Here is a 45229-nt window from a genome sequence, read left to right as displayed (position 1 = left end):
AAGATGACCCCCGACGAATTCAGAGGTCACCTGCTTGCTGGTTAAGCTTAGGGCTGTTTCTTTTAAACTGTCCACAATCCGGGTCACAGTTCAGAGATGGAATAAGAGCTCTTTTTTTGCAGAGTTTATCACCTTTTTTAATTGGCTTGTTACTGGACGACCGGAATCGTCATTTCGAGATCTTTATGATAAGTTTTAATTGGTTCCCCCTTACTGTCGGACACGATGGTCCAATCCTTTTTCACAGTCAATGTATAAGGCTTGATCGTAATGGAGGTCGGCGTTTTGTCAAACGGCTTGTATGCCTCATCTTCATGGTATTCGGTACCCGGCCTGCTGTTGAAGTATCCGATCAAGTTCTGCTGCACCGGATTCCCATCCTGGTCCACGATGTCGTAGTACATTTTGCTCGGGCTTAAATCTCCTGTTTGCTCTGATGTCACAGGAACGCTGCCTTTGCTGTCCAGAACAAGACGTGTCGTTACCGGCGTCAACTCAAGCTGCTTGACCGTATAGCTGAAGCCGCCGCTGCTTTGCGTTTGATCCGGATGAAGGACGACCGAACCTTTCGCCAGGTTTTTGACCGGCACGACGAATTCAAACGGCTCTTGGATCCCGGAGACGTTCAGTTTTACGGACATGTCGAATGCTTCAGGGAGGTTCATTTCAGACAGGCCCTTCATAATTTCAAACATGGCCATATTGTGGATGTCTTGTCCGTCCTCCGTTTTGCCTACATCTTGTGAGAACATGCCGAAAAATTTGTTCTTTCCTTGAATGGTAACATCCGGCATATAGATATACCCTTTTTTCTGCTGTTCCAATGGAACGGTCTGGATCAGGTTCCCCTTCTCATCCTTCGCCCCTGCCGGTGGATAAGGGGAGATTATCGTGTCGTCGTCTACGCCTTGACGTTCAATGACAAATGCAAGCCGGTTTCCATCAAACATCACCTCTTTAATGCTGAGCGTCACCCCGTCCCTGGTTACACTCAGGTTCGGCGCAGTAGTCAGTCCTGTAGTACTTGCCTTCTGCAAAGTGCTGTCCGAATTGTATTGGAACACACTGCCGATCCACGGCACGTTTTTCAAGGCATCCGCCATGACTGGGGACACGAAGCCGCTTCCCATCACCACACCTCCAAGCATGGCTGCAGCGGTTACGCTAATCGCCGCCTTTTTCTTCCAGGTTCCTCTTCCGATACGTTCGCTTCTGCTGGATCTACTCATTTCATTCAGCCTCTCCATAATTTGATTGGCGTAGCTTTCTTGCGGCATTTCCTTTTGCTTAACCGTTCTCCGCAAATGCGCCATCAGCTCTTCTTCAGTTAGATCTGACCATTCGTTCATGGGTTATCCCTCCTTTGATCTTCTTTTGCAGAATCAGTTTTTTCCGGACACGTTCGAACTTTTTGCGCAGGGTTGCCGGTTTGCAGTCCATAATCTGTCCGATCTCTTCGAAGCTGTACTGCTCCACTGCCCGCAGAAGCACGAGATGCCTTTCTTCCGGCTTCAAACTCATCAGCAGCTCTTCCACCTCTGGTACGCTGTCCTTTTGGTGCTGATTCTCCAACTGCCGAATCTCTTTTTGGAGAGATAACGTCTTCTTTTGCCGGCTCTTCTTTCTGGTCATGTCCATGCAATGGTAGTAAGCAACTTTATACAACCATGAGGAGAAGGAAACCTGGTGCTCATATTTATGGATGGATTGATACACCTTGATGAAAATTTCCTGCAGCGCGTCCTCCGCTTCCTCACGGTTCTTCAAAATGTAATAACAATACGTATAAATCTGACGCTCAAACGTACGGATGATGTCGGCAAATGCCTGCTTATCACCTTGTTTGACGCTTTCTACAACGCTCTCGATAGGTTGTGTTGACTCTTCCCCGGGGTTGAGGTATTTCATGGCATCACCTCCCTTGTTGTCCCATCCTCACCCTGTATAACGTTTGGCAGGCTGCCGAATGTGACATCGGTCCGAAATAAAAAAATCCCTTTTCGGAAAACACGCTTTCCGGAAGGGACGCTGAGAAGGATTTGGATCTTTGACGTACTCCTTTAAACATTCCCCCAATTAGATGCATCAGGAGCGAAAAAGGTTATGCAGCTTGAACATTTACCAATTACAGTAATTCAAAGTTAAGCTCCGGTGAATGAGCAGCGGTTACCGGCTCTATTGGTTGCTCCAGATAACCCAATTCCAGAACGGCGACGATCCGCTCCTCTTGGTGAACACCAAAACGATGGGCGGATGCTCGATCATAAATCCAGTCGTTCATCGTCATTTGGACGTGGAGATTGCTCTCCTGAGCAAGCATATGGAAATTTTGCATAAGGCAGCATGCGGCCGCGAAGTCTTCTTCCCTTTTATGAGGATCGCGCTCTTCTTTAATTACCAGGATCAAATAAGTCGGCGCCTCCTCCTGTAATCCGGCCATGATGTCTGTGCTGCCTGACCCGATAAATATAAAACGCCACGGCTCCCGCAGTCCGTCGTTCGGAGCCCATACGGCCACATTTAACAGATCCAGGACGTGACTTTCAGGTACGGGCCGATTGCTGTAGTTTGATGTAAGTCCTGTATTTGTGACATCGGTGATGTTCATGGGTTCGCCTCCTTATTCCGATATGATCGTCCATTTCTTTTCTGCACGTGTCCTGGCTCTGGCTTTCGGTATTTTGTCAAAATAGCCGAGGTGTAAAATTCCCACCAGTTTCTCCGTTGGTTTCATTTGGAAAAGGTGGAATAACTCCCGGCTCTGCATCATCGGCTCCGTGTCCCATAGGGTACCAAGCTGCCGCTGCCAGGCAAGCAGCTGGAAGTTTTGCATGATCCCGCAAACTGCAGCATAATTCATGTCATTTGTCCTTCTGTCCTCGTTCGTGCTGGCAATAACAGCCAAATGACCGGGTATTTCTGTGACTCTTTTTCGGACAAAATCCCGAATTTTTTCCGGCAGCCATTTGACCAATTTGTTCTTCACCAGAGGTTCAAGCATGCAGACAGCAAGACGCTCCCTGGATTCCGCCGTTCCTGCATATACGCACCGGTAACTTGCAGCCTCGCCGGAAGGATATGGATATAAGTCCTGCGCTTCGCGGAGCAGCTCCCGCACAAGTTCCTGATCCACCTCGGGAGAAGATTTAAACCTGCGGATGCTTCGGCGCTCTTGGATGATTTTCGCCCATTCCATGATTCGAACCCTCCTGTTCATTCAGACTTGAAAACCGCCTATGTTGTGCTTCCTCCACTACTAACCAACGCATTACAGCCTCGCGTCACTCGTCGGTTCCATGTACTTCATCCCTGCTCGCTGTTTTGAGTTGGTTAAACACATTTGTTTCGTTTGAAACAAAATATGTACGTGAAAAGAATGCTACTTATGTTGCCTTTAACATATTTGTGGAATGATCTAATTTTCATAATCGATCCGTCCCTTGAATAAGAAAATGTATGCTTTGAATAAATAAGAATACTGGTTGTAACAGTTAAAACTATTCCGATCCTCCCAATTTTTATTCATACGAAACAATATTATTGTATAGATTTACCCGACCCCTGTCAATTCCGTTTCATCGCTTGTATCGGCCATCCAGCTTGGATACAGCGACGTAAGTTGTTAAAGGCTTCTGTTCATGACGCAGTTCACACTTACCAGGATGTTAGTACCTGTACTAAAAGTGCGTACTTACAGCGTGGCGAGGTATTTTTTATACTCAATACGAAGTCATTATCGAACAAAGGAGTTCCAATCTGATGAAAACCTTAGTGATCGTAGCGCATCCAAGCATTGAAACATCTGTCATTAATAAACGGTGGGTCCAAGAGCTCCATAAATACCCGGAAAAATACACGGTCCATGACTTGTACAAAGCTTATCCTGACCAATCCATCGATGTGGAAAAAGAGCAGCGGTTGGTGGAAACGCATGACCATTTGATGCTGCAGTTTCCAATCCAGTGGTTCAACTGTCCGCCGCTCCTGAAACGATGGCTGGACGAAGTGCTGGCATACGGCTGGGCTTATGGTTCGAACGGTGGCGACAAGCTAAAGAACCGCAAAGTCGCCCTTGGCGTCACTGCAGGGATCAAAAAAGCGGATTACAGCGAAACAGGCAGGTACCGGTATACACTTGAGCAAATATTGGTCCCGTTTGAAACGACCTTCCGGTACTGCAATGCGGATTATCGTTCGGTTTTTGCATTCTACGGTACGGAGAGCGAGCCTGGAGAAAATGTGCCGGGAGCGGATGCTGATCAGCCTGTGGACGAACTGGAACAAAGCGCGCAGGACTATTTGAAGTTTATCGACTCCCTCTAAACCGGCAAATGGATTTGGCCATTAAAAAAGAAGTATCTCCCTGTACGGGAAATACTTCTTCAACTGAGCCGTATTACGGGATGCCTATCGCTGAACAGCCTCAACGCCGGGAACAAAGTTGTTCTCCCCCCACTCGCACATCAGATTCAGGACAGGGATGAGGGAAAGACCCCGTTCGGACAACGAATATTCGACCTTCGGGGGAACCTGAGGAAATTCCTTGCGTAAGACCAGGCCGTCCGCCTCCATTTCTTTTAACATGACGCTAAGTGTTTTAAAGGAAATGGTTCCGATACTCCGCTGGAGTTCATTAAAACGCATCACATGGTGTTCGGACAACCAGTACATAATGATCATTTTGTATTTGCCGCCGATTAAGGACAGCGTATATCCAAATCCGGTGTCTTTGAGCTTAACGCCGCCCGGAACACAGGTTTCCCGCACAGGAGCACCTTCCTTTCGCCAAGACGATCTGTCTTCATTATATATGCTAAGTTCTTCAGCGTAAAAGGATGTGCAGGGGATAAAGACCGCTTGCCCGGTAATCGATGCTTACCCATCAAAAGATGCTTACCTATACATTTCTGCCGTATGCCTCAATCTGCGTCAGGGCCGGAAACGGCGTCTCATCGCCTTTGATCAAACGCTTGAGCACCAGCCATTCGACCGTGCGGGGAGAGATGTCAAAGTATTGGATGCTGCGGATTTTTGCAGGATAGAGCTGCTCCTCTGACCCGTCGGAAAAAGCAACTGTTACTTCTTTCCACCAGCTGTCATGCGGAAAATCGCCGCGCAATACGAGGCCGAGCCGGTCAATCTGTACCTTACGTCCGAAATCCAGTGTCAGCTCGGCATCCGGCTGCTGGTTAATTCCCCAGGATTGATACGGGTAAGAACCGTGGCTGTAATTGGCATAGACGCCGTCGATAGCGCTGCGGGCAAAGAAGGTCGGCTCGTTTCGGGTTTCAACATTCGCATGAGCATGCGGGAAAGCGCCCGAGTCCTGCTTCTGGTCATGAGGGTTTAAGGCCAGATTGCGGTACTCGCTGATCTCATTCTCCGTCGCATACCGGGCAGTAACATAATGCTTCGATCCGGCAAAAGCGTTCTCGGGATACGCTCGTTTGTACGCCAGCGGAATCTCGTATTCCCACGTGGTTCCCTTAACATAAATTAAAGACGGATTGAGCGTCTCATCCATCTGAACCACGATATACGAATCCGGCTGTTCCATCGTGACTCTAAACTTGTCGCCCTCAGCGTACTCCACATGCTGGCAGGCCAGATACGTAAACCTTTCTTCTTCCCGTTCCATCAAATGGACATGCGTCGTTTGCGAATCGCTGTACTCCTCCGTCCTCACTTCATCTTGACGATTCAATAACTCGAGCTTGATTGTCGGCATCATTGTTCTCTCCCCATTTCAGAGTATCAAATGAACTTGATTGGATTGATATAAACTAATAAGAACATTATATAACGGTTCATATGAACCCTAAAGAGATTTTTTAAGATTATAGAATTTATAAATTTCAGCGAAGCTGAACCATTCTATAATCGCAAGAAAAACTTCAGCTAAACGCGGTCTGACTTCTTTGAAGGTACGTCGATAGACGTTTTTCTTATCATCATTTGGTGATCCTTCAGCTCATTGGGCAAGAAAATGGTTGTACAGGGTACGACAGACCCTTAATCGGCCTAAAATCCGGTCCCCCGTTTATTTGTGCCAAAAGCGCCCTAACTTACAGCTTTTTTTGTTATACTAAAATTGCATTAAATCTATATTTAATGCAATTTATCTTTAAATCGATCAAGTGGGTGCCAAGCTGATGAAATATACGGAAGTTTTTGAGCAATATGAACGCGAAACGAAGTTGTTTGTTTCCTATATGAAGGATCGTGAATATTCACAAGAAACGCAGAATGCTTACTTTCATGATCTCAAGCATTTCTTGACGTCGCTGGACGGCAAAGCCGTCTCTGAAGTTTCGGAGATCGATGTGATGTATTTCCTTACTCGTGTCCGTGAAAGCGGCGCAGGCGCCCGGTACCGCAACCGGTGCCAGTCGGCCATCCGCCTCTTTTATAAAGTCATGATTCGATTCAAGCTAACGGACCATAATCCGGCCATGAATATTGAAAAAGCAAAGGTTGAGAAGAAAAAACAGCCCGTGTATCTTCAAAAGCAGTTTCTCGATGCATGCCTGGGACTGGTTGAAGGAAGATATATGATTCGGGACGTTGCGATCGTTGCCCTGATGGCCTATGCGGGACTTCGTGTCAGTGAGATCGTGAAGTTAAACATTTCGGACTTCGATCAGGAAGGGAACAACATCGGTGTGCTCGGAAAAGGCGGGAAATGGCGCTACATCCCCCTCCCTGCCGAAATGACCAACTTACTGCAAACCTGTCTGAGCGAGCGGATCTCTCCCCGGAATCCCAAGGAAACGGCATTTTTTATTTCCCAATTCCGGCGCCGTATCAGCAAACGAATGGTACAGAGTATCGCGGAAAAAACCTTTCAAGCCCTGTTCGAAAAGTATCCGCATTTATCGGGAAGAACGCTGTCCGCCCATAAGCTGAGACACTCTTTCGCTACGGATTTGCTGCACAACGGAGCCGACCTGCGGACGGTTCAAGAGCTGCTTGGCCATGAGGATATTTCCACGACCCAGATCTACACCCACGTATTGGATGAGGCCAAAGAGCGTGCGATGAATAATATCCGGCCGGCCATTCCAGGGGAGTTGTTGAATGGACAAGCTTAAACGGGCGGCAGAATTTATTTGGGGAACGCAAAAAGCTCCCGAATGACCGACCTGAGATGTGCAGGTCTTTTCATTGGGAGTATGAAGAACATAAGCTAATCTTGAGCCGATGGGGTCATCCGATGCTAATCGTTCAGCTTGGCGCCGCCCAGCAGCTGCCTCTGCATCCACTGGTTCGAGACGAGCGCATCCCCGTCCGCCTTTAGCTGATGATACAGCCGAGAGCGAAGTTCTTGCAGGATGCTGGCATGCTCCGCATCGCTGACGACATTATTCAGCTCGCCGGGATCAGATTGCAGCTGATACAATTCGTCGATATCCGTTGGATTCCAGATGTATTTCCACTGCCTGGTCCGGATCATACGCTGCGTATACAGTCCGAACTGCTGACCGTTGTATGTGGATACAACCGCGTCCCGCCACGGCTCAGTCAGTCCCTCGCCGGCAAGCAGCGGAAGCAGCGATTTCCCCTGCAGATGGCCGGGGTTACATAACTCAAGTCCCAGGATGGACAGTAACGTCGGAGGCAGATCCAGAAAATTATACACGAAATCATCGCAGGTTTGCCCGGGCTGCCGAACGCCGGACCAGCGAATGATGAGCGGCACCCGAACTACATCGTCATATAAAATATAGTGCTTATCCATCATGCCGTGCGAGCCGCACATATCACCGTGGTCGGCGGTAAAGATGACCATCGTATTCTCTGCGGCCCCCGTGCATTCCAGCGCATCCAGCACTTTGCCGATGGCCTCGTCAAGCTGACTGATCAATCCGTAGTACCGGGCAACAATGGGCGCCCAGTCATCCCATGTAAAATGCTCCACGCCCCAGCTGAGCTGCTGCTGCCGCTGGATGTACGGCTTGCCCGCCAGTGTATCCCTGAATCCTTCCCATTCCGGCATGTCAGCGGGATCGTACATGTCATCATACGGCGCGGACGGCCTGCACGGCAGGTGCGGTTCTGAGAAATGCAGCGCCATGTGCCAAGGCTTCCCACTGGATTGTAGGCGTTCCAGTTCCGCAGCTGCACGGTCTGCAAACCAATGCGTCTTTGCGTCCTCCAGCGGAATGGGATTACTCTCGCCGAAGTATCCGTTTGTAAAATGCACGTCCGGGTACTTTTTCTTCGCATATTCGTCGTACTCCGCTTCACCGAGATACGAATGATAGCCGTAGGCCGTCGCATCGTAATCGGGATTCACACCCCATTTCCCCAGGTAGGAACAGGAATACCCGTTCTCTGCAAGCGTCCTCGCCCAAGTGAAGGCGTCAGGAGGCAGCGCCGCAACAGGAAGCGCCCCGCTGTAGTTCCACAAGGCGCCAAACGTTTCCGGCCGGCTGCCATGAAGCAGGGACTGCCGCGCCGGGCAGCAGACCGGCAGCACGGAGTACGCATGCGAGAACGCCGCGCCGCCTGCAGCGAGCCGGTCCAAATTCGGCGTGCGGACCGGATACTTACCACTGTAGCCCACGCAGTCGTAGCGAAGCTGGTCCGCGGTGATCAGCAGTACATTGGGAAGCTGATTACGCATGGGCACCGCTCCTGAACTCGCTCGGTGAGCAGCCGGCATGCCGCACGAAAAGCCTGCTGAAGAACGACGGATCGTCATAGCCGACGCTGGCGGCCACGGCAATCACCTTCTCGTCCGATTCGGCCAGCATCCGCTTGGCCCGTTCAATCCGGATTTCATGGAGGACGTCGAATACACTCTTGTGGAATTCTTCCCTCATGATTCGGTTAAGCTGGCGGGTGCTGACGTTAAATAAACCGGAAAGGGATTGGAGCGTAATTTTTTTATCGAAGCTGCGCTCCAAATATCCATAGATCCGGCGGGCTGTCATCACCCGGTCCAGCTGGCGCGGCGAAGCATAGCTTTTACGGCTGTGCATTAGCGCGTAATATCGAGACAGGAGCACCAGCAGCTCCACCAGCTGAAGCTTGATCACCGTCGTATGCCCAAGGACACGCGCCCCGATTTCCCGGATCATGCTGTCAAGCAGCGTAAGGACGGAAGCCGCTTCCTGTCCGAGCAGGTTTAAATGATGGTTGAAACGGACGTCATGCTTCAGGAAAGGATGCACATAGAAGTAATCCATCGAAGTGGTAATCTCCAGCTCCCTGAGCAGGGCGTCCGAAATGAAGGACGGCATGAACAGACAGTTGATGATTTCCATCTTCTCGCCTTGCTCCACGTCATAGGCATGTGTCTCGCCCGGGTTGATGATAAACACGTCCCCTGCGCGGATGTCATAACGCGTTCCTTGAAAGATATGACTCCCTTTTCCCTTCACGACATAGACGAGCTCGACGAATTCATGCCCATGCTCAGCAAGCGATCCCTGCTCGGTCCGTGTGATCCAGAACGGAAATTCTTCCTTCATGAAGCCCCGGCTATTAAGAATTTCCTGCACACCGCAGCACCTCCTTCTGACCGTTAGCCATTAATGGCAGGACGAAGCTGCCTGATCAAACCGCTCCCGCCGCGGATCCCGCTGCCATTCGTCCCAGCTCATGCCGGAAGCCGACAGAATTTGCTCGATCCGCCTCCGGAACGGCAGCCCTGCCTCGGCGAGCTGCCGCATCATTGGATCCTCGCGGCCGCCGAGCTTACTGCTGACCCAATCGCCGATTTCCTGTTCGAATTGGTCGGCGAGCTCCGGAAGCTGATCCGCCAAATTGTCGTTTTCCGCGGGGTCGGCGATCAGATCGTACAGTTCCCTTGGCGGACGGGTGAACGGCCCCGCATCGTACGTACGGATGAACTTGTATCTCGGTGTCCGGATGGCTCTGGCTGCCTGCCAGGCGCATTCACTCAAGAATACTTTCTCCGCCGTCCCCTCGGCTTCCCCTCGAATCGCCGGCCATAAACTTTTGCCGTCCAACCCAATAGGATCTGCTAGCGGAGCAAGGTCAATATGTGAAGGGAGCTCTTGACGGATGGACTCCAGGACGGTCGGCAGCAGGTCTACCTGCTGAACCAGCCCATGCACTCTCTTTCCGGATGGAATTCTGCCCGGCCAACGCATGATGAGTGGAACGTGGACGGTCGGTTCGTACAGTCCACAGTGGTCCCAATATATATCGTGCTCCGTCAGACTTTCCCCATGATCCCCGAAAAGAATCAGCAGGGTATCCTCGACAATTCCCAGTTTTGCCAGATGGTCGTCCAGCTCCTTCAACCGGTCGTCCAAATACCGGATTTCGGCGTCATAGAGCGCATTATAATAAGCACTGTCCGTTACCGGGCCGACCAGATCGTAGTGGTGGTGTTTGAAAAACGGATATGCCGGGTGATTATACGCCCGCTCCATGCTGCGGTTGGCCGGATCATAGGGATCACGGCCGCTGTCGTAAAATTCGGGAACATAGTCTGCCGGCGGCAAATAAGGCGTGTGGGCATCCCAGTAATGGAGGAACAGAAAAAAATGGTCCTCCCGATGCGCCTCAATCCACGGAAATGCCAGCTCGTTGACAGTCACGCCGTCGATCCACCGGTTGCCGCCGACGCTGTTCGTATAATAGCGGTAGCCTCTGGCGAACCATTCTTTCAATTGATACAAATTGTCTACCGCCGAGGTCGTAAATCCGGCGCTTCTCAGCATCGTCGGCAGCCACGGCACTGACTTCGGCAGATGCGTCAGCTCGGATCCATGCGATACAACGCCTGTTGTGAGTCCGATTTTGCCTGTGAAAATCCCGGTATGAGCCACTTCTGTCGGAATATCGGCGGCATACGCCCGTTCGAAAAGAACGCCTTGGGCGACGATCCGGTCCATATGCGGACTCGTCGGCTTGGCGTAACCATACCCGCTTAACCGGGAAGCGCGAAGCGTATCCAGCGAAATCATAATGATTTTCATCCGTCTTAGTCCTCCTAAGGAGCTGCCTTTTTTAGCGGTGCCCTGCGATTCAGCCAGGATAGAATCTGATCGCTGTTGTGCTGAAGCGAATGGGATGATGTGCAAATCGTGATGTCGGGATCGGAGGGGATGTCGTAAGGATCGGATATTCCGGTGAAATGCTTCACCTCTCCCCGCCTTGCTTTGGCATACAGGCCCTTCACGTCACGCCGCTCGCATTCCTCCAAAGGACATTGAACATACACTTCGACGAAACCCGGAATTTCTTGCCTTGCGTAGTCTCTCATTTCAGCATATGGCGTGATGGCGGATACGAGCACATGGACCCCGTTACGGGCAAGGAGCTTAGAGACGTAGGCGATTCTTTTAATGTTCTCAAACCGCTCCTCACGGCTGAACCCGAGGCCTTTGCAAATCGTTTCCCGCAGCTCGTCGCCGTCCAGCAGCTCTGCGCGGACTCCTTGCTGCAGCAGCTCATTCGCCACGTAACGGGCCGTTGTCGTTTTGCCGGCGCCCGAAAGGCCGGTAAACCATAATACCGTTCCTTTCTCTTCCTGCCTTATATTCATCCTAAGTACCTCCTGCTTATGGGCTGGTCGGCACCTCTACGGGTATTCCGCCGGACTGATGCGATCGGATAGCCGCTTCGATGACTTCCTGTGCGGCGAGCGCATCCGAGCCGGAAGCCTCGATGTCTTCAGGGGAAGCTCCTCCCTTGATCTGTTCGATAAAGCGGTTGATCCGGTGCTTGAACGTGTCATCAAAACCCTGCATCCCGCCGAACAATGGATTGCGAAGCACCGTAAGTTCATCCGATTGATGCGGATAATACGTCATGCTCTCATAGACGTTGTCGATGACGATCCGGCCTGCGGTGCCGGCCGCTTCACAGAACTCGATCGGGTGGCACATGGAGGCGTCGTAACTGCCGGTTAGATGACCGACTGCTCCTGAATCGAACTCCATGTTGACCGAAACGGTCGACCATGAATTCCGCCCCGGCGCCTTCGTCATGAATGCCTGCACCCGCTTCACGTCGCCTGCGAAGTAGCGCATGACGTCGATGGAATGCGGATGCAGCGCACGCATGTGCAGCCACTCCGTATCCTCCTGCCGGTTCGAAATGGTAAGCCGCATGTTCATATACAGCATGGAACCGAGCTTCCCTTGTTCGATGAGTTCCTTAGCCTTGTACGCGGCAGGCGTAAAGCGGTGATTCAGGTTGCAGGCGAGTCTTACGCCTTTTTCCCGGGCCAGGGCGACCATACTGCGGGCCTCTTCGATCCGGTTCGATATTGGTTTCTCGACGAGCACGTCTTTTCCTGCTTCGATCGCGATAACGGCAGGCTCGAAATGATGGCTCCCTTTCTCAACCCCTGCCGTCGCCACGGCCACCATATCCACAGATTCTGCGGCGAGAAGTTCACGCAGATCCGTGTAGAAAGGAACACTATGCTCGAGTCCCGCCGCTTCAGCGCGGTCCGGCATAAGGTCGCATACGGCGACAAGCTCCGCATCCGGGTGCTGCTTGTAAGCGCGGCAGTGAATTTTGCCAATATGATTCACACCGACGACAGCAACCCTGATCATCGGGATTCCGCCTTTTCCTTCGCCTGCAGCGAACGCGCCTTTTTGATGGACCCGATGTGAAGGGAATCATACACTTCCTGGGACGAGGTGAATTTCTTGCCTGTTCCATGCCAATTCAGATTGGTATAGATCGGGTTGACTCTTTGGGTCTCCTGCTCTCTTCTGGCGATGTGATCCTCCATCCGTTTCGTAAGCAGCGCAACGACATCGGGCTCCTGCTCCGCGACATTATGATTTTCTTCGGGATCAAGAATGAGATTATACAGCTCCACCTCAGGCTTGAAATGGAAGTCCGGTTCAAGCGCCCGGATCAGCTTCCATTCCGGTGTGCGCCAGCCATGCTTGCGCATCCATGTGCACTCGGTGATATAAAATTCGCTGATCCGGTTCCGCTCCTCACCTACGATCGTCTTTCGCAGACTGCGCCCGTCGAACTTCGTCTCCACCGGAATTTCCAGCAGATCCAGAACCGTCGGCATCACGTCCGATATGACCGTGACGTCTGATACCCTCTTACCGGCTGGCACCCGGCCAGGAAACTTGATGATGAGCGGGACGACCAGCGTGCAGTCGTACATCCCATGATGGTCGAAATAACAGTCGTGCTCATACAGCGTCTCACCATGATCGGCGGTGATGATCACAAGTGTGTCATCCTCCAGACCCATCGCGCTGATCTTGGCAAAAATGGTTTGAATGCAGGCATCCATATAGGCGACAGCTCCGTCATACTGCGCGGTCACGTATTCCTGATCGGTGACGCCTTCCGGAATCCAGGATTTCAAAAAATCGACAAACGGTTTGAAAGCGTAGACCGGTTCCATGGAGCGGTTGCCGGGATCTTTCTCGTCACTGCCATAAAACATCCGTTCATACGGAGCGGGCGGCAAATAAGGCGAATGCGGATCCATATGCCGCAAAAAGAGGAAAAACGGTTTGTTGTCCGCTGCCAGACGTTCCAGCTCCGGTACGGCCACTTCGTTCAAATTTTGTGCTTTCGGCGTTCGTCCTGTTTCATCGGGCAGCCAAGCCTCGTAATCCAGATACGTATCGAATCCGCGCGAGGACGGATTGCCGGTAAAACCGATACAAGTCGTGTTATAACCATGATCGCCCAGCGTTTCAGCCAGCGTCTGCACATGATCGCCTAATGGTCCTTCATGGCGGAGTGCCACGACGTCCGTTCCAAATACGTCCATTCCGGTCAGCATAGATGCGTACGCAGGGGTGGTCGGAATGCTGGGACTGAAATGCTTCTCAAACAGAACGCCATCCTTCGCCACGCGGTCGATATATGGGGTCGTCAGCTTTTTGTAACCATACGAGCTCATATGATCGCGCCGAAGGCTGTCGATGCCGAAAATAATGACGTTTGGCTTACGCTTAGGCTCGTTCTTACGTTTACGGTTGCTCATGTCGATTGAATTCACTCCTTACCAAGTATGGATTTACCGCGCACCCAAGTTCTTGAGGATCGCGTTCAAGTAGCCGTACGACTCAGCCGCAACGATGGATACCTGCGCCAGCGAATGCTCCGGTGAAGCGCCGATGACCTCTAACACGACCGGGCCATCGTACCCGCCGTCGACCATGGCCTTGCAGTAACCGTACAAATCGATGTCTCCTCTTCCGCACGCCTGCAGCTCGATTGGACCAGGGCCCTGCTCCTTCCCCAGGCAGTCACGGATATGGATATGTTTTACTCGATTTAACACAGCTGGAAGCGCCTCCTCGGCTTGCTCGCCGGCACGGTGAATATGGCTCGGGTCCATGTCAATGCCGAACGCCGGGGATGGAATCTCTTCCATGGCCCGCAGTGTCGTCGGCGTATTGTGGATCGCGTTGCCTACATGGGCTTTGACGCACAGCGTTACGCCAAATGACGCTGCCTTCTCAGACATGCCGGCCAGCTTATCGATCGATGCGGCGAGGTCTTCCTCGACATTCATCTTGCCCCCTGGACCTACGTTCACGATCGGGATTTTCATCTCGGCGGCTGCTTCGAACGCAGGAAGCAGCCGCTGCTCATCGAGCGATGCCACTTCCGTCGAAAGAAGGGACAGGCCGTTCTCTTGCACGATTTCGAGCAGCTCATTCTTCTGCGCCTTCCAGCGGCTAAGGTCCAGGTGTTCGCACATCCCCTGGATGGCGGCAATCTCGACTCCGTCGTAACCGCAGAGCGCGATTTGCTTTGCCGCTTCCGCAAAGCTGAAATGCTTGAATAATACGGAATTGACCCCTAACTTGATCATCTCGGGTTTTCCTCCTTGGTCTTCGGATAATGGATAATGTCTACGCTGCTTACTTCAAGTACAGCGGATCACCATGCAGCGGCGGCAGCGGATGCGGCCGAACGACTTCACCGCCGAGTTCGTAGGACTCCTGAACCGCATGAACGTATTCCAATACGGCCAGCGCATCGCGGCCGCTGGCGCGCAGCTGGTCCTGAGACACCTTGTTCTCTACGTCCTCCAGGAAGGCGTGCAGCCGGTTGTTGAACGTCCGGTTAAAATCGTTTGTGCCAAAATCGGTGACGACCGGTTCCGGTTGAACGCTGATCGCAGCGATGCCCTTCTCCGCTTTCCAGAATGAAACCTTCTCGACGCAATTTTCGATGCAGAACGTTCCTTTGGATCCAGCCACCTCCAAGCTCCACCAGCCGCCGAGCCCATACACTGCGTCCCCCCGCTGGCTAAGCAGGTATCCTACGCCGCCGTTCGCAAACTTGACATGAATGCTGTTGATGGACACCATCACGTCACCGGCGCTGCGGCGGAACCCCGGCCGGTCCGAGAACGTTTGGATGTGGGTAATATCTCCGCAGAAATGCCGCATCACACTGAACGGATGCGTTAGAAATGCCCGCATGTGAAAATACGGATGTCCGCTGATTTTCGCTGAGCCGGCGGGAGCATAATTCGCTTCGCCGCCGTTAAAGCCCATTTTGGCGAGACAATACACAAACTCGCCGATTTCTCCGCCGTCCATGTAAGCCTTCGCCTTCTCGGCAGGAGCGGTGAAATAATGATTCAGGTTGCATCCGAGATACACCTTCTGCTTCTCTGCGAACGCAACGAGTTCGCGGCCTTCGCGGACATCATTGCACAGCGGCTTTTCGACGAGCACATGCTTGCCGTAACCGATCGCTTCCATCGCCGGTTCGAAATGCCAGCTTCCGTTATCGATCCCTCCCGTCGTAATGTCTACGACCTGCAAATCCGGCTCGTTCTCAATCATGTCCTTCAAGCTGTAATAGGCTTTGACGCCGTGTCTTTCCGCAGCGGCATCCGCCCGTTCCCGAACGACGTCGCATACCGCTACGACATCCGCCAATTCGTCATCCTTATAACAATTGGCGTGGTTATTCCCGATTCCATTCATGCCGATGATTCCGATTTTGACCGCCATTTCTTCATCCCTTTCACGCGTTATTCATTCGTTGCTCCACAAGCAGATGATCTGTAACCGTTTTCTAATAACATCATAATCTCCGTCATTTCCTGATTCATGGTCGATCGGGACAGAAACCGTACCGATCCGGACGATTTGTTATGCACATTTAGCCAGGTCATTCTTCTAGCCTTTGACCGCCCCTGCCGTCATCCCCGCCACGATTTTTTTGTTAAAGAAAATAAAGAGAATGAGCGGCGGGATCGAGATCAGCACGATGTCCGCAAACAGCAGGTTCCACGATGTCGTGAACCGGCTCATGAAATTGTACAGCGTCAGCTGGATCGTGGCGTTGTCCGCGCCGGGGAAAAAGTACAGCGGATTGACAAAGTCGTTAAACACATTGATGGACGTCAGCACAATCACAGTCGAGGTCACCGGCTTCAATAGCGGAAAAATGATGCTCATAAACAACCGGCCGCCGCCGCATCCGTCGATTAAGGCGCTCTCATCGACTTCGCGGGGGAGCGTCGCCACAAACGCTTTGTACAAAATCGCCGCAAACGGAAAATGCAGAGCGACTTCGATAAGTGTGATTCCCGCCAGCGTTTTAAACAAGCCGATGGAATCGAGCACCCAGATCGTCGGCACGATGGCCGGCGGGATCATAAGCCCGGCGAGCACAAGAAAATTAATGAAGGAGGACGTCCTCCCTCCTTCCCTTCGCTGCAGCACGAAGCCGGCCATCGCCGCCACAATAACGAGGATGCTGATGGACAGGACGGTGAGCAGCGTGCTGTTGATGAATGCACGGACCAGCATGTAATCCGAAGCGGTCAGGACGGCTTTATAATTGTCCAGGAAATGAAAGCTGGTCGGCCAAGCCATGCTCATATCCGCGGATTCTGCCTGATTCTTAAGTGAGTTGATGATGACAAAGTAAAAGGGAATCCAAAAGATCAAGGTACTCAGGATAAGTGCCACGATCCCAATCGTGATTTTCCTTACCCGTTTGGATAGCCTGCCGTCAGCGCGCTCGCTCCTGCTTCCGCGGATGCCTTTTATCAACTGATTGCTGCTTATATCTTTGCTCATAAGTTCACCTCGCTTTTCGTCAGGAACTTATAGAGCGGAAACGCCAGCACCGAGACGGCGATGAACAAAATCACGTTACCGGCCGTAGCGAGCCCATAGAAACCGGCCTGGTACTGCTTGTAAATAATGGAGGCGATCAGGTCGGTCGTAAAACCGGGTCCCCCCTTCGTCATCGCCCAAATCAAATCGAAAGAGCGCAGGCCGCCGATGAATGCAAGGATGATGACGGAGTTCATGGCCGGCCGGCTCAGCGGCAGCGTGATGTTCCAAAAAGCGGAATAGTTGTTCCCTCCGTCGATCTTCAGGGCTTCGTAATATTCCTGGGGTATCGCCGATATCCCTGCGATGTAGATGACCGTCGCGACGCCGACGCCCTTCCAGACATCGACCATCGCAACCGACAATAACGCGATTTTCGTATTGCCCAGCCAATCTGGACCAGTTATGCCGAGAGAGGCCAGGACGGTGTTAAACATCCCGTGCGAAGGGTGCATCATCGTGGAGAATGCGATCCCCACAGCGATCGTACTTAGCAAGGTCGGAAAGAAAATAACCGAGCGCAAATAGTTTTTGAACAAAACCCTTGATGTAAGGAAAGCGCCGAGCAGAAGACCAAGCACGACTTTTAACCCGCAGGTCACGACGGCGTACACAAGCGTGTTCCGGAAACCGATGCTCAGCGACGTTTCGGAGAAAAAGGTGGCATAGTTCTCAAAGCCGATGTACGTCCATTTCGTTAAGGTCCATCTAGTCATGCTGAAAAAAAACGACAGGATGGTAGGGAGCAAATAAAAGACGAAGTAAATGATGCCGGCTGGCAGTAAAAAGAAATACGAATACGTTCTCATCTTGGTTTTGGTCATGAAGTTCTCCTTTCTCGGCGGTTACCAGCCAGGAAGGTTCAGCTGCTGCGCCTGTTTCTCCACGTCCTTGTCGTAGTCTTCGGCCCCTTTCTTGCCTGTGCTGATGCCGCTGCCGACGGCGACCGTGATGTTTTCGAGGTTCGGCCCTTTGACCGGGGAGACGAATTCAAGCGCTGGAGCAGTGTGCCCCTCGTCGAAATAATGCTGCATGTCTTTTACGGCACCGTAAGAATCGTCCGGCAGTGTGGCGCCTTTGATCACGTATGGACCCGCCGCTTTCACCTTGGAAGCGAACACGGCCTGCCCTTCCGGAGAGACAAAATAGTCCACCCATTTCTTTGCCGCGTCGGCGTTTTTGGTGTCTTTGTTGATATACAGGCCGCTCGGCATCCATATGGTCAGCCCGTTTACGTCCGCGCTGTCGCTCGGCTGGGCGAAAAAACCGATGTCGTCGATCTGGTCCGGCGTATTGGCCATGATCGTATCGAGTCCGCTGGACAGCATCGGGTAATGCACGCCTTCGCCGGTGGCCAGCATTTTCAGTGCCACATCATAGGTCGTTGCCAGAAAATCCTTATTCATATAGCCCTTCTTGTACACTTCCTCGATCTTCTCGAAGCCGCGGAGCGCCGCAGGCGTGGTTGCATACTTGACCTTGTTGGCCGTGTAATCCGTCGCGAAATTCGGAACCTGCGCCTGAACGTTATAGAAGTCGGCTAGCACAAACAATTGTGAAGTCCATGTATCCTTGTAGGAAGCGAGCACGGCGGTTTTGCCGGCTGCTTTGATCTTTTCGTTGTTGGACATGAACTCATCCCACGTTTTCGGAATGGATAAGCCAAGGTCGGCGTAAACCTTTTTGTTGTAGAGAACGCCCCCTGCATTGGTGGATCCCACAGGAGCACCGTATACTTTACCGTTGGATGTGACTACCGTCTTGAAGGAATCGAGCACATTCGCCATAAATGGTTCGCTCGTAACATCCATAAAGTGCTCCTCCGGATTTAGTGCCAGAAAAAGCGATCCCGTGTTATAGACGAGCAGATCATCCATATCGCCGGTGGCCAGGCGCGTCTTGACCAGATTGTCGCCTTCCCCGCCGTCCGGTTTAATATCGAATTCGATGGCGATATTCAGCTTTTTCTCAGCCTCCGCCGCTACGGCTTTCAGCGCTTCCAGGGTTGTACCTGTGTTGCCGACCATCAACGTCAGCGTCGTCTTTTTCGAAGTTGAACCGGCGTTTCCGGTATCGCCTTCGGCGGCATTGTCCCCTCCCCCGCAGCCTGCAAGCAGCGTGATCATTAACACGATACTGGTAACGAATGCAAGCGGTTTGCTCTTCGTCATCTTCATGATTACACAACCTCCCTAACTGATTCCTTCATTGGATCCTGCGGATTGCTCAAAGGTTGAATGCGCTTTCGATGGCAGAAACGATGCAGCATCAAGGGCCCGGGTTCCCTCGTAAGTTAAGATTAGATGGATTACGGATGGGTGAACACCTGTGCTTTTGCCCATTTTTAGGGGGTGAATTTTCTTTTTTGCATTTGAGCGTATGTTTTAGGGGGCGCGCCGACGATTCGTTTGAATACTTGGCTGAAATGCTTTGGATCCTCATAGCCGACAAGTCTGCTGACATCCGTGATGCGGGCTCCCTCACTCAACAGCGTTTTGGCTGCTTCGATCCGGTGCCTGATCAAATAGTCTGAGAAGGTGTACCCCGTCTGGGTTTTAAACAGGCGTGACAAATAACCGAGGCTTACGTGATGTTCCGCGGCAAACTGCTGAAGTGAAAGATCATGCTCATAATTCGAATGGATATGATTCAACAAAATGGGAACGAGTTCTTTGGGTTTCTGATCTAGTGGTGTCTGCCCGCCGAACAGCCCGAATACTTTACGGGTGAGCCAGCCGGACAATTCGTCATACGTAGTGAATTCGTGAAGTATATGCATGTCCTCATGGAGCGCGGCGGTTCGGGTGTCCCGGTTAGAAGAAGCATGTAGGTTATATTTGAGCGAATAGAAAAGATCACTAATGAACAACGTCAGCTGCTTCAAAGTCAGTTGATGATGCTTTAATTCATGAACTATGCTCTGAATCGTATCTTTCCCCTTTTGAATTTCTCCCTGTGCGATAAAATTTTGGAGCAGCCTGGTACGATCCCATATTTCGCCGATTTCAGCCTCTACAGCGCATGTGTCTGGCGTTACGTATGTGGACATCCCGAACTTCCTCTGCTCCTCGATCATTTTGTTCAATCCCGTATTGCTGGAGTGCAGGGACTCCCCCTTCTTCTTGATGACGTAACCCATGTGCACTTGAATTCCGGAATGGATCAATTGTTGATAGAGCATTTGAAGGCAGGACGTACAATATGCAATAAGATGTTCATCCTCTAAGGCTGCAAGCAGGACCTTCCGCTTCGCGCCAACGTCGATGCAGTAGAAGTCTTGTTCCCGCAGCCGCTTGAGAAATACCGATCGTGCGCTGCCTAGCGCCGTATCCTTCCCGCCCTCTTCCGAAGCATGGCCATTGGTTTGCAGTAATGCTGCGAAATACAGGCTCCCGGTAACGGATGCCGTATACTCATTCTCCGGTGTCTCTGAAGACAAAAGCATCTGTGTGACGGCTGCATGCATACGTTCGGTTTTTCTTCTCGAATCGTTTGTAATATGAAGAAGCGTTTGGTCAATGGCCGCGTATAAAACCTCCTTGCGGACAGGCTTCAGCAAATAGTCGATGACTCCCATTTTCATCCCCTGCTGGGCATAGGTAAACTGGTCATGCACGCTCAGCACGATCGCTTTGAGGTCTGGGTGCACACCGATTAACGCTTTGATCAATTCCAGCCCGTCCATCCCCGGCATCGTGATGTCGGTCAATACCAGGTCGGGCGTGTTCTCATAGGCCGCGGCCAATGCTTCATCGCCGCTGCCAAATGCAAGAATGCGGTGCTCCGTTTCATAGATCCGGAACAGTTCGACGAGCTCCGCAAGCGCCCAATGCTCATCCTCCACCAGAAATATATTCATCCGAAGCCTCCTCCTTATTCCAGTTGTTGTGATCCATAAACGGTAAGGTGATCCGGACGGTCGTCCCTCCGCCCTGGCTGCTCTCCAGCTCCATCCCGTATTCAGCCCCATAGTACAACCGAATCCGTTCACGGATATTACTGAGTCCGATTCCATACGGCTGGTCCTGAATGCGGCTCGAATGTGCAGCATGCTGGAGTGCACTCCGCAGCCCTTCCAGCTGCTCTTTGTCCATGCCTTTGCCGTTATCGGACACCTCGATGACGAACGAGCTGCCGTTTTGCATCGCCCGAAGGTCAATCCTTCCGCCGGACTTCATGTTACCCAATCCATGGATGATCGCGTTTTCGATCAGAGGCTGTATCGTTAATTTCAATACCGATGCATGGAGCAGATGCTCAGGGACGGAAACGTGAAGCTCGAACCTGCTGCCGAACCGGTGATGCTGGATGTTCATGTAATTTTCGATATGGTTCAGTTCCTCTTGAAGGGGGACCGGGTGCTGCAAATTTTTCATGCTGTACTGGAACAGCTCTGCGAGCGATTCCGACATTTCGGCAACCTCCTCGATGCCCCGGACACGGCTGATCGACTTCATGATGTTCAGGGTGTTGTACAAAAAATGAGGATTGATCTGCGCCTGCAGCGCCGATAACTGGGCATTTTTCTCCGCCAATTTGGATTCGTATACTTCGCTGATCAAGCGGGAAATGCTGTCCAGCATGTTGTTGTAAATTCGGCTCAGCCTGCTGATTTCGTGATTTCCTGTAACGGCCATGTATTGGCTGAAATCGCCCTGCTCGACCCGCGTCATTTTCTTCATCAAGTTACGCAGCGGAATCGTGATCTGGTGAGATAAAAGATAAGACACGAGGGCGATCAGCACTGTGGCGAGCAGCCCGGCAAGAGCGAGAATATATTGCGACTTCTTTTGCTTGGACAGTAAAAAATCTTTCGGTGTAAGAATGACCGTATTCCATTTGGTATAATCCGAATGCTCGATCGTGTACAGGTATCGCTGCCCCATCCACGTCAATTCCCCCGAGTGAGGCGATTTCTGAAATGCGGACTTGCCCAGTCCCGAATGGGTGTTTCCGGTCAGTTCGTCCTTGTCGTCGTACACGATGTCTCCCTGGTCCGTCACGATGAGAACCCTCATGCTCCGTTCAAATTCGTTGGCATCGGACATGACGAGCATATCGTTAATCACGTTCACATTGATGTTGATCTTCATATACGCTAGGGTATCTCGATAAGGGATGCGGTTGATGTTCCGCACGAATGAGATGACCTTCTCCCGGCGGTCTCCTCCGGTATTTTCCTCGGATACAGGCAGTAAAATGAACTTGTTTGTCATGATTTCGGCTGTCCGGGGATACCAGATTTCATCTTCCAGATCAAAACTGACTTTAGGTCCGCTGGCTTTCGATACAAAATAAGCATTATGGTCCAAAGTAAACAGGTAAATGCTCTGCAATTGGGATCTCGACTGTAAATGCGTGAACAGCCGATTGTTGATCGTGAGTTCGATTTCGTTCTGCTCCACAGGATCGTCGGAATGGTAATGATCGATCAGGCTGTTCTGGATGATGGAATCCCCGATGATCGACACGGATAATTTTTCAATGTCCTGAACATACAGCTCGAACGTCCTGCTGAACTGCCTCGTAATCGTATCCGATAGTGCGAACGTTTGGCTTTTGATATCGCTTACATTTTTGTAGTCAAACATCAGGCAGGTCAACGTCACGATAAACAGGGATACCGCCGAGAATGCGATAAACATTTTTGTTTTCAGCAAATAGTCGTTCCACCGTTTGATAGGGCTCTCCTCCCTTTATCCATGCCCTGTACTTGTGGAAATCCTTGTGTAAATCCTTCGGTTTCCGATCGTTCTGATCAGATCACCACCTTCCTCCAACATACTTCCGGTTGTCTTTCTTTGGATGCATATGCGCCGGATGATTGTCCTGTATTCGCTAACCGCCGTCTGGAACCCTTGTCACGCAAAAAAAACGAATGCCAAGCGGCATCCGTCCTTTATGGAAGCTGTGTGAAAGGCAGCAAAAATGAACTGCATTCGCCTTTGATTGTAAAACGATGATCGTTATGATGCGCCTTTTTTATGGGTAAGGAATAGGCCCGGGATGCAGATTACCGCAAGGACAACGGCGGATACTAAAAATCCTGTATGATAACCCTTCAATCCGTTCGCTATCGTTGGCTGCATTCCTTGGAGGGCCGCTGCGACCACGGTTGCGATAACCGCTGAGCCAAAGCTTGAACCAAGGTTTTCAATCATATTGATCCCGACACCTGCTTGCGGAAGTTGCTTGCTGTCCAGTCCTGTATAAGCGTCACTCGTAAGCGGAAGCATAATGCCTCCAAAACTGGTACCCCGGATGAACAAGACGATGGAAATCCAGATCATGCTCGTATGATCGGTGATAAAGATCAGCGGAATGGAACCAATAAGCGAAACGACAAGGCTGACCAGAACTACGTATTTCGCGCCGATCTGATCAATCATTTTTCCGATCAGCGGCCGGGTAATGAGCATCCCGACGCCTTGGGGAATTAACGCAAGCGCTGCCTCAATGGCGGTAAAATGCCGGAAGTTTTGGAAGAACAACGGCAGGATGATCATCGGACCCATGACGGCAATATTCGCCAAAAACAAACCGATACTCGCAGCTGTAAAGCTCTTGTGTGTAAATAAATTCACTGGAAGCACGGTTTGATTTTTTCGGATCCGATTATAAGCGTAGTAAATGACGGCTAAGGCAAGACCCATGCCCACCCACAAGATGGTTTCCCGATTGTTAAAGGATGCATGGTCCGCTGCTTTCGTAATGCCGTATATCAGGGCCGCACTCATGAAGGACAAATCAATAATTCCAAAAACATCGAGTTTACTGTCTTTGTCAAACGGTTCAAAGTCGGGAATCTTTTTCATCATCAGGGGCGCAGCAATCAGAACGATAAACATGTTAATGAAGAATATCCAATGCCAAGACGCGCCTTGAACGATAAAGCCTCCGATGACTGGCCCTAGGATTGGTCCAAAAATCATAGGCGTGCTGACGATGGCCATTACTTTCCCCACATTTTCAGGACCAGCTGTTTGAACCAATAGGGTTGACATGAGCGTCGTTATAATCCCCGCGCTGAATCCTTGAAGCAGACGAAAAAAGATGAAGCTGGAAATATCCCAGCTTGCGCCTACTAACACAGAAACGACACCAAAAGCGATGACTGCTCCAATAAAAACTTTCTTCCCGTTACACTTATTCATCAACCAGCCGGATACTGGAACTGCGATTGCAAGTGCTAAAACATAACCTGTAATGGACCATTGAACGATATCTAATGTCGTGTTGAAGCCCTTAGTTAGCTGGTCGATGGCGATGTTCACCATCGTCGAGTCCAGCATAGGGGCAATGGCTCCGAGGGCAATCGCCCAGGCGGCAACAAGCATTTCTTTGGGTAATGCTGGTTCCTTGGCTTTAACTTTTGACATGTTCATCACCTCTCAGAAGGTTGTTGTTTGTTTCCTTGTCAACAATAACGCATCTTTGTTTCCCTGTCAACAAAATATACATAACAAAAAAGCAGCCATGCTCAATAGAGCCCGACTGCCTGCGGATTCTTTATTCATTATTCGAATTGGTCCATCTTAATGAATACTAATACCCTTTTTCATAATTTCTGTATCCAAATGCCTGCTGTATGCATGGATGAATCGAAGCATAGCGTCAAATTGCTCCTCAGTAACCTGCTCAAATACGGCTTGATCCCGCTCTTGAAACTCTTTGTGCAGTTCCTCATGGATGTTATAAATGACCTTCCCTTGCTCCGTAAGCCTAAAATAGATTTCTTTTTTGTTCTCCGGCTTCTGATAGCTTTCGATCAGACCTTTTTCCATAAGCTTTTTCGTTAGTTTACTTAGGGCACCTCTCGTCATATAAAGGGACTCCGCAAGTTTGGTTACGTTGGGATCCGCGTTTTTTCCAATGGCTTCGATGCAATGGACTTCAGAAGGCTTATACCCCTTAAGACTGTCTTCCATCTTGGATTTATTAAGCCAAGCCATCTTGTTAAATAAGTCCCTGAAATCCATCATGACCTGTTCTTGTTTATTCATGGACTGCCCTCCCGCCCGTTGGTGCATGACCCTATTATATGGAGGTTTTGTTTCTATTTCAACAATATCGGCGGCTATGCAAGCATTTGGCTAACTATTTGATCAGGGAGGCTCTCAATTGAACGCCATATTCCAAATACCCTTTTAAACAAGTTAACATATAGACCCATCCTTCTTTATTATCCACAAATTGACGTATCCAGTCCTGCTCGTTTTCGTTAAAGCCTTCTTCCGTCACCTCGACGATACTTTCGGAAATCCCTGATTCAGCAAGCGTAATGGTAACTTCGTGCCCTTCTCCGTCGGCGCCCCATTGAAACACGATTTTTTGGTTTTCTTTGATTTCCATGATCCTGATATCGCCCCGGGCATCGTATTCGTCGTATGTTAATGTAATCGTTTTGCCTTGTTCCCATCTTTCAGAGCTGGAAGTAAACCAAAAATTCCCTATTTTAACTGGATCAACGAAAGCTTGAAACACTTCACTGACCGGTTTGCCGATCTTCATTTTGGTAACGTTGTTCATGCGACCCATTTCCTTTCATTTTGGAGTTTGTCCACATCATGATAGCCTGATTTCTCATTTCATTCATGATACTCGGGATGTTGATGGCGCTCGCATCCGAACAAGTAACAGCCGTACCGCAAGGAAGTATCGTATTTCATGGGAGGAATATAGCCTCCCGTAATACGTTGGAGCAACCCCTCATACGCCTTCTGTTCCTCAGCCAGTTCCTGAATATACTCGGCCTTTTCATCCTCCGTCCAATCGTCGTCAAACGCCTCTTTGTCCGCGTCGCAGATGTCCTCAGCTTTTTGCTGAATGACTTCATTAAGGATTTCATGTGCGCGCCCTGCTTTATTGATTTTCAGTAAAGCGTACACAAAACGGCCGACCCAGTCGGGTGTCTTCCAGTATAACTTCCACCCTTTTTCAAACCATTCAACAGCCTGCTCAAAACAGCCCAATTCAACGTACAATTCCGCCATTTCAACCTGGCCGACAAATTCTTCGTCTTCTTCCGAAAAGGCGTCCAGTTTCCTTTTGGCTTCCTCCGCTCTCCCAAGCTCGATCAAGCATTTAATGTGGCTGTACATCGCATAATCAGAGGGCTGAGCACTACGCTGAAAATAGTCGGCAGCGCTCTGAATATCTCCCAAATGATACCTCGCGATCGCCAGGTTATTGTATGCTTCCTCCGAAGGCTGAATCGCCAAGGATCGGACCAGCATATCCGATGCTTCCTGCCATTTTTCCATGACGATATAAACCTCACCCAACAAATTATATGGAAAATAAGATGCCGGTTTTAAAGCAATGGCCTCATGGAGCAATGCCAGGGCTGCCTCGTGATCCTCCTCTTCATGTACATAGATCCACGCAAGATTGGTCAAGGACTGAACGCCCCGTGACTCTTCTACAGCTTGTTTGAAAAGCGCGAGCGCTTCGTCGTATTTGTTTTGTTCCAGGCACGCGATGGCCCTTTGATTCGTATTCAAACAGTAATTTCTCCTTTGAGCATAAGTATAGATATCTTGCAGCATATCAGTCGCTACACAAATGTTATGCGCTATGTCCCTCTGTGACAAGATAAAAAATGATTAGAGCCAAACAAGGAAAAAAGCTCCCGCAGCCGGAAGCTTTAATCGCAAAGTCCATCCGCTAGCGCGGATGACTCATCATTGTTCAGTTGAAACCACCGTTAACCCGAATGGTCTGTCCGGTTATCCACCGTGCTTTGTCACTGACCAGCAGCTCGACCGCATTCGCAATGTCCTCCACTTCTCCAAGTCGACCGAAGGCGTTCATACGGCGGTAGGAATCGATCAGTTCCTCGGATTTTCCGTTCAAGAACAGATCCGTTGCTACTTGTCCCGGGGCAATGGTGTTAATCGTGATTCCTTTAGGGCCGAATTCTTTGGCCAATTGACGGGTGATCTGCTCTACGGCACCCTTGGTTGCCGCGTAAATACTGTAACCTGGGAGCATGGCTCCTGCAATCGAAGTTGAAAAATTGATGATCGTCCCGCCTTGCGCCATATGCAAGTTCGCCTGCTGGCAAGCGAAGAACGTTCCTTTCACGTTAATATCAAAATGCTGGTCGTACATGTCTTCCGTCACTTCAGCGATCGGTACTACCCCCATGATCCCGGCATTGTTGACCAGAATGTCCAGGCGTCCAAACCGCTCCAGCGTCTCCGTGAAAAGCGCTTCGACTTCATTCAAACGCCCTACATTGGCGCGGATGGCAGCCGCTTCGCCGCCGGCCTGCTCAATCGCCTGTACCACCTCAAGCGCTTTTGCCTCATTGGAGGAGTAATTCACAACGACCTTCGCGCCGGCATCTGCCAATTGTAACGCAATTTGTCTCCCGATCCCTCTCGATGCTCCAGTAACGATGGCAACTTTTCCATTCAATCTCATATCCGTTTCTCTCCTTTAGAATGTATTGGCCGTGCCGTTTCTCCCGTGCCCGACCTTATGTACTCATTATAGGAAAAGGTGGTTGGGCATCGTTAGAACATACCTATTCAATTCTTGCCTATTTCTCTTCGAAGAAGGAATGGAGCTCAATGTATCTCATCATTTCGGATATGCCGTTCATTTGGTTTTTCAACTGCTCATTCAGCTTTTGCAGTGCCACTTTGAAAGAGCGTTCAATCGCAGCGAGATCAGATGTCTCTAAAGCGGCAAGCAGCTGCTTCATGTTTTCAATAAAATAGACGGTTTTCCTCAGACTGCTCAGTACGATGATCTTTTTTAATTCCCCGGACGTAAACACCCGATATCCGTTTTCCGGGTTCCGTTTGGAGCGAATGAGCCCCTCCTTTTCCCAATGGCGGATGGCCGAGGGATTTACACCGGCGATCGCGGCCACTTCTCCGATTTTCATTTCTTCCGTTACACGTATATTTCTGTACTTGGAAAAATCAGTTTTCTGGATCAAGCCCATGATTTCTTCCACGCGTTGTTTCTCTACCTGAATGTTGTATTGATGAAGATTGATTTTCCAGAGCGCCTGTTCAACATGCCCTTTTTTAAGCAAACTCATGACATCGTAACTGACCGGTATTTCGAATCCTTTGATTAAGGCACGTAAAGCAATGAATGCTTGTACATGCAGCGGTGTGTAATATCTCCGATTACTGGCCGTGCGAGGTACATCCGGCACCAGATCGAGTTCTTCATATCTCCGCAAGGTAGTGGTGCTGACATGAAGTCTCGTGGCCATCTGCTTCGGTGTATAGTTTTTGTCCATGGACGGTCCTTTCCTTAAAGTAAAACGTTAAACTCATGTAATCATATTATAAGAATTACGGGGCGAGCCTACAAGGAATGTTGGGATACATCCGCATCCTTGCAGCTCTCTTGCCGCTTATTTCAAACCATGCGACGAACGACCATATATTTTACCCCGATGTACGATATAATTAGGGATATGTCTATAAGAGGTGAACCTACATGAGCAAGATCGACTCAACACTGCCCAAGTACCAGTTAGTGAAGGATTATGTGCTTTTGCAAATAGAAAATAAAGAGCTTGGCACCCATGACCGCATTCCGAGCGAATCCGAGTTTTCCAAACTGCTTGACGTCAGCTCGATCACGGTGCGAAAAGCGCTGTCGGAGCTGGTCAATGAAGGAGTCATTTACCGTATTCGGGGAAAAGGGAGCTTTGTCGCCGATCCGGCCGTTTCTGTACATAAAACATCCAGTTACGTCACATTTATGATTTCCGGCAACGAAATGTATGACGCTTCGTATATGCAGATCATTAAAGGGATTCAGTCGTTCGTAAACCAGCAGGACTGCAGGCTGATCATTGAATTTGTGGAAAACGACGTGGAGCAGGAACGAGAGGTCATTCAAAAGCTGATCCAATCCGAGAACCGGGGACTGCTTATTTATTCCGCGCATCCGGAGTTGGCCAAGGGATATCTGAACGAGATTCGCCGACAGTCGATTCCCTTTGTTATGCTCGATCGTATTCCTGCAGGTTATCCCGTCAACTGCATTACGTGCAACAACCATGACGGCGCCTACGAAGCCGTGGAGTATTTGATTGCCCAGGGTCATCGAAAAATCGGATTTGCTGCTTATGATTTTCATTTGAGCACTGAGGTCGACAGGTTTAGCGGGTACCGGAATGCCCTGACACATGCCTCCCTTGCCCCGGCTGACGAACTGTTATACCTGGAGCGGGATTTGGACTATACGAAGCTATGCAGACAAATTCAGCAGGGCGAACTGACTGCACTCTTCTGCGTGAACGACCGGCGAGCGCTCGAGATGATCGGGCAGCTAACCCAACGGGGAATCAAAATTCCCGAGCAAGTATCCATCATGGGCTTCGACGACATCGAAAGCGCCAAATACGCCAAGGTATCACTGAGCACCGTGAAGCAGAATTTTGAGGAACTTGGCTACGAGGGGGCAAAGCTTCTGTTCGAGAACAGCAGCAGTGAAACGCCCAACAGTTACAAAAAGATCTTGCTGTCAACTCAGCTTGTCATACGCGAATCGGTCAAAAAGCTGTAGCCTTGCCGCGGCCGATTCCTAAAAAAACAACAACCCGAATGCGTTATAACAGGGTTGTTGTTTTTTGACTTTACGCTCTAGGATTCTATGGAAGATCGTTTGTCTGTATTTCCTCTTTGTCTACTCCAGTTGCTATAGCCATAGCGAATAGGTTTTTCCAGGTACGTCCATGATATCGCCGCGATGACCAGAACAGCAGTTATTTGCACGGCTGTTTGAAGGAATGACCGTTCCTCTCCTGTAAATGTAAGCAAGAGTATCGGGTAATGCCACAGATAAATTCCATAGGAACGAATACCCAACCAGCGAAGCGGCTTCCAGCTTAGGCAGCGCCCGATCCATGTGGAGGGCTGAACGGCCGCGGCGATGACCGCTGCTGTGGCTGTACTTTGCAGTACCATCCCGCCTTGGTACAAGAAGGGTTCATATTGGCTTGTCCCGCAGATCATCCAAATTAAAATAGCTAGTCCAACAAATCCCGTAAAATCCATTGCGATTGTCGGAAGTCCAGTTCTTCCTTTTCCCTCCTTGCCCGGATTACCAGCGGGCCGGCACAAAGCAAGTCCGGCTCCAATCAACAACGAGAACGCACGCGTGTCCGTTCCATAATACACCCTGCTCGTATCCAGCAGCCCCGGTACGTAGAGGAAGTACATGGCCAAGGCTGAAGCCAAAGCGCTTATAAGAATGAGCGCGAACAATATTTTGCGGTTGGTAACGAAGCGGAGTCCCAGCATGAGCATAACCGGCCAGACCAGATAAAACTGTTCTTCAACGGATAAAGACCAGAAATGCATGAGCGGCGAAGCTGTACTGAACCGCGAGAAGTACGCTGTGTCGTTAACGATAAACCACCAATTGGTTACATACAGCAAGGAAGCTGCAATATCGCCCCACAATTCAGCCAAACGCGAGGTTTGAAATAAGGCGAGCCAGACGATCACGATGAGCAGTACCGAGCACATGGCAGGAAGCAGCCTCCGGGCGCGCCGGAACCAAAAATCCCGCAGGTCGATCCGCCCGGTTCCTTCCCGCTGCCGGATGAGCAGATCCGTAATCAAATATCCGGAGAGCACGAAGAAGATGCCGACACCTAAAAAACCGCCTGGAAACCACCCCCAATTCAGATGGTAAGCAATGACTGCGCATACAGCCAGCGCTCTGATCCCATCCAGACCGGGGATATAGTGAGCTTGTCCCGGATTACTCATGACTCGGGTATGTTCAGATGGGCTTCCGCTTTTTGAAGAAACAGCGGATAAAACTCATCCTTGAAGTGAACGCCATCCTCGGTATGAAGATCCGTACCCGTCTGGAAAATGGATGACAAGTCGATATAGTCAACTTTTTCATTGGCGGCCATCTGTTTCAGCGAACGGTTGTAGTCCGGGATTTGTTTGTAGCGCGGTTCTTCTTTTAATACTTGGTCCGTCACTGGCGTAACCGATAGGACGTGGATGTTCACATTCGGTACGGCTTTACGAATCCCCTCGATCAGCTTGGCATAATGGTTCGTGGAATTGGCGATAGGATCGTCTACCGGCATGAGCAGGTCATTGGATCCAAGCATGATGAACACATGCGCCGGCTGCCTTGCGGCGATTTGATCCACGTCTTCAATGGCAAATTGAGCGGTTGCTCCCGCATTAGCGATGGTTTGACTTTTGTCCAACCATTTAGCGACCTTTTCCACAAACGAATCCCCGATGAACATACTGGAGGCAAACGCCGACCGCGCAGTATTTACTTCGGTGCTCGCTTGCTGGTCATTCACCGAACTTGGTGTATCCGTCGAAACCGTGCTGCCATTTACTCCCGGGCTGCAAGCCGATATGGAACAAGCCATCGCCCCGGCCAGCAGAATAAACCCCATTTTAGTCTTCATAATGAATGACCTCCTTGATTTCAGCTCTTTTATTTGTGTACGTAAGACAGCATAAAAGACCCATATCAAGATCAGGTAAAGATGAAATCAACAGGAGCTAAAGAATGTTCTTCCTATCTGGACAGAAAAAAACGCCCGTCCTGCATCATGCAGAACAAGGCGGTTTCTTGCGAGGAAATGATTAAGTTTCATCAAGCCTTGTGTAGGTAAAAGAAAAACAGGACGCCATCCTCCGTGTTCATGGCGCCATAACGGGCGCCGTGGAGCTCCAGAATATTTTTGCAAATGGCTAGCCCGAGTCCCGTTCCTCCATCCGAGCGCTTCCGTGCAGCATCTCCCCGGTAAAAGCGGTCCCAGATTTTATCCAGCTGGTCTTCAGGGATTCTGGCACCTTTGTTCTCTACGCTGACTTTAACAGCCTCTCCTTCTTCTCTGGCCGAAATATGGATCGACTGGTTTTCCGGTGAATACCGAATGGCATTCGTCAGAAAATTGGCAAGCACCTGCTCGATCCGTTGACGGTTGCCCCATACGCTCACTTGGTCGACTTGTTTCCTCAAATCCAAATGTTTGTTCTCCATATCCAGCGTCAGCAGCCCGCACGCATCATGAATGGCTTCATCAATATAAAATGGCTCCCCCTTCATTTGGTAGGTGCCGGATTCGAATTTAGCCAGCTCGAGCATATCCACCACCAGCAAATTCATGCGGTCCACTTCCTTCTCCAACGCTGCCATGTAGTAATCGTTCTTGTGCCGGGCTACGCCGTCCTTCACGGCGGAGAGGCAGCTTTTCATCACGCTGAGTGGGTTTTTTAGCTCATGGGACACGCTCGCGATGAATTCTTTGCGTGTGTTTTCCAGCTTCTTTTCTTTTTCGATGTCCTGTTTCAGCTGTTCAATACGGGAATGCAGGGCGTCAGACAGTGTGTTGATATTTTTGGCCAAATCGCCGATTTCGTCTCTGGACAAGACAGGAACCTTCTCGGAAAAATTCAGGTTGGCAATTTTTTCAGTAACCCGGTTGATCTGCAGTAAAGGACCGGCAATTTTCCTTGAGTAATAGTAGGACGCAAACAGAATCAGCAGAATGGCAAAACCGAGGACATAACCGTAATAAGCCTTGACCATATTCAGCGCATCGTCTACAGGCTGCAGGGATACCATAGCGAACAGATACCCCTCTCCGCCTACCGAATCCTTCACCCGCAGGACGACCCGCTTATAGGGAATATCATTCTGGTGATCGTCGGTAATCTGCAGGGATGGTTCGTCCGCTATACCAGGGTTCAACAGGAGATCGGCCTGAAAAGCCCGGGCCCGCTCCATAAAGAAAGATTGGGGAGCAAGATACGACAGAGATGTGTAACTATTCTGCGGTACATGAACGGCTTGGACGGTCCCGATGATCATGGTTACCGGTGAAGTTCCCGCAGTGCCGGAGGACTTCTCATGAAGATACTGGTTCACCTGCTCCTCAAGCTGCCGGTTTTCCCAAAAGGGCTGCCCTTTGACCCCTTCCAGCTGTGCCGGGGTTAATGCGCCTAACGTGCCGGGAGGGAAAATTCCGGTTTTTCCGATGATGTAAGGAATAAGCGAGGAATCCTTGACGATACCGTAAATGCTGATTCGCATTCCCGGTGCTAATTGGGGAGTTTCCCCGCCAAGTATCTCCTCCTGGTTGACTAGATGGTAGAGGGGGACCCTGATTTCTTTGTTCGAGAGCTCCGGGTGCTCTTGGGAAGAGTCCAGTTTGACGTCCATCGCAAAGTCGTTCGCTTGATGCACGTTCCCGTATCGATCGAGCGGGGTGATCCATACATGGTACTGGTCGTAGAACTTCTGCTCCAGCTGCAGTATGGCTTGTTCACTTCCCGGTGCTTGCACGTATTCATTGGCGAAATTCCGGATGGATTTAACCGTTTCATTTACCTTCTGGTTCGCGTAAAACTGTTTAAAAAATACCGTCTGTCCTATGACGACCGCGGCCAAAATCAGCATGCACAGCGCGGCCGTAAGCAAAAATAACTTAAAGACGATCCTCGTCCTCATGCCGGATCCTCGAATTTGTAGCCGATCCGAAGAATGGTTGTGATCAAACTTGACTTATCGCCAAGCTTGATGCGCAAATTGCGGATATGGGTATTCAAGGTCCGGTCGTCCCCCGCATCTTCATACCCCCATATTTTGGCGATAAATTGTTCCCTGGTGATGACCATTCCCGGGTTTTTCATCAGCAGGGCTAAAATTTCATATTCCGTAAACGTCAAGTGAAGTGTTCTGCCGTCAACGGAGGCGGATCTTGAAGTAAGATTCAGGCTAATGCCGCCAAGCGACAAGCTCTGATGGACCGCGTTGACCGGTAGCCGGCGACGGCTGTCGAGCAGCCGTTTCGCTCTAGCCATCAAAATAGGCGGGCTGTAAGGCTTGGTTACATAATCATCGGCACCCAGCTCAAATCCGAGCAGTGTATCCTCTTCATCCGACCGGGCCGTCAGCATGATGATCGGAACATTTGACGTTTTGCGGATCCGCCGGCATACCGACCATCCATCCAACTCAGGCAGCATGATATCCAGAATAATTAGCGCAGGATCGTTCGTTTGGAATAGATGCAGGGCTTCTTCCCCGTCAGCAGCCTCCAGCACTTCATACCCCTCATTCGTAAAATAATCTTTGGCAATTTCCCTTAAAATGGCTTCGTCTTCGGCGATTAATATCGTTTCTTGCATGGAATCTCTCCCGGCTTCGCATTTCTTAGTTCATAAAACCTTATTGTAAACGAAGCCCATAAAACAAGACAACCTTCCTAGAAAGGTTGTCCTGATTGATTTGCCGCCTGATACTGTAATCCAACGACTCCATTGGAATAGGTTTTGGTTTGCGTCAACTGCAGCGACTGCCGCTGTCCAGCAAGAGCGAATAATTGCTCGCCTTGTGAGGCTACGACCGGATGAACCAGCAGCCATAATTTATCGTAAAACCCGTGCTCGATAAAGGTTTGCCACGTCTTCACGCCGCTTTCCACTGAAATTCGCTGCTCGGCATTCTTTCGGGCTTGGAGTTCTTCTGCAAGGGATTGCTCGTCTTTCACCAGCAATAATTCCGAGTTTCTCCAGGTTAGTTCCACATCGGAGTGCGATACCACCAGTTTAGGAATGTCGTTCATCTTTTTGGCAATGGCCTGCTCCAATGCATCGGATGAGTTCTCCGCCTGCTGCCAGTATTCGGCTAATGAGCCGTACGAGTTTCTGCCGACGATGATCGTGTCGATCGTCTGATAATAGTCCAAATAATCTTCAAGAATTTCCCTGCTCAGCGTCATCCACAGATGCTCGTCCGACACAATGCCATCCAGTGAGACCTGCATGGTAAGAATGATTTCACCCATATCAATAACAACCTCCTATATAAGCGTTGTATTTAAATGCATTATATCAGTGATCCCGGGAGCACGTTTCTTACCGATTGCTCATTCTCCTATTTGGTAAATTTATGGGGGTGCGGATGTTGGTTAACAGCATCGTTGCCTAGCGGCTCTCGGCTTTAGTACTTCCAAAAAACTGTTTTTCGAGATCGTCCAACCGGGGAGTAGGCACGCCCGCATTACGCTTCCAATCGCCGAACGCTTCGAAGAAGGCGGCGATTTCCTCGAAAGATCCGTCCACCAATCGGGCTACCGGCAGGCTGTGGTAAATTTTCAGCGCCAGGCTGGCCGTCCGTTTATGATTGCGAAAAAATGCCGCTTGACCGGCAGGCGTAATCGAATATCCCAAGGCTTCAAGCACACTGAAGCCTTCATCGATCGCCGCAATGATCTGGGTACGTGTTTCTTTATCCTTGGCTATTTCTTGCAGCCTTCCGCCTTTGGCAAACAAGGCAGCATTCATCGCCAAAATTGGAACGATGTGGCTCTTTAGCCAAGCGTCCATATCCTCGTGAAACACCAGCTTGTATTTGGTGCTTTCGAATGCTTTTTCCAGCAATGACCGAAAAGAAACCGGCCCGTCAATCCCGCCCAGTACCATTTGCCCGCCTGCGCGGATGCAGACGATGCGTCCGTTTTCCCTCCGGCCCGCGCTAATCTGGAAACCAAAGGCGACCTGTTTATCGGTCCGGCTCATTTGCTGCAATTCATGCTGCATCTTGTTGGAATCCGCATTATTTCCTACCAGAACGATATGACGGCTCTGATTCGCAGCCAGTATTGGCAGCACGGATGGAAAATCCGGATAGGTCATGACGACAAAGATGAGATCGAAACTTTCCTCAGCGTCCAATGTACGAATAACCCGGACCTGGTCGACCGTCGTTTTGCGCTGAAAATAGTGACGGATAACGAGGCCGCTCTGCTCCAGCTCCTCCGCCCGCTTGCCTCTGGCCAATACTGTCACATCATGGCCTCCGCGCACCAGTACATGCGCCAAGTAGCTGCCTAAGACGCCTGCCCCATATACCAATATGTTCATGAATACTCCTCCGCTTCAGCATTTTAACAAATATTGATTTATCAACAAATGTTGATTAGACTTAGCATATCAAGGCGATAAAGCTGCATCAATCGGTAATGTTCTTGCTTTTGTCGATAAATCAACAAACACATATCGAGTGTTCAAAAAAGGAGAAACGATGGATAGACGGATTGCAAAAACGCGGGAAGCGATACTCAAAGCCTTCGTCGAATTGTTGGAGGAGAAAAAAATCGAGCATATTACGATCAACGAAATCGCAGATCGGGCCAATGTGAACCGGGGGACCATTTATTTGCACTATGCCGACAAATACGACTTGCTGGATCAGTGTATCGACAGTTACTTGAAGCAACTGTACGAGACCTGCATGCCTGGAAAAGACACAACCTTGTTTGCGTCCGATGGCCCGCTGCTTGAAACGTTTGAATATTTGGAACGGCATGCGCACATCTACGAAACGTTGTTGACAAGAAAAGGAACCCACGCGTTCAGAGGCCAAATGATGGCTTTTATCATCAGTGGTGTCGAGGAGCAGATCCAAACTTATGGCCTTCCGCAAGGAGCGAATCGGGAGATCATGGTACAATTCGTGGCGGCTGCAATCACGGGTCTGGTGGAATGGTGGATCGTAAATTCGATGCCGTATCCGCCAGAAGAGATGGTTGAGCAATTGGTGATGTTGCTGGAACAGCATCTGCCGACGGTATCCTGATGCAAAACAGACACGCATACATGCAGCAAAAAAGCCGCCTGATTGGCGGCTCTTCGTGTGTACCTCCTATAAAGACGCTGTCTGATTTTTTCCACTCCATCATTACACAGCCATTGCATCGAGTATCAATTTGGAGAATGCAATGAACGCTTTGCTGGAATAACGATCTTTGCGACGGATAAGACAGGTCTGAGTATATCTGTACTGTTCGGGAATCGGAAATGCCCCAAACGCTGAGTAGTCCCCTGCTAAGACGGAAGCCGGCAGCAGCGTGGAAGCAAGTCCGGAGCGTACGCATCCGATCAGCGTCTCCAGCGAGCTGAATTCGATGATGTTATCGAAAGAAACTCCCTCGTTTCGCAGCCAGGCCTCCAATGCCCGCCTGAATGGACAGCCTGCCGGTGATACGGCCCATCTCATCTGTGACAAATCCGGGAACCCGCGCATATGTGACGGGGTTACCAAAGTTAACTCTTCGCGCTGGATATGTTCAGATACCAGGTGCGGAGAGTCAAATTCGCCGATCACGAACGCTCCATCCAATTGATGGTCCAGCACTTTAGTCAGAAGATCCGATGATGTCCCGGACCAAATGGACAGCGAAACATCGGGATACTGACGTTGAAATTCAGCCAGGGTATCCATGAAATCCAGACAAGTTACGCTGTCCACCACACCGATCGCAAGCGGTCCGCTAGGAAATTCCGTTTCTTTAACGACTTGCACCGCTTCTTCCGACAAATTCAGAATGTTCTTCGCGTATTCACTGAAGGTCACTCCTTTATCGGTCAACGTTACACCTTTAGGATGTCTGTAAAATAAGGGAAGACCTAGCTCTTCTTCCAACTTGCGAATCCTTGCCGTCACATTCGATTGTACATAGCCCAATCGTTCGGCAGCCCGGGAAATGTTCCGTTCTTCTGCGATGGCCAGAAACACCTTCAGATCCGATAGCTCCATTTACGACCAACCCTCATTTCGGTATCAATAATAATGATGCTTGCATGATTTTCAATCATTATACGCCAAGTCGATCCTGCCTTACAATGATATTGCCGAGGGACGTTACCACACACGAAGCTACGGCAGAATACACGGGGAGGAATCAACAAACATGAGTGATATAACGGTTATTGGGGCGGGTCCTATGGGTTCAGCGTTAGCCCGGACTTTGCTGCGCAGCGGCAAGAAGGTGACGGTCTGGAACCGGACAAGCGAGAAGGCAAGGGCTCTCGTTCAGGAAGGAGCGGTTTTTGAACCTGATGCCGCACTTGCTGTGAACGCCAGCCCAATCATTATCGTATGCGTGGCAACCTATGAGATATCGCGGAGCATTTTGGGATCAGAGAATGTGGCCGCTAGAATGAACGGTAAGTTATTGGTGGAGCTCAGCACGGGAACTCCTCAAGACGCACGGAACAGCGAGGCGTGGGCTCATGAGCAGGGTGCCGTTTATCTGGACGGTGCCATTATGGCAACACCTCCTCAGATAGGAATGCCTGATACACCTATATTCCTGTCAGGTTCGGAAAAAGCATACCAGCGGAGTGAGCCGGTTCTTAGAATTTTAGCCGGAAACCTGATATATCTGGGCGAATCGGTTGGATCTGCCTCAGCATGGGATTTGGCCGCCCTTTCCACGATGTTCGGCTCGATGTTCGGATTCTTTCACGGCGCGCGCATTCTTGAATCCGAAGGCCACCGGATCGATGCGTTTGGTTCTATGATAGCCGACATCTCCCCTGTTTTCGGGCAAATGATCAAGCATGAAGGAGAAGTGATTCAGTCAGAGACTTATGATCAGCCCCAAAGCTCGGTTAAAACCTGCATGTCAACGGCAGAGTTATGGGTGAAGCAGGCGCGCGAAGCACGGATCAATCCGGATTTCCCCAATTTCGCCATGGGATTATACGAAAAGGCGATACAAGCCGGATACGAAAACGAAGAGCTTGCTGCGGTCATTAAAGTTCTCCGGACGGGCAATGAATGAGGCAAACGGATACCCTCGAGTTCAAACGAAATTTTATTTACATCGACACTTAAGTCATATTGTCTACAGAAAATCGGCGTGATAAAATATGTACACTTACAATCGGAAACAAAAGGGGAATCGACAGGATATGCTCCTCACTGGTCGTTCTGAAGCGCAGGCTTAATCGCATACGAAAGCAGGAAATCGCCATCTTTAACGTTCTGTCAATCCGCAGAGCTTTGATTCGCTGCGCCTTATTCCTGCTTCCCACTTCAGAACATCAGAACAACAAGCAGCACTTCGGCCCAAGGCAGGCGCCCTTTCGCGCTCCTCAGTACCGAAGCTACAAGCTTCCGTGGATCTGTAGTTCCATGGGAGCTTTTTTTTGCTGCCGTAAAAGGAGAATAGCCATGTACCCTTCTAAAGCTTTACCTTACGTTTTTTTCGGTTTGCAGGGTTTTTCCATGTTGGGAAGCCGCATGACCTCTATTGCGATCGGGCTAAAATTATTCCATGAAACGGGTCAATCGACCCCATTGCTACTGCTTTCACTTTTCAATGAGCTTCCCCTCTTGTTTTTGGGCGGCTGGATCGGCATCGCTGCTGACCGTTGGAAGCGCAAAACGGCCATTATTGCCGGAGATACAGGCCAGGCGGTCTGTACTCTGCTGCTCGTGATCTGCCTCATGAACATTCATTCCACGCTGTGGCCGGTCTATGGCATTGCTGCCGTGCAGGGATTGTTTGTGGCGCTGCAGAGCACGGCAACCTCAGCCATGATTCCGCTTATGGTGAGGGATGAAGAGCTGGATCGCATGAATGCCATGAAAGAGCTACTCTTTCCGCTTGCAGGGGTGATCGCCCCTTCGTTGACTGGTTTACTCTACGAACCGTATGGAATTAGCATCATCTTGGCGGCGGACCTGCTCACCTTCCTGGTAGGAACCGGCGTGGTCGCTTTACTTCCGCTGCCTGAAATGAAGCACAAAGAGAGACCGCTGGAGAAAATCCGCATATGGAACGATGCCATTCAAGGATTCCGATTTTTGTGGAAAAACAAACCGCTGTTCTATTTGTTTCTTTATTTTGGATGGTGGAATTTTATTCTCAACGGGCCGCTTGAACTGGCTATCCCTTTTTTCCTGCAGCGTACGGGGAGCAGCGACGCCTTGACCTTGCTGTTGGGAGCAATGAATGCCGGTGCTTTGGCCGGTGCGGCTGCTGCTGTATGGTGGGGACATTTTCGGTATAAAATCAGGTTCATCTTCACCGGCTCAATCCTCACCTCCTTGATGTTTGTTCTGCTCGGAACGAGCACTCATGTCATCATGCTGGGAGCCGCCGTATTTCTGCTTATGCTTCCACTTGCGATGACAGGGGCTTTGTTTTACTCCATTTTGCAGCGCAAAACGCCCCTTTCCCTTCAAGGACGGGTATTTGCCGCATATGGCCAGTTATGTGCCGTCACGGCACCCTTGTCCTTCCTTATTACGGGACCGCTGGCCGATCAATGGCTCGAAAGGCTCCTCCCTGGGACGAAGCTGTCCCCTTGGCTTACCTGGATCATCGGTTCAGAAAATGGGACCTGGATTGGGTTCATCTTCGTCGTAAGCGGTATTCTGCTGCTACTTGGAGCGATGTGGACGCTATCTTCCCGCCAGGTTCGCCGTTTGGATTCAGACATCGACGACCTATAGGATAGAAAATTTAACGCCGCCGGTATATTACCAGCGGCGTTAAGGCTTTAATCGGATTGAATTAGGCAGAGAAAAATTCCCATATAGGACTTGCCACAATTTGTTTTATCGCTGATCCTTTGTTGATCCTTCAGCCAAGAAGTAAACGTGATAGCTCTCGTTCTGGACATCTGCCAGCGGAATAAACGTTACGTCGTCCTTTATATAGCGAAATTGGAGCCCTTGCGGTCCGGTTTCCTTGACGAATTGGCTGTCCAGCACTCCTTCCTGAAGCGGAAGCCGCAGGAACTCTTTCGAGTCCGAAACCGCAGCCAAAATAAACGGCCCGTAAGCAAGCGATACGCATTCTTTCCGGTCAGGAGCCGACTCCAGCCGAATCCGGCAGTCGAGCCTCAATTGAATTACATCGCCGTCCTTCCAATCCCGATCTAGGGACCAATAACCGTCTGGCCCCGGCATGTAATCGACCTGGCGGCCGTTGATCTCCACGATGCCGCCTTCCGGGCTCCAGTAAGGTCGGCGGATTTTCAAAATAAACCTGCCATCACTCTGTATCCGCAGTGTAATCTCCCCTGGTTCATGCTTCTGTGCAGAAAGTGCAATGGTTATCCCCTTCTCCTCCCAATCTAAGGTGGAAGACACAAAGAGATTGACGAACAGCGACTGCTCATCGTAAAAATAGATCGCTTCAGGATACTTAAAATGGTTTTCCAAACCGGTGCCATGGCAGCAGGTGTTGCTTGTCGAATCGAATGACTTTCTGCCTCCTGGCTCTAGCGGCATGAAGTACGTGCTTCCTCCCGTTGGTTTGCTGTCGCCCGAAGCCAGGATATGATTAAACATCGTCCGTTCGTAATAATCCATGTATTTCGCCGCAGGTTCATAACCGAACAATTCCTTTGTCAGCTTTAACATATTATAGGAGGCGCAGGTTTCAGCGGTTTTATCGCTGAGGTATTCCCCGATCTTGCCCGCCTGCCGAAACATTTCGCCTTCACCCGTTCCTCCGATCGAATAGATGTGGGCGTTCGTCACCGCATGCCAAAAGAAATGGGCGATCTCATAATATTTTTTCTCGCCGGTAGCCCGGAAAATGTTCAGGGCACCGATGACCTGCGGTATATGCTGATTGGCGTGGAGCCCGCCGAGCGCATCGATGCGCTCCTGCATCGGAACGAACAGCCGGTCATTGTCAAACCATTTAGCCGCCGCCAGATGGCTTGATTTACGCGTCAATTGATACAGCTCCGCAAGCGAATCGTTCATTCCGCCGAACTCGCCGGCGATGTACATGCTCCACATCGTTTTCAGCACATGGTTGGGCAGCCTGCCTAATCGGTGATATACCCAGTCGCCGAGACGGTCGGCGATCCCGAGTGCGGTGTCGCTGCCCAGATGACGGTGCACGTCAAGCAACCCGGCGAGGATTTTATGGAGCGTATAATAAGGCGCCCAAATTTCCGGATATCTCGTAAATGATTCCAAGCGGTCAAACTGCTCCTCGGAGTAACCGCTCAGGAATCCCTCATGATAACCGGGTTTTATGGAAAAAGCCTGCTGGCATTCCTCTAACGAGCCGATCATATACTCCGCCTTTTTCTTGATGTATCTATCCCCTGTTGCCGCGTAGCAGAGTGCCAGTGCGGACAGGTAATGCCCTGTCGTATGTCCTCTGAGCAAACAATCCGGCGAATCCCAGCCGAGCATTTCCGGGGCACCCTTCGTATCCAATCCGGCAGCAGCCCGGAAATTATACAGCATCTGATCATCATTGACGGATTTCAGAAATGCCAGGCTTCGGTTTTGAGCAGCCTGAAAGGCTGTGTCGCTGCCAAGCCGGACTGTGCTTGGAGAAAAGCTTTTTACACTCGGAAGCGGATCCATCTTCTCCTGATCCACTTTGGCTTGAACCAAAATTTCCGCAGTGACCGGAATTTCCGTATCCTTGAGAAAGCCTCGTGCGGCTTCAGGTCCGGTTTCTTGAAACAAGCGTTCTTCCCCGCCTTCCCAATTCACAGCATGGGTTATGACCTCATGCTCTTCGGTTTCAACCACCACGACGGAAGGCAAATATACCACCTCACCGAGTTCAGCCCTCAGGGATATGGGATAAATCCGGGAAACTTTGATGTTATTTTCTTCTTCCAAAATGGTCACATGATACACTTGTTCCTTTATGCTTTCTCCATAGCGGAACGTCGCAATCAGCGGAACGGTTCGTGTGCCGAGACCGTATTTTGGACGGGTCACCTTGCCGTCATCCTTGATGAACCGGCTGTCTCCCGACTGCCAGGAGATCTGCGATCCGTACTTTCCTTCCCTGGGCAGGTTGATGTCGAATTCGACTGTGCCGAGATTACCCAGATACAGGGCTTCCATGTCTTTTAAGACGATCATTTCGTCATCATGAATGGAACTCATGTCATCCCTCCTCCTTTAACCCTTGCTTATCCCTCTGAAACCTGCCCCATTTCCGGTAAAATTGATCCCTGGCCTCCTGGATGCCCGGCCGGAATTGAATGAGCGCGGAGGCGCGCACGCGTCGGACATCCTGTATGGCTTCCAGCACTTCGCGCTCAAGATGTTGACCGAGCAGGCCAGTGTCACCGCAAATCGTGGCGGCCGCAAGGCGTCCTTGAGCCATGGCTACCAGCGCGCTCTCGATTCCGGTAATATTTCCGGCTACGTACATCCCTTCGACCGGAGTCCGCATATGCTCATCGTGAACCGGTACGTGGCCCCCCAGCTCTTCCGCATACACAAACGGGCAGCCGGCTACCGACGCCAATTCGGCCAAAGGGTATAACCCTCCGGCAATCGCCACAAAATCAACAAGCTCCTCCCGCTGGCTTCCCGGAATAACGGCGCCTTCTCCGTTGACATCCGCAAGTGTGACCGATTGAACCTGGCTGCGCCCGTTAATGGATACGGCAACGGTTCGCAAACGTAAGGGGATATCCCAAATCTTGATCCCGCTCCTTGGAATGAACCTCGATACGAAACCCGCCATCCCCAAAGCGTTTGCAGCTTTTCCTCCGATCCTCATCAGCGGTGACGGCGCCAAATGGGCCAATCCCATCAGTTCCTTCAGGCTCTCTTTTGGCGATGCTTCTTTGCCGTTTATCGGCCCAATCCCGGGCAGGACAATCCCTGCGATCGAAACGCCGCTCACCGACAGCTCGCGGGAGATCGCCATGGCGAGCACATTGACGCCTATGATCAAGCCGCGGCGTCCCGGTTTGACGTAATGGACATTGGCCATCACCTGTGCGGCGCCAATCGACATGACACCCGGCAGCGTCCACCCCGGCAGGGGGTGGGGAATTTCGGCACTTCCGGTGGCGAGCAGAACGTTCCTGGCCTGCATAGATCCTTCTGAGGTCTTCAGGACCCAAACGGCGCCGCTTCGCAGTATGCTGTGGACGGATACTCCGCACCGAAGCTTCACTCCTAGCGCGGAGCACTTGTCGAGAAGCTGCTCGGCTACCTGTCTTCCGACCCACCAATGCCCTTTCTCCTCGTGAAACTGCCCTAACATGCGGCCTCCTGGTTCAGGGAATTCGTCCACCACGGCAACGCAGAGACCGCGGCTAGCAGCTTCCACAGCCGCCGACAATCCTGCCGGGCCGGCACCGACGATCAACAGATCAAAAGGAATCACCGGCGTCATGGTAGCCTCCTCCCCGTAATCTCATTGGGAAGCCGCTCCCCTTCAGAGATGCACATCCCCGCTTCCAAAGGAGTCAGGCAGGCTCTTACCGTGCCTTTGCCCTGCACGTTCAGGCGGCACTCCATACAGTGGCCGATAGAGCAGTACAGACCGCGGGGGCTGCCAGATTCCTCATGCCGACGCAGTGTCCGTATGCCCACGGCGAGCAGCGCTGCCGCGATCGGCTCGCCTTTCAGCCCGGCCCATTTCTCCCCGTTAAACGTAAAATCTACGGATTCCCGCTTGGTTTTCCTCGGTCCCAAGATCGGATGATTTTCGATTCTGTCCATTACACCTCTCCCTTCGCCAGCTGCCCGAACGTGACAGGACGGATCGGCGGACGGTAAGACAGCTGCTCCGCATCCCGGGGTAACTGCGGATTCTTCAAATGAACCCAGGCGTCGAGCATCTGTCTGCATACTCGGCCCTGGCAGGCTCCCATTGTCGCTCTCGTCTTCATCTTGATCTGCCTGGCTGTACAGCAGCCCGATTGGTAGGCTTCCTCCAATTGTTCCATGGTCACTTCTTCACAACGGCAAACGATCAGGTTGGATGTATTCATCGCCGGCCTCCTACCAATACCGGATGGCGCAGGTTTTTAGCTCGGTATAAAAATCGAGCGCGGCTTGCCCCTGCTCGCGCGAATGTGAGCTCGACAGCTTCAAGCCTCCGAACGGGGATTGATATTCCACACCCGCCGTTTCCTGGTTGACGCGGACCATCCCGGCCTGAGCATCATCCAGGAAACGATGCGCGTAAGACAAATCCCGGGTAAACAATGAAGCGCTGAGTCCGTACAGGGATTGATTGCATAAGGCGATCGCCTCGTCGAAATCGGCAGCCTTCAACATCGCGGTAACCGGTCCGAAAATTTCTTCCTGAATCAATGGATGGCTTGGATCGACGCCGGCTGCTGCGATCGGCGGAATATAATACCCTTCTTCGTTCGCCTCGGCAGAGCGGCCTTCGGCTACGATTTCAGCCTGGTCCCGCGCAAGCTTCACATAGGACATCACCGCTTCATACTGGCTTGCGGAAGCGACAGGTCCAAGATAAGCCGACGGATCCAGCGATGGAGCCAGCTTGATTCCATCGATCGCCTTCTTCATCGCTTCAATAAAAGCGTCATAAATTCCGGATTCAATGATGATTCGGCTGGTTGCCGTACATT

43 protein-coding genes (1 of these 43 cut by a window edge) are annotated in these 45229 nt (G+C 50.8%); 6 read left to right on the top strand and 37 right to left on the bottom strand.

Annotation, left to right across the window (positions count from 1 at the left end; genetic code table 11):
* Positions 1-149: 149 nt before the first annotated feature.
* From ABID47_RS31950 to ABID47_RS31935, 4 genes are all read right to left on the bottom strand, one after another.
* Positions 150-1349 (bottom strand): DUF4179 domain-containing protein, encoded by a 1200-nt coding sequence (locus ABID47_RS31950; protein ID WP_354503099.1) that lies wholly within the window; start codon positions 1347-1349, stop codon positions 150-152.
* Entirely contained in the window at positions 1324-1908 is a 585-nt protein-coding gene (locus tag ABID47_RS31945; protein WP_354503097.1) for an RNA polymerase sigma factor, read from the bottom strand. The genes ABID47_RS31950 and ABID47_RS31945 overlap by 26 nt, the downstream gene beginning before the upstream one ends.
* Before the next feature lie 217 nt (positions 1909-2125).
* Entirely contained in the window at positions 2126-2608 is a 483-nt protein-coding gene (locus tag ABID47_RS31940; RefSeq protein WP_354503095.1) for a nitroreductase family protein, read from the bottom strand.
* 12 nt (positions 2609-2620) lie between these two features.
* Positions 2621-3196, bottom strand: a complete 576-nt coding sequence (locus ABID47_RS31935; protein WP_354503092.1) for a nitroreductase family protein — start codon at positions 3194-3196, stop codon at positions 2621-2623.
* Between the two features lie 563 nt (positions 3197-3759).
* Between ABID47_RS31935 and ABID47_RS31930 the strand changes: the two genes are divergently transcribed.
* On the top strand, positions 3760-4323 hold the full coding sequence (locus ABID47_RS31930) for an NAD(P)H-dependent oxidoreductase (protein ID WP_354503090.1): 564 nt from the start codon (positions 3760-3762) through the stop codon (positions 4321-4323).
* A gap of 84 nt (positions 4324-4407) precedes the next feature.
* Here the strand turns inward: ABID47_RS31930 and ABID47_RS31925 are convergent, their stop codons facing one another.
* Both ABID47_RS31925 and ABID47_RS31920 read right to left on the bottom strand, forming a co-directional pair.
* The gene (locus tag ABID47_RS31925) at positions 4408-4767 is read right to left on the bottom strand and encodes a winged helix-turn-helix transcriptional regulator (protein WP_354503088.1); all 360 of its coding nucleotides are present in this window, start codon (positions 4765-4767) and stop codon (positions 4408-4410) included.
* Positions 4768-4897: 130 nt separating this feature from the next.
* On the bottom strand, positions 4898-5731 hold the full coding sequence (locus tag ABID47_RS31920) for a hypothetical protein (protein WP_354503086.1): 834 nt from the start codon (positions 5729-5731) through the stop codon (positions 4898-4900).
* Positions 5732-6152: 421 nt separating this feature from the next.
* Here ABID47_RS31920 and ABID47_RS31915 point away from each other — a divergent pair, with 421 nt between their 5' ends.
* The gene (locus ABID47_RS31915; protein WP_116230437.1) at positions 6153-7091 is read left to right on the top strand and encodes a tyrosine-type recombinase/integrase; all 939 of its coding nucleotides are present in this window, start codon (positions 6153-6155) and stop codon (positions 7089-7091) included.
* Between the two features lie 125 nt (positions 7092-7216).
* On the opposite strand, the gene ABID47_RS31910 is transcribed toward ABID47_RS31915, so the two are convergent.
* The 19 genes from ABID47_RS31910 to ABID47_RS31820 all read right to left on the bottom strand — a co-directional run bounded on the left by ABID47_RS31910 (position 7217) and on the right by ABID47_RS31820 (position 28332).
* Positions 7217-8626, bottom strand: a complete 1410-nt coding sequence (locus ABID47_RS31910) for a sulfatase-like hydrolase/transferase (protein ID WP_354503083.1) — start codon at positions 8624-8626, stop codon at positions 7217-7219.
* Complete coding sequence (locus tag ABID47_RS31905; protein ID WP_145019436.1) at positions 8619-9506, bottom strand: AraC family transcriptional regulator; 888 nt, start codon at positions 9504-9506, stop codon at positions 8619-8621. Before ABID47_RS31905 ends, ABID47_RS31910 begins: the two co-directional genes overlap by 8 nt.
* A 30-nt stretch (positions 9507-9536) precedes the next feature.
* Positions 9537-10955, bottom strand: a complete 1419-nt coding sequence (locus ABID47_RS31900; RefSeq protein ID WP_354503080.1) for a sulfatase family protein — start codon at positions 10953-10955, stop codon at positions 9537-9539.
* Between the two features lie 14 nt (positions 10956-10969).
* Positions 10970-11524, bottom strand: a complete 555-nt coding sequence (gene cysC / locus ABID47_RS31895) for an adenylyl-sulfate kinase (protein WP_354503077.1) — start codon at positions 11522-11524, stop codon at positions 10970-10972.
* A gap of 16 nt (positions 11525-11540) precedes the next feature.
* Positions 11541-12545 (bottom strand): Gfo/Idh/MocA family protein, encoded by a 1005-nt coding sequence (locus ABID47_RS31890; protein WP_354503075.1) that lies wholly within the window; start codon positions 12543-12545, stop codon positions 11541-11543.
* Positions 12542-13960: a sulfatase family protein gene (locus ABID47_RS31885; RefSeq protein ID WP_354503072.1), complete on the bottom strand. Its 1419-nt coding sequence runs from the start codon at positions 13958-13960 to the stop codon at positions 12542-12544. The genes ABID47_RS31890 and ABID47_RS31885 overlap by 4 nt, the downstream gene beginning before the upstream one ends.
* A gap of 33 nt (positions 13961-13993) precedes the next feature.
* Positions 13994-14797 (bottom strand): sugar phosphate isomerase/epimerase family protein, encoded by an 804-nt coding sequence (locus tag ABID47_RS31880; RefSeq protein ID WP_354503070.1) that lies wholly within the window; start codon positions 14795-14797, stop codon positions 13994-13996.
* Positions 14798-14846: 49 nt separating this feature from the next.
* The gene (locus ABID47_RS31875) at positions 14847-15953 is read right to left on the bottom strand and encodes a Gfo/Idh/MocA family protein (protein ID WP_354503068.1); all 1107 of its coding nucleotides are present in this window, start codon (positions 15951-15953) and stop codon (positions 14847-14849) included.
* Positions 15954-16121: 168 nt separating this feature from the next.
* The gene (locus ABID47_RS31870) at positions 16122-17030 is read right to left on the bottom strand and encodes a carbohydrate ABC transporter permease (RefSeq protein WP_354503066.1); all 909 of its coding nucleotides are present in this window, start codon (positions 17028-17030) and stop codon (positions 16122-16124) included.
* Complete coding sequence (locus ABID47_RS31865; protein WP_145133505.1) at positions 17027-17893, bottom strand: carbohydrate ABC transporter permease; 867 nt, start codon at positions 17891-17893, stop codon at positions 17027-17029. The genes ABID47_RS31870 and ABID47_RS31865 overlap by 4 nt, the downstream gene beginning before the upstream one ends.
* A 21-nt stretch (positions 17894-17914) precedes the next feature.
* On the bottom strand, positions 17915-19246 hold the full coding sequence (locus tag ABID47_RS31860) for an ABC transporter substrate-binding protein (protein WP_354503061.1): 1332 nt from the start codon (positions 19244-19246) through the stop codon (positions 17915-17917).
* A 167-nt stretch (positions 19247-19413) separates the two neighbouring features.
* Positions 19414-20928, bottom strand: coding sequence for a response regulator transcription factor (locus ABID47_RS31855; RefSeq protein ID WP_354503058.1), 1515 nt, complete (start codon positions 20926-20928; stop codon positions 19414-19416).
* Positions 20903-22729, bottom strand: coding sequence for a sensor histidine kinase (locus ABID47_RS31850; protein WP_354503056.1), 1827 nt, complete (start codon positions 22727-22729; stop codon positions 20903-20905). Before ABID47_RS31850 ends, ABID47_RS31855 begins: the two co-directional genes overlap by 26 nt.
* A gap of 306 nt (positions 22730-23035) precedes the next feature.
* Positions 23036-24448, bottom strand: a complete 1413-nt coding sequence (locus ABID47_RS31845; RefSeq protein WP_354503054.1) for a DHA2 family efflux MFS transporter permease subunit — start codon at positions 24446-24448, stop codon at positions 23036-23038.
* Positions 24449-24604: 156 nt separating this feature from the next.
* On the bottom strand, positions 24605-25072 hold the full coding sequence (locus ABID47_RS31840; RefSeq protein ID WP_116230452.1) for a MarR family transcriptional regulator: 468 nt from the start codon (positions 25070-25072) through the stop codon (positions 24605-24607).
* Positions 25073-25166: 94 nt separating this feature from the next.
* Positions 25167-25598: an SRPBCC family protein gene (locus ABID47_RS31835; RefSeq protein WP_354503052.1), complete on the bottom strand. Its 432-nt coding sequence runs from the start codon at positions 25596-25598 to the stop codon at positions 25167-25169.
* A gap of 59 nt (positions 25599-25657) precedes the next feature.
* Positions 25658-26572, bottom strand: coding sequence for a tetratricopeptide repeat protein (locus ABID47_RS31830; RefSeq protein ID WP_354503050.1), 915 nt, complete (start codon positions 26570-26572; stop codon positions 25658-25660).
* Between the two features lie 187 nt (positions 26573-26759).
* The gene (locus tag ABID47_RS31825; protein WP_354503048.1) at positions 26760-27497 is read right to left on the bottom strand and encodes an SDR family oxidoreductase; all 738 of its coding nucleotides are present in this window, start codon (positions 27495-27497) and stop codon (positions 26760-26762) included.
* A 118-nt stretch (positions 27498-27615) separates the two neighbouring features.
* On the bottom strand, positions 27616-28332 hold the full coding sequence (locus ABID47_RS31820) for a MerR family DNA-binding transcriptional regulator (protein ID WP_354503045.1): 717 nt from the start codon (positions 28330-28332) through the stop codon (positions 27616-27618).
* A gap of 203 nt (positions 28333-28535) precedes the next feature.
* On the opposite strand from ABID47_RS31820, the gene ABID47_RS31815 reads away from it, so the two are divergent.
* Complete coding sequence (locus tag ABID47_RS31815; protein ID WP_354503044.1) at positions 28536-29612, top strand: GntR family transcriptional regulator; 1077 nt, start codon at positions 28536-28538, stop codon at positions 29610-29612.
* Between the two features lie 77 nt (positions 29613-29689).
* Here the strand turns inward: ABID47_RS31815 and ABID47_RS31810 are convergent, their stop codons facing one another.
* From ABID47_RS31810 to ABID47_RS31785, 6 genes are all read right to left on the bottom strand, one after another.
* The gene (locus ABID47_RS31810; RefSeq protein WP_354503042.1) at positions 29690-30823 is read right to left on the bottom strand and encodes an acyltransferase family protein; all 1134 of its coding nucleotides are present in this window, start codon (positions 30821-30823) and stop codon (positions 29690-29692) included.
* A complete protein-coding gene (locus ABID47_RS31805) occupies positions 30820-31497 on the bottom strand; it encodes a GDSL-type esterase/lipase family protein (protein ID WP_354503040.1) in 678 nt (225 codons plus the stop codon). Before ABID47_RS31805 ends, ABID47_RS31810 begins: the two co-directional genes overlap by 4 nt.
* Positions 31498-31688: 191 nt before the next feature.
* Positions 31689-33548 (bottom strand): sensor histidine kinase, encoded by a 1860-nt coding sequence (locus ABID47_RS31800; protein ID WP_354503037.1) that lies wholly within the window; start codon positions 33546-33548, stop codon positions 31689-31691.
* On the bottom strand, positions 33545-34228 hold the full coding sequence (locus ABID47_RS31795) for a response regulator transcription factor (RefSeq protein WP_354503035.1): 684 nt from the start codon (positions 34226-34228) through the stop codon (positions 33545-33547). The genes ABID47_RS31800 and ABID47_RS31795 overlap by 4 nt, the downstream gene beginning before the upstream one ends.
* A gap of 77 nt (positions 34229-34305) precedes the next feature.
* Complete coding sequence (locus ABID47_RS31790; protein ID WP_354503032.1) at positions 34306-34887, bottom strand: dihydrofolate reductase family protein; 582 nt, start codon at positions 34885-34887, stop codon at positions 34306-34308.
* Positions 34888-35026: 139 nt separating this feature from the next.
* Positions 35027-35965 (bottom strand): ketopantoate reductase family protein, encoded by a 939-nt coding sequence (locus ABID47_RS31785; protein WP_354503030.1) that lies wholly within the window; start codon positions 35963-35965, stop codon positions 35027-35029.
* 160 nt (positions 35966-36125) lie between these two features.
* Here ABID47_RS31785 and ABID47_RS31780 point away from each other — a divergent pair, with 160 nt between their 5' ends.
* Entirely contained in the window at positions 36126-36680 is a 555-nt protein-coding gene (locus tag ABID47_RS31780; RefSeq protein ID WP_354503028.1) for a TetR/AcrR family transcriptional regulator, read from the top strand.
* A 102-nt stretch (positions 36681-36782) separates the two neighbouring features.
* On the opposite strand, the gene ABID47_RS31775 is transcribed toward ABID47_RS31780, so the two are convergent.
* Entirely contained in the window at positions 36783-37640 is an 858-nt protein-coding gene (locus ABID47_RS31775) for a LysR family transcriptional regulator (RefSeq protein ID WP_354503026.1), read from the bottom strand.
* A gap of 130 nt (positions 37641-37770) precedes the next feature.
* Between ABID47_RS31775 and ABID47_RS31770 the strand changes: the two genes are divergently transcribed.
* Entirely contained in the window at positions 37771-38670 is a 900-nt protein-coding gene (locus tag ABID47_RS31770; protein WP_459077169.1) for an NAD(P)-dependent oxidoreductase, read from the top strand.
* A 353-nt stretch (positions 38671-39023) separates the two neighbouring features.
* Positions 39024-40349 (top strand): MFS transporter, encoded by a 1326-nt coding sequence (locus ABID47_RS31765; RefSeq protein ID WP_354503021.1) that lies wholly within the window; start codon positions 39024-39026, stop codon positions 40347-40349.
* Between the two features lie 105 nt (positions 40350-40454).
* On the opposite strand, the gene ABID47_RS31760 is transcribed toward ABID47_RS31765, so the two are convergent.
* The 5 genes in view from ABID47_RS31760 to ABID47_RS31740 are tightly spaced (at most 10 nt apart) and all read right to left on the bottom strand, a layout consistent with a single transcriptional unit that may run on beyond the window.
* The gene (locus tag ABID47_RS31760; protein ID WP_354503019.1) at positions 40455-42770 is read right to left on the bottom strand and encodes a beta-L-arabinofuranosidase domain-containing protein; all 2316 of its coding nucleotides are present in this window, start codon (positions 42768-42770) and stop codon (positions 40455-40457) included.
* A gap of 1 nt (position 42771) precedes the next feature.
* The gene (locus ABID47_RS31755) at positions 42772-44019 is read right to left on the bottom strand and encodes an NAD(P)/FAD-dependent oxidoreductase (protein WP_354503017.1); all 1248 of its coding nucleotides are present in this window, start codon (positions 44017-44019) and stop codon (positions 42772-42774) included.
* Positions 44016-44348 (bottom strand): (2Fe-2S)-binding protein, encoded by a 333-nt coding sequence (locus tag ABID47_RS31750; protein WP_354503016.1) that lies wholly within the window; start codon positions 44346-44348, stop codon positions 44016-44018. Before ABID47_RS31750 ends, ABID47_RS31755 begins: the two co-directional genes overlap by 4 nt.
* Positions 44348-44620, bottom strand: coding sequence for a (2Fe-2S)-binding protein (locus ABID47_RS31745; RefSeq protein WP_116230470.1), 273 nt, complete (start codon positions 44618-44620; stop codon positions 44348-44350). The genes ABID47_RS31750 and ABID47_RS31745 overlap by 1 nt, the downstream gene beginning before the upstream one ends.
* 10 nt (positions 44621-44630) lie before the next feature.
* Positions 44631-45229, bottom strand: the final stretch of a protein-coding gene (locus ABID47_RS31740) for an aldehyde dehydrogenase family protein (RefSeq protein WP_354503013.1). It continues 841 nt past the right edge of the window; 599 of the gene's 1440 nt are visible here — the last part of the coding sequence; the start codon falls outside the window, past its right edge; its stop codon occupies positions 44631-44633.

The organism is Paenibacillus favisporus, from assembly GCF_040545415.1.
GTDB lineage: Bacteria > Bacillota > Bacilli > Paenibacillales > Paenibacillaceae > Paenibacillus_AQ > Paenibacillus_AQ favisporus.
This window is presented reverse-complemented; position numbering and strand designations above follow the sequence as displayed.

What these genes read in the sequence shown, in the direction of transcription:
- ABID47_RS31950 (WP_354503099.1), bottom strand. Translation starts at nt 1,349, where the DNA reads ATGAACGAATGGTCAGATCTAACTGAAGAAGAGCTGATGGCGCATTTG.
- ABID47_RS31945 (WP_354503097.1), bottom strand. Translation starts at nt 1,908, where the DNA reads ATGAAATACCTCAACCCCGGGGAAGAGTCAACACAACCTATCGAGAGC.
- ABID47_RS31940 (WP_354503095.1), bottom strand. Translation starts at nt 2,608, where the DNA reads ATGAACATCACCGATGTCACAAATACAGGACTTACATCAAACTACAGC.
- ABID47_RS31935 (WP_354503092.1), bottom strand. Translation starts at nt 3,196, where the DNA reads ATGGAATGGGCGAAAATCATCCAAGAGCGCCGAAGCATCCGCAGGTTT.
- ABID47_RS31930 (WP_354503090.1), top strand. Translation starts at nt 3,760, where the DNA reads ATGAAAACCTTAGTGATCGTAGCGCATCCAAGCATTGAAACATCTGTC.
- ABID47_RS31920 (WP_354503086.1), bottom strand. Translation starts at nt 5,731, where the DNA reads ATGATGCCGACAATCAAGCTCGAGTTATTGAATCGTCAAGATGAAGTG.
- ABID47_RS31915 (WP_116230437.1), top strand. Translation starts at nt 6,153, where the DNA reads ATGAAATATACGGAAGTTTTTGAGCAATATGAACGCGAAACGAAGTTG.
- ABID47_RS31910 (WP_354503083.1), bottom strand. Translation starts at nt 8,626, where the DNA reads ATGCGTAATCAGCTTCCCAATGTACTGCTGATCACCGCGGACCAGCTT.
- ABID47_RS31900 (WP_354503080.1), bottom strand. Translation starts at nt 10,955, where the DNA reads ATGAAAATCATTATGATTTCGCTGGATACGCTTCGCGCTTCCCGGTTA.
- cysC (WP_354503077.1), bottom strand. Translation starts at nt 11,524, where the DNA reads ATGAATATAAGGCAGGAAGAGAAAGGAACGGTATTATGGTTTACCGGC.
- ABID47_RS31890 (WP_354503075.1), bottom strand. Translation starts at nt 12,545, where the DNA reads ATGATCAGGGTTGCTGTCGTCGGTGTGAATCATATTGGCAAAATTCAC.
- ABID47_RS31885 (WP_354503072.1), bottom strand. Translation starts at nt 13,960, where the DNA reads ATGAGCAACCGTAAACGTAAGAACGAGCCTAAGCGTAAGCCAAACGTC.
- ABID47_RS31880 (WP_354503070.1), bottom strand. Translation starts at nt 14,797, where the DNA reads ATGATCAAGTTAGGGGTCAATTCCGTATTATTCAAGCATTTCAGCTTT.
- ABID47_RS31875 (WP_354503068.1), bottom strand. Translation starts at nt 15,953, where the DNA reads ATGGCGGTCAAAATCGGAATCATCGGCATGAATGGAATCGGGAATAAC.
- ABID47_RS31870 (WP_354503066.1), bottom strand. Translation starts at nt 17,030, where the DNA reads ATGAGCAAAGATATAAGCAGCAATCAGTTGATAAAAGGCATCCGCGGA.
- ABID47_RS31865 (WP_145133505.1), bottom strand. Translation starts at nt 17,893, where the DNA reads ATGACCAAAACCAAGATGAGAACGTATTCGTATTTCTTTTTACTGCCA.
- ABID47_RS31860 (WP_354503061.1), bottom strand. Translation starts at nt 19,246, where the DNA reads ATGAAGATGACGAAGAGCAAACCGCTTGCATTCGTTACCAGTATCGTG.
- ABID47_RS31855 (WP_354503058.1), bottom strand. Translation starts at nt 20,928, where the DNA reads ATGAATATATTTCTGGTGGAGGATGAGCATTGGGCGCTTGCGGAGCTC.
- ABID47_RS31845 (WP_354503054.1), bottom strand. Translation starts at nt 24,448, where the DNA reads ATGTCAAAAGTTAAAGCCAAGGAACCAGCATTACCCAAAGAAATGCTT.
- ABID47_RS31840 (WP_116230452.1), bottom strand. Translation starts at nt 25,072, where the DNA reads ATGAATAAACAAGAACAGGTCATGATGGATTTCAGGGACTTATTTAAC.
- ABID47_RS31835 (WP_354503052.1), bottom strand. Translation starts at nt 25,598, where the DNA reads ATGAACAACGTTACCAAAATGAAGATCGGCAAACCGGTCAGTGAAGTG.
- ABID47_RS31825 (WP_354503048.1), bottom strand. Translation starts at nt 27,497, where the DNA reads ATGAGATTGAATGGAAAAGTTGCCATCGTTACTGGAGCATCGAGAGGG.
- ABID47_RS31820 (WP_354503045.1), bottom strand. Translation starts at nt 28,332, where the DNA reads ATGGACAAAAACTATACACCGAAGCAGATGGCCACGAGACTTCATGTC.
- ABID47_RS31815 (WP_354503044.1), top strand. Translation starts at nt 28,536, where the DNA reads ATGAGCAAGATCGACTCAACACTGCCCAAGTACCAGTTAGTGAAGGAT.
- ABID47_RS31810 (WP_354503042.1), bottom strand. Translation starts at nt 30,823, where the DNA reads ATGAGTAATCCGGGACAAGCTCACTATATCCCCGGTCTGGATGGGATC.
- ABID47_RS31805 (WP_354503040.1), bottom strand. Translation starts at nt 31,497, where the DNA reads ATGAAGACTAAAATGGGGTTTATTCTGCTGGCCGGGGCGATGGCTTGT.
- ABID47_RS31800 (WP_354503037.1), bottom strand. Translation starts at nt 33,548, where the DNA reads ATGAGGACGAGGATCGTCTTTAAGTTATTTTTGCTTACGGCCGCGCTG.
- ABID47_RS31795 (WP_354503035.1), bottom strand. Translation starts at nt 34,228, where the DNA reads ATGCAAGAAACGATATTAATCGCCGAAGACGAAGCCATTTTAAGGGAA.
- ABID47_RS31790 (WP_354503032.1), bottom strand. Translation starts at nt 34,887, where the DNA reads ATGGGTGAAATCATTCTTACCATGCAGGTCTCACTGGATGGCATTGTG.
- ABID47_RS31785 (WP_354503030.1), bottom strand. Translation starts at nt 35,965, where the DNA reads ATGAACATATTGGTATATGGGGCAGGCGTCTTAGGCAGCTACTTGGCG.
- ABID47_RS31780 (WP_354503028.1), top strand. Translation starts at nt 36,126, where the DNA reads ATGGATAGACGGATTGCAAAAACGCGGGAAGCGATACTCAAAGCCTTC.
- ABID47_RS31775 (WP_354503026.1), bottom strand. Translation starts at nt 37,640, where the DNA reads ATGGAGCTATCGGATCTGAAGGTGTTTCTGGCCATCGCAGAAGAACGG.
- ABID47_RS31765 (WP_354503021.1), top strand. Translation starts at nt 39,024, where the DNA reads ATGGGAGCTTTTTTTTGCTGCCGTAAAAGGAGAATAGCCATGTACCCT.
- ABID47_RS31760 (WP_354503019.1), bottom strand. Translation starts at nt 42,770, where the DNA reads ATGAGTTCCATTCATGATGACGAAATGATCGTCTTAAAAGACATGGAA.
- ABID47_RS31755 (WP_354503017.1), bottom strand. Translation starts at nt 44,019, where the DNA reads ATGACGCCGGTGATTCCTTTTGATCTGTTGATCGTCGGTGCCGGCCCG.
- ABID47_RS31750 (WP_354503016.1), bottom strand. Translation starts at nt 44,348, where the DNA reads ATGGACAGAATCGAAAATCATCCGATCTTGGGACCGAGGAAAACCAAG.
- ABID47_RS31745 (WP_116230470.1), bottom strand. Translation starts at nt 44,620, where the DNA reads ATGAATACATCCAACCTGATCGTTTGCCGTTGTGAAGAAGTGACCATG.